Annotated in this window: 53 protein-coding genes, 1 other RNA gene and 1 riboswitch (2 of these 55 only partly in view); of the genes, 33 read left to right on the forward strand and 21 right to left on the reverse strand. The window is 60.7% G+C overall.

Translation table 11 applies throughout. The features are described from left to right. The 3 genes in view from AB4Y87_RS07595 to AB4Y87_RS07605 are tightly spaced (at most 3 nt apart) and all read left to right on the forward strand, a layout consistent with a single transcriptional unit that may run on beyond the window. On the forward strand, positions 1–782 hold the final stretch of the coding sequence (locus AB4Y87_RS07595; protein WP_442003792.1) for a DUF6541 family protein. Its footprint begins 1,333 nt before the window's first position; 782 of the gene's 2,115 nt are visible here — the last part of the coding sequence; its start codon lies beyond the left edge, outside the window; its stop codon occupies positions 780–782. Positions 783–785: 3 nt separating this feature from the next. Next, on the forward strand, positions 786–1,271 hold the full coding sequence (locus tag AB4Y87_RS07600) for a GtrA family protein (RefSeq protein WP_442003793.1): 486 nt from the start codon (positions 786–788) through the stop codon (positions 1,269–1,271). Between the two features lie 3 nt (positions 1,272–1,274). After that, entirely contained in the window at positions 1,275–2,231 is a 957-nt protein-coding gene (locus tag AB4Y87_RS07605; protein WP_216924011.1) for a glycosyltransferase family 2 protein, read from the forward strand. Positions 2,232–2,318: 87 nt separating this feature from the next. Here AB4Y87_RS07605 and AB4Y87_RS07610 read toward each other — a convergent pair whose 3' ends face one another. Continuing rightward, entirely contained in the window at positions 2,319–5,657 is a 3,339-nt protein-coding gene (locus AB4Y87_RS07610) for a chitobiase/beta-hexosaminidase C-terminal domain-containing protein (RefSeq protein WP_442003794.1), read from the reverse strand. Positions 5,658–5,981: 324 nt separating this feature from the next. Between AB4Y87_RS07610 and AB4Y87_RS07615 the strand changes: the two genes are divergently transcribed. After that, positions 5,982–6,800, forward strand: coding sequence for a hypothetical protein (locus AB4Y87_RS07615; RefSeq protein WP_442003795.1), 819 nt, complete (start codon positions 5,982–5,984; stop codon positions 6,798–6,800). 86 nt (positions 6,801–6,886) lie between these two features. Further along, entirely contained in the window at positions 6,887–7,423 is a 537-nt protein-coding gene (locus AB4Y87_RS07620) for a hypothetical protein (RefSeq protein ID WP_442003796.1), read from the forward strand. 85 nt (positions 7,424–7,508) lie between these two features. Here AB4Y87_RS07620 and AB4Y87_RS07625 read toward each other — a convergent pair whose 3' ends face one another. Both AB4Y87_RS07625 and AB4Y87_RS07630 read right to left on the reverse strand, forming a co-directional pair. Further along, complete coding sequence (locus AB4Y87_RS07625; protein ID WP_442003797.1) at positions 7,509–8,855, reverse strand: neutral/alkaline non-lysosomal ceramidase N-terminal domain-containing protein; 1,347 nt, start codon at positions 8,853–8,855, stop codon at positions 7,509–7,511. A gap of 247 nt (positions 8,856–9,102) precedes the next feature. Continuing rightward, positions 9,103–11,817 carry a GH25 family lysozyme gene (locus AB4Y87_RS07630; protein ID WP_442003798.1) on the reverse strand — a complete coding sequence of 905 codons (2,715 nt, stop codon included), beginning with the start codon at positions 11,815–11,817 and terminating at the stop codon, positions 9,103–9,105. A gap of 288 nt (positions 11,818–12,105) precedes the next feature. On the opposite strand from AB4Y87_RS07630, the gene AB4Y87_RS07635 reads away from it, so the two are divergent. The 14 genes from AB4Y87_RS07635 (at position 12,106) to AB4Y87_RS07700 (ending at position 23,747) form a co-directional block, all read left to right on the forward strand. Further along, positions 12,106–13,329, forward strand: a complete 1,224-nt coding sequence (locus AB4Y87_RS07635; RefSeq protein ID WP_442003799.1) for a CpaF family protein — start codon at positions 12,106–12,108, stop codon at positions 13,327–13,329. Further along, entirely contained in the window at positions 13,329–14,186 is an 858-nt protein-coding gene (locus tag AB4Y87_RS07640; RefSeq protein WP_442003800.1) for a type II secretion system F family protein, read from the forward strand. The genes AB4Y87_RS07635 and AB4Y87_RS07640 overlap by 1 nt, the downstream gene beginning before the upstream one ends. Further along, positions 14,183–15,124, forward strand: coding sequence for a type II secretion system F family protein (locus AB4Y87_RS07645; protein WP_442003801.1), 942 nt, complete (start codon positions 14,183–14,185; stop codon positions 15,122–15,124). The genes AB4Y87_RS07640 and AB4Y87_RS07645 overlap by 4 nt, the downstream gene beginning before the upstream one ends. A 122-nt stretch (positions 15,125–15,246) precedes the next feature. Beyond that, on the forward strand, positions 15,247–15,450 hold the full coding sequence (locus tag AB4Y87_RS07650) for a hypothetical protein (protein ID WP_442003802.1): 204 nt from the start codon (positions 15,247–15,249) through the stop codon (positions 15,448–15,450). An 81-nt stretch (positions 15,451–15,531) separates the two neighbouring features. Further along, positions 15,532–15,936 carry a TadE family protein gene (locus tag AB4Y87_RS07655; protein ID WP_442003979.1) on the forward strand — a complete coding sequence of 135 codons (405 nt, stop codon included), beginning with the start codon at positions 15,532–15,534 and terminating at the stop codon, positions 15,934–15,936. 106 nt (positions 15,937–16,042) lie between these two features. Continuing rightward, entirely contained in the window at positions 16,043–16,471 is a 429-nt protein-coding gene (locus AB4Y87_RS07660) for a hypothetical protein (RefSeq protein ID WP_442003803.1), read from the forward strand. Positions 16,472–16,541: 70 nt separating this feature from the next. Beyond that, entirely contained in the window at positions 16,542–16,952 is a 411-nt protein-coding gene (locus AB4Y87_RS07665; protein ID WP_442003804.1) for a pilus assembly protein TadG-related protein, read from the forward strand. Between the two features lie 86 nt (positions 16,953–17,038). Continuing rightward, entirely contained in the window at positions 17,039–18,154 is a 1,116-nt protein-coding gene (gene prfB / locus AB4Y87_RS07670) for a peptide chain release factor 2 (protein ID WP_442003805.1), read from the forward strand. A 180-nt stretch (positions 18,155–18,334) separates the two neighbouring features. Further along, positions 18,335–19,099 carry a cell division ATP-binding protein FtsE gene (gene ftsE, locus AB4Y87_RS07675; protein WP_216924001.1) on the forward strand — a complete coding sequence of 255 codons (765 nt, stop codon included), beginning with the start codon at positions 18,335–18,337 and terminating at the stop codon, positions 19,097–19,099. Beyond that, entirely contained in the window at positions 19,096–20,010 is a 915-nt protein-coding gene (ftsX, locus tag AB4Y87_RS07680) for a permease-like cell division protein FtsX (RefSeq protein WP_442003806.1), read from the forward strand. The genes ftsE and ftsX overlap by 4 nt, the downstream gene beginning before the upstream one ends. A gap of 55 nt (positions 20,011–20,065) precedes the next feature. Further along, on the forward strand, positions 20,066–21,478 hold the full coding sequence (locus tag AB4Y87_RS07685) for a peptidoglycan DD-metalloendopeptidase family protein (RefSeq protein ID WP_442003980.1): 1,413 nt from the start codon (positions 20,066–20,068) through the stop codon (positions 21,476–21,478). Positions 21,479–21,561: 83 nt separating this feature from the next. After that, positions 21,562–22,032, forward strand: coding sequence for an SsrA-binding protein SmpB (gene smpB / locus AB4Y87_RS07690; RefSeq protein WP_017198498.1), 471 nt, complete (start codon positions 21,562–21,564; stop codon positions 22,030–22,032). A gap of 131 nt (positions 22,033–22,163) precedes the next feature. Continuing rightward, positions 22,164–22,532, forward strand: a transfer-messenger RNA (tmRNA) gene (gene ssrA, locus AB4Y87_RS07695). Positions 22,533–22,733: 201 nt separating this feature from the next. Next, positions 22,734–23,747, forward strand: coding sequence for a S1C family serine protease (locus AB4Y87_RS07700; RefSeq protein WP_442003807.1), 1,014 nt, complete (start codon positions 22,734–22,736; stop codon positions 23,745–23,747). A gap of 24 nt (positions 23,748–23,771) precedes the next feature. Here the strand turns inward: AB4Y87_RS07700 and AB4Y87_RS07705 are convergent, their stop codons facing one another. Next, positions 23,772–24,101 (reverse strand): hypothetical protein, encoded by a 330-nt coding sequence (locus tag AB4Y87_RS07705; protein WP_442003981.1) that lies wholly within the window; start codon positions 24,099–24,101, stop codon positions 23,772–23,774. A gap of 88 nt (positions 24,102–24,189) precedes the next feature. Here AB4Y87_RS07705 and AB4Y87_RS07710 point away from each other — a divergent pair, with 88 nt between their 5' ends. Beyond that, positions 24,190–25,644: an MFS transporter gene (locus AB4Y87_RS07710; RefSeq protein WP_442003808.1), complete on the forward strand. Its 1,455-nt coding sequence runs from the start codon at positions 24,190–24,192 to the stop codon at positions 25,642–25,644. A gap of 30 nt (positions 25,645–25,674) precedes the next feature. Here the strand turns inward: AB4Y87_RS07710 and AB4Y87_RS07715 are convergent, their stop codons facing one another. The 7 genes from AB4Y87_RS07715 to AB4Y87_RS07745 form a co-directional block, all read right to left on the reverse strand. Continuing rightward, entirely contained in the window at positions 25,675–26,388 is a 714-nt protein-coding gene (locus tag AB4Y87_RS07715) for a metal-dependent transcriptional regulator (RefSeq protein ID WP_442003809.1), read from the reverse strand. A gap of 9 nt (positions 26,389–26,397) precedes the next feature. Further along, entirely contained in the window at positions 26,398–27,177 is a 780-nt protein-coding gene (locus tag AB4Y87_RS07720; RefSeq protein ID WP_442003982.1) for a class I SAM-dependent methyltransferase, read from the reverse strand. A 125-nt stretch (positions 27,178–27,302) separates the two neighbouring features. Then, entirely contained in the window at positions 27,303–28,712 is a 1,410-nt protein-coding gene (locus AB4Y87_RS07725) for an aminotransferase class V-fold PLP-dependent enzyme (RefSeq protein WP_442003810.1), read from the reverse strand. A gap of 32 nt (positions 28,713–28,744) precedes the next feature. Beyond that, positions 28,745–28,858: riboswitch (SAM riboswitch) on the reverse strand. A gap of 182 nt (positions 28,859–29,040) precedes the next feature. Further along, a complete protein-coding gene (gene hisN / locus AB4Y87_RS07730; RefSeq protein ID WP_442003811.1) occupies positions 29,041–29,853 on the reverse strand; it encodes a histidinol-phosphatase in 813 nt (270 codons plus the stop codon). 55 nt (positions 29,854–29,908) lie between these two features. Further along, on the reverse strand, positions 29,909–31,024 hold the full coding sequence (gene rsgA, locus AB4Y87_RS07735; protein ID WP_442003812.1) for a ribosome small subunit-dependent GTPase A: 1,116 nt from the start codon (positions 31,022–31,024) through the stop codon (positions 29,909–29,911). Between the two features lie 2 nt (positions 31,025–31,026). After that, on the reverse strand, positions 31,027–32,415 hold the full coding sequence (gene aroA, locus AB4Y87_RS07740; protein WP_442003813.1) for a 3-phosphoshikimate 1-carboxyvinyltransferase: 1,389 nt from the start codon (positions 32,413–32,415) through the stop codon (positions 31,027–31,029). Positions 32,416–32,421: 6 nt separating this feature from the next. Further along, entirely contained in the window at positions 32,422–32,937 is a 516-nt protein-coding gene (locus AB4Y87_RS07745; RefSeq protein WP_442003814.1) for a DoxX family membrane protein, read from the reverse strand. A gap of 193 nt (positions 32,938–33,130) precedes the next feature. Between AB4Y87_RS07745 and AB4Y87_RS07750 the strand changes: the two genes are divergently transcribed. Together AB4Y87_RS07750 and rsrA are read left to right on the forward strand one after the other, a co-directional pair. Continuing rightward, positions 33,131–33,943 (forward strand): sigma-70 family RNA polymerase sigma factor, encoded by an 813-nt coding sequence (locus AB4Y87_RS07750; protein ID WP_442003815.1) that lies wholly within the window; start codon positions 33,131–33,133, stop codon positions 33,941–33,943. Continuing rightward, entirely contained in the window at positions 33,940–34,200 is a 261-nt protein-coding gene (gene rsrA / locus AB4Y87_RS07755; RefSeq protein WP_216923992.1) for a mycothiol system anti-sigma-R factor, read from the forward strand. Before AB4Y87_RS07750 ends, rsrA begins: the two co-directional genes overlap by 4 nt. A gap of 115 nt (positions 34,201–34,315) precedes the next feature. On the opposite strand, the gene AB4Y87_RS07760 is transcribed toward rsrA, so the two are convergent. The 5 genes from AB4Y87_RS07760 to AB4Y87_RS07780 all read right to left on the reverse strand — a co-directional run bounded on the left by AB4Y87_RS07760 (position 34,316) and on the right by AB4Y87_RS07780 (position 40,588). Beyond that, on the reverse strand, positions 34,316–34,390 hold the full coding sequence (locus AB4Y87_RS07760; protein WP_369299106.1) for a 50S ribosomal protein bL37: 75 nt from the start codon (positions 34,388–34,390) through the stop codon (positions 34,316–34,318). Between the two features lie 91 nt (positions 34,391–34,481). Beyond that, positions 34,482–35,096 (reverse strand): PadR family transcriptional regulator, encoded by a 615-nt coding sequence (locus AB4Y87_RS07765; protein WP_442003816.1) that lies wholly within the window; start codon positions 35,094–35,096, stop codon positions 34,482–34,484. Next, positions 35,096–35,944, reverse strand: coding sequence for a DUF4097 family beta strand repeat-containing protein (locus AB4Y87_RS07770; protein ID WP_442003817.1), 849 nt, complete (start codon positions 35,942–35,944; stop codon positions 35,096–35,098). The genes AB4Y87_RS07765 and AB4Y87_RS07770 overlap by 1 nt, the downstream gene beginning before the upstream one ends. An 83-nt stretch (positions 35,945–36,027) precedes the next feature. Beyond that, complete coding sequence (locus AB4Y87_RS07775) at positions 36,028–36,627, reverse strand: GDSL-type esterase/lipase family protein (protein ID WP_216923989.1); 600 nt, start codon at positions 36,625–36,627, stop codon at positions 36,028–36,030. Positions 36,628–36,769: 142 nt separating this feature from the next. Beyond that, positions 36,770–40,588, reverse strand: a complete 3,819-nt coding sequence (locus tag AB4Y87_RS07780) for a multifunctional oxoglutarate decarboxylase/oxoglutarate dehydrogenase thiamine pyrophosphate-binding subunit/dihydrolipoyllysine-residue succinyltransferase subunit (RefSeq protein WP_442003818.1) — start codon at positions 40,586–40,588, stop codon at positions 36,770–36,772. Positions 40,589–41,073: 485 nt separating this feature from the next. Between AB4Y87_RS07780 and AB4Y87_RS07785 the strand changes: the two genes are divergently transcribed. The 5 genes from AB4Y87_RS07785 (at position 41,074) to AB4Y87_RS07805 (ending at position 46,500) form a co-directional block, all read left to right on the forward strand. Then, the gene (locus AB4Y87_RS07785; RefSeq protein ID WP_442003819.1) at positions 41,074–42,426 is read left to right on the forward strand and encodes a hemolysin family protein; all 1,353 of its coding nucleotides are present in this window, start codon (positions 41,074–41,076) and stop codon (positions 42,424–42,426) included. Beyond that, a complete protein-coding gene (locus AB4Y87_RS07790) occupies positions 42,423–43,496 on the forward strand; it encodes a hemolysin family protein (protein ID WP_442003820.1) in 1,074 nt (357 codons plus the stop codon). The genes AB4Y87_RS07785 and AB4Y87_RS07790 overlap by 4 nt, the downstream gene beginning before the upstream one ends. A 157-nt stretch (positions 43,497–43,653) precedes the next feature. Beyond that, positions 43,654–44,604 (forward strand): metal ABC transporter solute-binding protein, Zn/Mn family, encoded by a 951-nt coding sequence (locus AB4Y87_RS07795; RefSeq protein WP_442003983.1) that lies wholly within the window; start codon positions 43,654–43,656, stop codon positions 44,602–44,604. Positions 44,605–44,775: 171 nt separating this feature from the next. Then, positions 44,776–45,609, forward strand: a complete 834-nt coding sequence (locus AB4Y87_RS07800) for a metal ABC transporter ATP-binding protein (protein WP_442003821.1) — start codon at positions 44,776–44,778, stop codon at positions 45,607–45,609. After that, positions 45,610–46,500, forward strand: coding sequence for a metal ABC transporter permease (locus AB4Y87_RS07805; protein ID WP_442003822.1), 891 nt, complete (start codon positions 45,610–45,612; stop codon positions 46,498–46,500). Here the strand turns inward: AB4Y87_RS07805 and AB4Y87_RS07810 are convergent. Continuing rightward, positions 46,497–46,964: a Fur family transcriptional regulator gene (locus tag AB4Y87_RS07810; RefSeq protein WP_442003823.1), complete on the reverse strand. Its 468-nt coding sequence runs from the start codon at positions 46,962–46,964 to the stop codon at positions 46,497–46,499. The genes AB4Y87_RS07805 and AB4Y87_RS07810 overlap by 4 nt on opposite strands. Positions 46,965–47,058: 94 nt before the next feature. On the opposite strand from AB4Y87_RS07810, the gene AB4Y87_RS07815 reads away from it, so the two are divergent. Further along, on the forward strand, positions 47,059–47,736 hold the full coding sequence (locus AB4Y87_RS07815) for an MBL fold metallo-hydrolase (protein ID WP_442003824.1): 678 nt from the start codon (positions 47,059–47,061) through the stop codon (positions 47,734–47,736). Here AB4Y87_RS07815 and AB4Y87_RS07820 read toward each other — a convergent pair. Then, the gene (locus tag AB4Y87_RS07820; protein ID WP_442003825.1) at positions 47,733–48,815 is read right to left on the reverse strand and encodes a PLP-dependent cysteine synthase family protein; all 1,083 of its coding nucleotides are present in this window, start codon (positions 48,813–48,815) and stop codon (positions 47,733–47,735) included. The two genes, AB4Y87_RS07815 and AB4Y87_RS07820, sit on opposite strands and share 4 nt — an antisense overlap. A 97-nt stretch (positions 48,816–48,912) precedes the next feature. Here AB4Y87_RS07820 and AB4Y87_RS07825 point away from each other — a divergent pair, with 97 nt between their 5' ends. From AB4Y87_RS07825 to AB4Y87_RS07835, 3 genes are read left to right on the forward strand one after another with little or no spacing between them, the layout of a single operon-like run. Continuing rightward, positions 48,913–49,842: a sulfurtransferase gene (locus AB4Y87_RS07825; protein WP_442003826.1), complete on the forward strand. Its 930-nt coding sequence runs from the start codon at positions 48,913–48,915 to the stop codon at positions 49,840–49,842. Beyond that, positions 49,839–51,011 (forward strand): NAD(P)-dependent alcohol dehydrogenase, encoded by a 1,173-nt coding sequence (locus AB4Y87_RS07830; protein ID WP_442003827.1) that lies wholly within the window; start codon positions 49,839–49,841, stop codon positions 51,009–51,011. Before AB4Y87_RS07825 ends, AB4Y87_RS07830 begins: the two co-directional genes overlap by 4 nt. Beyond that, positions 51,008–51,436, forward strand: coding sequence for an HIT family protein (locus tag AB4Y87_RS07835; RefSeq protein ID WP_442003828.1), 429 nt, complete (start codon positions 51,008–51,010; stop codon positions 51,434–51,436). The genes AB4Y87_RS07830 and AB4Y87_RS07835 overlap by 4 nt, the downstream gene beginning before the upstream one ends. A 3-nt stretch (positions 51,437–51,439) precedes the next feature. On the opposite strand, the gene hrpA is transcribed toward AB4Y87_RS07835, so the two are convergent. Then, positions 51,440–55,435: an ATP-dependent RNA helicase HrpA gene (hrpA, locus tag AB4Y87_RS07840; protein WP_442003829.1), complete on the reverse strand. Its 3,996-nt coding sequence runs from the start codon at positions 55,433–55,435 to the stop codon at positions 51,440–51,442. Between hrpA and AB4Y87_RS07845 the strand changes: the two genes are divergently transcribed. After that, positions 55,434–55,589 (forward strand): hypothetical protein, encoded by a 156-nt coding sequence (locus AB4Y87_RS07845; protein WP_442003830.1) that lies wholly within the window; start codon positions 55,434–55,436, stop codon positions 55,587–55,589. The genes hrpA and AB4Y87_RS07845 overlap by 2 nt on opposite strands. A 97-nt stretch (positions 55,590–55,686) precedes the next feature. Here AB4Y87_RS07845 and AB4Y87_RS07850 read toward each other — a convergent pair whose 3' ends face one another. Continuing rightward, on the reverse strand, positions 55,687–55,857 hold the full coding sequence (locus tag AB4Y87_RS07850) for a hypothetical protein (RefSeq protein WP_223946385.1): 171 nt from the start codon (positions 55,855–55,857) through the stop codon (positions 55,687–55,689). A gap of 81 nt (positions 55,858–55,938) precedes the next feature. Between AB4Y87_RS07850 and AB4Y87_RS07855 the strand changes: the two genes are divergently transcribed. Next, positions 55,939–56,907 (forward strand): GlxA family transcriptional regulator, encoded by a 969-nt coding sequence (locus AB4Y87_RS07855; protein WP_442003831.1) that lies wholly within the window; start codon positions 55,939–55,941, stop codon positions 56,905–56,907. 12 nt (positions 56,908–56,919) lie between these two features. On the opposite strand, the gene AB4Y87_RS07860 is transcribed toward AB4Y87_RS07855, so the two are convergent. Next, positions 56,920–57,166: the 3' portion of a protealysin inhibitor emfourin gene (locus tag AB4Y87_RS07860; RefSeq protein WP_442003832.1), read on the reverse strand. Its footprint extends 56 nt past the window's final position; 247 of the gene's 303 nt are visible here — the last part of the coding sequence; the start codon falls outside the window, past its right edge; the stop codon is at positions 56,920–56,922.

Below are 57,166 nucleotides of genomic sequence, written 5' to 3' on the forward strand. Positions count from 1 at the left end.
ATCAATGGCGTATTTTCGGCATCCTTGTCATGCTTCTCGTGCCGCTTGCCGGCTTGGGTGTTGCCCAGGCCGGCGAGGCAATCGAATGGGCCGTCCGGTGGCTCCGCAATCGTCGGGCAGCATCCCATGAATCCCAAGGCACAAAGGGACGCAGGCCCAACCACGTCATCACAGCGGCGGCTGCTGTCGCAGTTTTGCTGGTGTGTGGCGTTGGGGCGATCCCGTATTTCAAGCAAAACGCCGAGCGCATCAACATCAATACGAAGGTGGATGGCCTCACCCTGAGCTCATCCGAAGTGGATCTGCTGAGCAAAATCGACCAGTACGTCCCTCAGGACGCCACAGTGCTGAATGATTCCTGCGATGGTTCCGTATGGATGTATGCACTCGGGAACCGAATGCCGATGATTCGGCACTTCGAAATACTTCCTACGAACCGCCAGCTGCTTGTCCTGCAAAAGCTCCCTGAGTTGGCGACGGATCCCGACGCGCGGGCTGCCGCTTCGGAGCTTGGTATCGAATGGGTGTACATAGCCGACGGTCGGATCCGGGCCTGGGATGAGCCCAAGGCGGGCTTGACCCATCCTGATTCCATCCCTTACTTGAAGCTTGTTGTGCGTGACGGAAACGCTGCCCTCTACCGGATCGATTGGTCTCAGTTACCAGGTGGAAAGCAAGCCTTCGACGCCGCTGCCAACGACCGTGTGCAGCTTGACGGAGTCCCGGGCATCCTCGAGAACCGGAACCCCGATGGCATCGCCCCGCTTGGAAGGATTTGTTAACCAATGAAGGCATTCATTACAAAGTTCCTCTCGTCCAGTTTGTTCAGATTCCTCGTGGTGGGCGGTCTGAGCTTCATTGTGGACCTCGGTCTGCTGGCGCTCTGCTTCCAAGTGTTTGGTTGGCCCCTTTGGTTGGCCACGGGCGCAGGATTCTGGGGAAGTTTCTTCTTCAACTATTTCCTGCAGCGCCACTTTGCCTTCGGGGGTGGCGGAACGGCATTGGGTGGAGTGCTGCGGTATTCCGGACTCCTGGCCTTCAACACCGTGGCGGTCATGGGAATCGTCGAGCTTTTCCAGTTCCTGGGGGCCGGATATGTTGCCGGTAAAGTGGTTGCGACGATTGTGACCATGGGCTGGAACTACTTCATTTACAAGCACTGGATCTTCCCGCAAAAGAAGCAGCCGCAGAGCGCCGGCGGACAGACAGATGGCGCCTCGGGCACTGAAGCGCCAGCACAGAAATTCACACCTAACAGCAGCGAAGGATAATCGATGTATCGAGGCGTTCGAATTGCCGCGGTAGTACCGGCCTATAAAGAAGAGAACCACATCGCACAGGTGATCGAAACGATGCCTGATTTCGTCGATGACATTGTCATTGTTGATGACTGCAGCCCTGACGACACCTCCGGGGCTGCCCTTCGGGCGGATGACGGCAGGGTCACGTTGATCCGGCATGAGGTCAATCAAGGTGTGGGTGGCGCAGTTCTGACGGCCCATAAAGCAGCAATGGAGTTGGGCTCCGACATCAATGTTGTGATGGCCGGCGACGCCCAGATGGATCCGGAGTACCTGCCCCAGCTGCTCGACCCCGTGGTGGATGGTTACGGCTTTGCAAAGGCCAACCGCTTCTTTTCAGGTGAGTCTTTTGCCGGCATGCCTGGATACCGTATCTTCGGAAACATCGTTCTGTCATTCATGACAAAGCTGGCGTCGGGTTACTGGCACATCTTCGACCCCCAGAATGGCTACACGGCGATCCGGACGGAAGTTCTTCGCCGCCTGCCAATGAATAAGGTGGCTGCGCGCTACAGCTTTGAGAACGACCTCCTGATTCACCTGAATATCCTCGATGTACCGATTGTGGATGTCCCAATTCCTGCTGTTTACGGCAACGAGGTTTCCAGCATCAAGCTCCGGAAGGTGATCCCCGAGCTGCTGGCCATGCTCTTTGGCGGCTTCTGGCGCCGTGTGTGGTGGAAGTACATGGTGTGGTCCTTCTCAGCGGTGGCTCTTCTGCTGATCGCAGGGATCGCCCTTATTGTCATGGGTCTCGTGGCTGGGATCTGGGTTCTCGCCGCAAGCGTAGGATCTCCTACCGCGGGATCGGTGATGTTGGCTGTTGTGCCCTTTGTGCTGGGAGTTCAGATGCTGTTGGTATCCCTCCAACTGGACATACAGGCAAGCCCAAACAGGCCCACGATGCATCCCATGAAGGAACGTACGTAGGGAATTCCTGGAACAAGAAGGGGAGGGTCAGTACGCTTGGCGTCCTGACCCTCCCTTCTCTTTCCTGCCGGGGTCACGTCTTTGCTGCTAGGGGAGCGACGTGAACCCTCCCCAGCCCCACCCGACCTGGCTCCGGGAGAGCCATCCTGATGTTCCGTTGCCGGGGTACAGGAAGAGGTTGCCACCGGAGTCGCGGGCAAGCACATCGTTCTTGCTGTCTCCGTTGAAGTCGCCAGGGCCCAGGATTGCAGTCATCCCGCTCCAGCCGCTTCCAACTTGGACCCTGCTCAGCCAACCGCCGGTCCCGTTGCCTGGATATAGCCACAGGATGCCCGACGTGTCCCTGGCCAGGACATCAGTCTTGCTGTCGCCGTTGAAATCGCCGGTACTCAGTATCGCCGTCATGGAGTTCCACCCGGTGCCAATCTGGGCGCTTGATACAAAGCCGCCAGTGCCGTTTCCGCGATAGAGCCACAGGACACCGGCCGAATCCCGGGCCAACACGTCCGCCTTGCCATCGCCGCTGAAGTCCCCTGGCGCGAGGATGAGCGTCATGCCCGACCACGCTGTGCCTGCCTGCACCCGGGGCTGAAGCCCGCCGGCTCCATTCCCGGGATAGAGCCAGAGGACACCATTGGTATCTCGCGCCAGGACGTCACTTCGTCCATCACCATTGAAGTCCTTGGTGGGGACGATGGCGTTCAGCGAGTTCCAACCTGTGCCCAACGAACGTTGCGTCAGCCAACCGCCGGTGCCGTTGCCCGGATAGAGCCATAGCGTGCCGCCATTGTCGCGTGCCACGACGTCGTTCTTTGCATCACCGGTGTAGTCCTTCCACGTATTGGCCGGTGGCGCTGTCACAGTGTAGGCCTGGCTGATGATCGCCGAACTGTTGTTGGACGGATCCACCGCGAAGTACTTCAAGGTCATCGCGGCCGTCAGCGTGATTGCTGTGGAGTACTTATTGGCGGCTGTGGCAGTCGGAGTGGTTCCGTTGGTGGTGAAGTAAATGCTCGATCCCGCTTCATTCACCGTGAGCGTGATCTGCTGGTTCACAGGGTAGCTTCCCGCAGGTGGAGTCACGGTAACCACCGGTGGGGTTGTGTCCAAGACCGTGTAAGCACGGGCAGTGACTGCGGAAGCATTTCCATATGCGTCCACAGCAAGAGCCATTACGGTGGTGTTTGCCGTCAGCGCGAATGGGCTCGAGTATGCTTTCGTGCTTCCTCCGACTGCAGTAGCGGGCGTGGTGCCATCCGTTGTGTAGAAGATGCTTCCAGGTTCGCTGGAAGTCATGGTGACAAGTTGCCCTGAAGCATAGGCTCCGGCAGCGGGTGCAACGGTCAGAACCGGGGCAGTGGTGTCAAGGACGTACGTCTGGGTGGCTACCGTTGAAGAGTTGCCCGCGGTGTCGCGTGCAAAGTACTTCAATGTCATCGACGAAGTCAGCGCTATCGGTCCAGAGTAGACAGGACTGGATGTGGTGGGCGTGGAACCATCGGTGGTCACGTAGATAGTGGCTGCTTCATTCACCGTGAGGCTGATGGTTTTGTTTGCCCCGTACGTTCCTCCAGCCGGATCGACAGAGACCACAGGGGGCGTGGTGTCGGCAGCGAAGACAGTGACATTCCTGGTTGCAGTGGAGGTGTTCCCCGCGTTGTCCATGGCTTCCACCGTGAAGGCGACAGGACCATTGGGTACGTTGCTGTACGACTTTGGCGACGTACATGCGGTGAAGGCGTTTGTGCCCAGCTTGCACCTGAAACCGGCAACGTCCGTGGACGTTGAGGCAAAGACGAACGACGGCGAGATCCCGACTGTTGCGCCTTCTGCAGGTGAACTGATGGACACCTGAGGTGCGGTCAAGTCCGCGGTCACAGTCACGGATGCAAGGGTACTGACGTTGCCTGCCATGTCTGTCGCCCGGACCCCCAGGACGTGCTGTCCTGCGGTAGCGAGGTTGAAGACATAGCCGTTGCTGCAGGCCGTGAAAACTGTGGTGGAATCGACCGAGCAGGACAGGACGGAGTCCGCCTCCGAGGTCACGCCCAGGACAGGCGAGCGGTTGACGGTCGCTCCAGCGGCCGGTGAGGTTATCACCGGAGCGGTGGGTGCCGTCAGATCAACGGTGAACGCCCTGGATACAGGAAGCCCCGATGGTGCCGCGCGTACAGAGAATGTGTAGGCGCCCTTGGTCAAGGCAGTTGCCGGTGTATACGTGCCACTCGTGCATACCTGCCATACAGGTGTTGCGGTGCTCAATTGGAGGCTGCATTCAAGAGTGCCCCCGGGAGGCGTTGAGGCTACGGTGAAAGTAGGAGTGGAATCGTCGGTGAAAGCCGGATTGGCCGCTTGGGTTCCGTTAGCCGCCGTCGGACCGCTGACGATGGAAGGTACTACGCCGCCCAAAGTGAGCAGCCTGCCCTGCTGGGCCGGTTTGGCGGGATCCAGCTGACCTGGATCTTCCATGACCATCAGCTTGCCATCGCGCATGTTCAGTCCACCGATCTTGCTGAAACCGAGCGCCCATTGGTTGTTTACGGTGTCGGTGCTCAAGTCGATGCGCGAGACGGTGTCCTTGCCGGCGTCGGCAGTAGTTGTTCCGCCACCTGTTCCTGTGTACAGGACCAAGGGCGACTGCCAGTCGTAGTAGATGGCCGTCGGCTTGCCGACGTTATAGAGGGGCGAGGGGACGAAATTGGTCAAGACTCCGTCCTCTGGCGCCGTGAACACGGTCAGTCCCGAAGTTTCCGCGACATAGACCACTACATTGCCGGCACTGTTGCGGTGCGTGGCAGCAAGGCTCAAAGCGCTTGAATTAACCGAAGCGATTGATTCGATGCTCGGATAGAGGGCAGTCGGATCTACGATCTTCACAATCGAGCGGGCATTTGCGAACGACAAATAGATGTTGCCATCGGGGCCGTCACTGACCGCGTTCGGACGAAGGTCGCCGTCGAAGATGGTCAACTGACCGTCGTAGTCGAAGACTCCGGCGGTGGGCTTCCAGATTGCACGGACTACCTCGGAACTTCCGACGGCGGCATCCGGAATGAACGCGATTTCGTCGCCCGAGCCTTGATTGGCAGGCGACGGATCAATCATGGCAGGAGTTCCGGCTAACGCAGGGCCCTTTTTGTGGCCAGCCAGGGTGCCCCCAAGGCAGGTGCCTGTTTCGAGCCCTCCCGGGGTGGCGCCCGCAGCTTCGGTAACGCGGCAGAATCCGGCACGCGCGTCCGAGACCCAGATCCTTCCGGCTGGGTCCACCACCGAACCGGCGGCCTTCGTGAGACCCACGGCGACGGTTTGTCGGGCTTGGTCGGCGTTGGCAGCCCCCGCTGTGAACACACCTGTGAGCGCTGCTGTTGCCAGGCTGGCCGAGGCGATCAGTGCGGTGATTTTATGGCGATGCGGTCCTCCGATCATCCCGCTGATGGCGGAGGGATGGGAGTTTCCATGAGATGTTCTTGAGCGACCGGCGAAGGCAAGACACGCCAAACCAAGCTGAAGAACACTGCGATTGCGCGTGTCCACCGAGGGATCCCCACTTCATTCGGATGCTCCCCAGCTCCGCATGCATTGGTTATTCGCCCCACGCCGTTTCCGGCTGCGTCTACGTACATCTTCCCCCAATTTTCACTTTTGTCACTAGGTAATTTTCGTTGCGGGACATTTTCTTGCTTCACTTTCGCCCTTCCCGACGTCTTGACCGGGCAAACGCAGCCCCGCACGATTGAGGTGGAGGTCACAATGCGCAGACTGTTTCCGATGGTGGTGCCGCTGATTATGCTGCTGGCTGCCTGCACTCCATCGCCCCAACCGACTCCGGGATCGAGTGCCTCGTCAACAGCCGCGTCGACACCAACCGGCACCGCGACTACCGGCGCCACAGGGGAACCCAGCCACTCGCCGTCGACGGTTCCGAGTAATGGCACCACAGGTGATGGGGAGCCATTGGGCGACGGTGACGAACCTGGCCGCTACGCCTATCGATGCACAAGCCTTGACGCCTCCCCGGAAGTCCAGTTGTCGAGCCTTGCCGAGGTCTGGGCCGCCACCAACTACACGCGGATGGACTCCTGCGAAGTTACCTACACCGGGCCGCAACCGTTCGAGCCCACACCACGGGAAGCAGAAGCAATCTCGACGGCGGCGCAACAAGGATCAAGCGACGATGGAGGCCTGGCAGTGTTGTTGGACGTCCTCCGTCTCTGCACGCGGGTAAGCGATGAAAGCGGACCAGGCGGATTCGAGGAAGCCGGACACGGGCCGTTGCTTGCTGCAGCCTCACTTTGCCCGGACGCTCCACAGGGCAAAATCATCGCAGCGTGGGCCGAGGGCACGAGGATGGCTGATGGCAGCCATCTGGTGGGCGATACGGTGCAACCCGGCAAATACCAACTGGTCAAGCAAGGCGCGTCTGCGGCAGATTGCAGGTGGACCGTAGCCGGCACAGGGGGTGCCATTACCGCGGAAGGAGGACTGCCGGAGGCCGGCGCAGGCGTCGATCTTGCTGGCGGCCAAAACTTTACTAGTGACAAATGCGGAATTTGGGGGAAGATGTACTAAGACGCAGCCGGAAACGGCTTGGGGCGAATAACCAATGCATGCGGAGCTGGGGAGCATCCGAATGAAGTGGGGATCCCTCGGTGGACATGCGCAGGCGCAGTGTTCTTCAGCTCGGTGTGGCAGCTTTTGCCTTGGCCGGTTGTTCAGGAACCAATGTAGATACTTCCCAACCAGCCGCACTTGATATGGCGCCTGTGGTCGCGAACGATGACAAAATCCCACGGGAACGTCCGGAACCTTTGATCCGGTATCAATTCACGTGCACAGGTGCTGATGGCAGCCTGATAGGCAAGTTCTCGAGCCTGGAAGAGGTCTGGGCATCCACGCGCTACATGCACGTCACGGACTGCCAAGTGCAGTATGTCGGAAGTGGACCCCACATGCTCACTCCCGAGGAGACGGCTGCCGTGAATGCCGCCCTCGCGGCAGGTGCCGCTCCCGGCGACGCCTCCGCTCTGTGCTTACGCATCATCAAGGCCTGCACCCGGACGGACCCAAGGACGCTCGCAGCCTCGCTCGCCGCTTATGGGGTTCCGGTTGTGAAGGGCGCCCTGACACTTGCCCCGCTCGCGCCGCAGGCGGCCGTGCTGACCAGGTGGCTGAAGACGGCAGTTTCCGGATAGCTGCATGGGCGCGTAGTGCACAACCAAGGAGAAATTGAAAGGCGCGGACCACTTTGGGTCCGCGCCTGTACGTGGGCATTTCTGTTCAGGCAAGCAATGAATTCATCGCATTGATGAGTGTTGTTTCCACGCCATTCGTACCCGCCTTGAAATGGGCCAGATGTCCGTAGACGGTCATTGAGCCACCAGCAATTCCCGGGAAATCCGGCTCCCAACCACCCTCGTAGCTGCCAAGTGGCATGTTCGGCGGAAAAAATTCATTGCTCGGTATGTAGCAGCAGGACTCATTGGCGTATCCGCCGACGATTATGCCGTTGGTTCCGCCATTGCGACTTCTGAAATACGCCCCGTATCCACTGACGAGTTCGCCGCCGATCATGGCGATCTTAAGCTGGGGGCTTCCGTTGAATTTCCACACTTGGAAGGGGGACGGCACCGCGGTTTTGTAGCTATTGCTGTCAATACGGCCGATCATGACCTGGGCGTGACGCTGGTACCACTGCGGCTGGCCGTTGGGGTTTGGCAAACGGGCAACATACGCGGCACGTACAGCGGCGAGATTACCCGCGGTGGGGGTGATGTCCAATGGAAGCTGGACCTCCTGATAGCGCGTCACCATCGGGCCGCTGAGCGCCCTGCCGGCAGACTGCATGTTTGAATTGACGGTTGCCCCAAGGGCGTCCCCATGCTGGTCCCTGAGTTCCCAGCTGCGGACCCCTCCAGGGTCCTGGTCCCCGGCGGGTCCCTGCACAAACATGGCGAAACAATTCGGATTGCGGTTCTCGATGTAATTGCAGGCACCTGCTGCGAAATCTCCATCAAACAGCGTGCGCAAACCAGCGCTGATGGGGTGGCAGCCGTAGCTGAAGATCACAGCTGCCGGTGTGCCGTTGCCCCGTCTGGCTACGAGTATGGGGACGGCGGTTTCTGTGTACGGCAGGCCAACCCTGTTCGMGGAAAAGTTCTGTGTTGAAACTTTGTAGTCGAAAGTCACGGCCTCCTCGTTCGCGTCCAGGGCTTCCTGGGCAAGGTCAACGATTGTGTCTTCCAGGTCGTCACTGTACGAGCGGAGCAACCCGAGGTCTGCCAGTCCGTACGCCATGTAGGGATGCAATGTGTCGATCAGTGCTGGACCGTTGTGCGTATGTGTCGCCTGGATCAGGATGTCGCTGCTGGACCAATCCGCGAGTTGAATGATCCTGTCGCGGATCCGTTGGTGCATAGCCCGAGGCACTGCCAGAACGTCCAGCGAGATGATGATGTGGGGATGTGCGTCTTCCCAGATGAGGATTGCCCGAGCATAGAGGGGCTCGAACGGCGAACTGCTGGTGGCCTCGCGTCCGCCATCGGTGGTGCCATATCCGGCCATATACGGATTGGTGCTTAGCGACGGCGTAATGTCAGCGCTTGCAGTTCCAACTCTAAACGCCATAAAAGATCACTCCTTGATTGTGCGCAATGGGTGATCTTCGCTTGCCCCCAAACAAAGTCCGTATCCCGAATGCGCTGAACAGCCAATACGTGAGACCACCTTCATTAGACCATGTGATCCAGCAATTTAGGGCGCTCCTGGGCGATATTTATCGCCCGCACGGGCGTGTCAGTCAGCTGGAATGAACCGAGGGCCCCTTCATGGAAGTTTTCCACGAAAGGGCCCTCGAAACCGGACTGCGTGCGTGCTATTTTGCCGCAGGTGCCAGAATGGTCAGGGAATTCCAGCCTGTGCCGATGCGGGTTGTTGTTCCCCACGACCTGTTCGAACCCACAGGGTAGTACCGCAGCTCGCCAGCAGTGGTCCGGGCGATGACACCGCTGGAGCCGGCTCCGGCAAATCCGCGGACCGCACCGAAACTCGTAACGACGTTCCACCCTGTTCCGACCACCGCTGCAGGTTCCTGCATGAAGTTGCCGGTGCCGTTGGAACGGTACAGTTTCAAATCGCCAGCAGCGTTTTTGGCCAGGAGATCGGCATTTGAGTCTTTGTCAAAGTCCATTTGCGCTATGTCCAAACCGCTCCAACCGACTCCAATGGAGATACCGGTGGACACGGTCTTCCCGGTGGGGTTGCTGAAGTAGTACAGGCGACCCGTGGAGTCGTATCCTACGAGACCGGGGTGTGCATCGGCCTTTTTCCATGTCCCAACGCTTAGCGTCCAGTCCTTCCAATTGCTGCCGAGGGCGATGGGGGTCCCAAAACCGCTGCCGGTCCTGCCCGGGTAGACGTTTAGCCGGCCGTCGGACCATTGCGCCACGATGTCCAAGGCGCCGTCCCCGTTCCAATCCGTGACGAACCCGGCCTTCAGGCCGGCCCACCCTGTTCCGATGAGATCCTCCGGCAGGAGCGCCGTGGTACCCGTACCGGGATAGCGGTAGAGGTTGGCATCGGCACGGACCGCGACCACATCCTCCTGGTCGATGCCGAGTGTTGTCTCAACATCCAGGGGAGCGTCGCTGATCCGGATCGCGTCATCCCAGCCAAGTCCGATGAGGCTGCGGTTGCCCCACGCACCCGAGACCGCCGGGTAATAGTAGAGGTCGCCGTTGGCGGTGCGGGCATGGAGTCCCTGGGACCCGGCTCCGCTGAAGCCGATCGCTGAACTTACCGACGTCATGCCATTCCATCCGGAACCAATTACTTGGGCGGCTTCGTTGAGGAAGCTGCCCAAGCCGTTCGAACGATAAAGGCGAAGGGTGCCATCGGAGGTGCGCGTGAGGATGTCCTGGCTACCGTCGCCATCGAAGTCGATCTGGTTCAACTGGTGGCCGCTGAAGCCGGTCCCGATCAGCACCCCATTTCCCAGCGTTCCACCTCCCGTGTTCGGGTACCGGTACAAATTGCCCAGGTAGTCCTGTCCTATTACGCCCGGATAGCCGTCTTTGGAGTTCCACCACCCGACCGTCAGGGACATTTCCTGCCAGCCGGAACCGACTTGGAGGGGAGCATAAAAGCCCCCGCCGGGAGCGCCGCGGAAGACTCTCAGTGTCCCGTCGGACCACTGCGAAAGAATGTCCTGGACGCCGTCCTGGTTCCAATCAACGACGTACAGCGATTTTGCACCGGTCCACCCCGAACCGATGGCCACAGGACCAGTAATCCGGCCACTGCCGTCGGCTGGAAATGCATCGAGCCGGCCCGTCGAGCTTGTGGCCAGGAGGTCGGCGCCGGACTTGATGGACGGGTTGGAAGGGGCTGAGGCACCACGGGCGAACGTCCGCAGCTGATCGTAGCTGCCGTTGAAGATGTTGGAATCACCTTCGAACGGCCCGGTGCTGCTGTACTGCCACATGGTGTAGTCGCCCCAACTGGCCGGTAAAGATCCAGGAGAATTCGTGGGGTTGTTCCAGTACGACGCGATCCACAGCGGGTAGCTCCCGAACGTGGAGTTGCCTACGCACGTATTCCACCAATCCGTGGTGCTGTAAATGACCGGAAAGCGCCCCGTCAGGGCTTTGACCGTGTTGCCGAAATCGGCAGCCCACTGCCCAAGTTGCGCCTTTGACATGTTGTAGCACGTGTTGCCGAAATAGAAGCCGTTGATGGTGCGTCCAGCGTAGGGGTTGTATTCGATGTCCAGGACAGGAGGAAGCGTGTAACCGTCTGCAGTCCATCCGCCGCCGTTCGCCACGAAGTATCTCGCCTGGTCCGCACCCGAAGACCAGTTTGGAATGGCGAAGTGATAGGCGCCACGAACCATTCCGACGTTCCGCGAGCCGTCATATTGCTGTGCATAGTTTTCGTTCAGGTAATAGTTGCCCTCGGAGGCCTTGACGTAAGCCCAGCGGGATCCTTCGTTCCATTGGTCCTGCCAGTCGACGTTGCCCTGGTGCGCGCTGACGTCCTGTCCATGGATACCGATGGTTGGCCTCCAGTGACCCGGGTCAGCGTCCATCGGCACCACCTGTCCCACTGTGCGTGAGCCAGCAGGCCCTGAATTTCCGTTGCCTTGCTTTGCCGCGATGACCCTGGGTGAGCGCTGACCCATTTCTGCCCCGCCCGCTGGAATCGCAGCTCGCATTGCTGCCTTCATGGCCTCGGCGTCCGGAGCATTACCGGGCACTGACTTGGCGGTTGGCAGCCCAGCTGGATCGTCCATAGAGGGGCCGTTGGCCGGCTGCGGAGCAACAGCAGGTGAAGGCTCGACGGCGGTTGGCACCTGCTGCTGGTTCGTCACCGGCGGTGCGCTTTCCGCGGGGAGGGCCCCGGAGTCTGTCGATGGCAGAAGTGGAGTCGTCGCTGGCGACTTCTGTTCGGCGATCGGCGCTGGCCGAGGGCCGGAGTCCTCCGCCCATGCAGGAATGCCGGGAAAAGTCCCTGCAAGGAGGACCAGACAAAGGGCGATTCCAGTCCTTGCAAGCGGCATGCGACGGACCGTCTTTACGGGGGTTCTTGTCATATCCAATTCCGGCCCTGTGCCGCGGCTCAGCGGCGCATGGTGTGGCTTGCTGACAAGCTCCGGGGCGGGCGCCTGCGCTTGGGACCAAAGGCCAGCTCCTAACGGGCTTTACCCTAACATTCGGAAACTGGAGTGACTAGTGGTACAGACGATGCCAAAGGGACTCTTGTTCCAATAGTTATCCACAATCCCTCATGCGGGACTTGGCCCTAAACTTCGGCTCCCCTAGCGTAGGTGACTCGAGATACGCCTCTCGGATACGGACAAAGAGCTTTTTTGGGGGGAAATATGGAGGCCGTTGGGATTGTGGAGGGTGAGGTCCGCGAACTTATCAGACGCCGCGGGTTGGACCCTCTTGAACAGACCGCGGAAGTCCGGCGCTTGGTTGAGGACGCGGTCAACGACTATGACGAAAGGGCTCTCCTTGGGCCCCTTCCGCCATTGGGACATTTGGAAACCGCCCGACGGCACGTATTTGACGCCGTAGCGGGATTCGGGCCGCTGCAGCCATTCCTGGATGATCCTGGAATTGAGGAAATTTGGATCAACGCGCCGCACGAAATTTATGTCGCGCGTAATGGGGAGTCCGAGCTAACCGGAATTACCCTGAGCGAGCAACAAATCCGCGATCTCGTCGAGCGGATGCTCAAGAGCTCGGGGCGGCGGCTGGACTTGTCGTCACCGTTCGTGGACGCGGCCCTTCCGGACGGGTCGCGCTTGCATGTTGCTATTCCAGACGTGACCAGGAAGCACTGGGCTGTCAACATCAGAAAGTTCATCGCCAGGGCTAACCGGCTTGAGCATCTCGTGGAGTTGGGAAGCCTCACACCCCAATCTGCCAGGTTCCTTGGTGCAGCCGTTGCAAGCGGACTCAACATCCTCGTTTCCGGTGCCACCCAGGCAGGGAAGACCACTATGTTGAACTGCCTTGCAGCAAGCATTGGCTCACGTGAGCGCGTAATAACCGTTGAAGAGATCTTTGAATTGCAACTCCCTCTGCGTGACGTCGTGGGTCTCCAATGCAGGCAACCGAACCTGGAAGGTCATGGAGAAATTCCGTTGCGAAGGCTCGTTAAGGAAGCCCTGCGCATGAGACCTGACCGCCTGGTGGTCGGTGAAGTCCGCGAAGCCGAAAGCCTGGACATGCTGATCGCGTTGAATTCCGGACTTCCTGGCATGTGCACGGTCCATGCAAATTCGGCCCATGACGCCGTCACCAAGATTTGCACCCTGCCTTTGCTGGCGGGGGCGAATATTTCCAGTGCATTCGTCTTGCCCACAGTTGCCTCGTGCATTGACTTAGTGGTGCATTGTGCCCGGCAGGCCAATGGGCGGAGGCAGGTAACCGAAATCCTGTCCTTGGGACGCCGCGTGGAAAACGGGGTCATCGAATCCTCGGTGGTGTTCCGCATGCTTGAGGGGCAGTTGCAGCCCAAAGCCAACTCCATACCGGCGGTCGAAAAGTTTGCCGTGGCTGGTTTTGATGTCGCCGCGCTGCTGGAGCTGAACTGATGGCCCCGCTATTGGGGATCCTTTGTGGCAGTGGAGCATTACTTATTTGGTGGTCCACCTGGGACCATCCACCGGACCTCCGGGTCAGGGAACCCCGGCCACGGCCCCTGGAACTTCTCTTGCTCACGGCAGGCATAGAAAGGGTCACCAGTGCGGGCCTCCTTCTCAGTTGCGCTGGATGTGGAGTCGTTGCGATGCTCCTGTTCTTCGTTGTGACCGCGTCATTGCCCGTCTGCCTTTGCTTCGGAGTCTTCGGCGCTTGGATCCCTTTCGGCCTCGTGCGTCGGCGGGCGCGGAAACGGCGTGCCACTCTGCGCCAACTGTGGCCGGATGTTGTTGACCATCTGAGATCCGCCATTCGCGCCGGCCTGGCTTTGCCAGAGGCATTGATCCAACTTGGGCATAACGGGCCGGACGAACTGCGGAGCCTCTTCCTTGATTTTGGTGCCGATTACAGATCGGGCGGTCAGTTCGATGCGGCGGTCAACAAACTGAAGGACCGCTTGGCAGATCCCGTGGCCGACAGGATCATCGAGGCACTCCGCATGACCCGGGAAGTGGGTGGCTCCGACCTCGGGCGCATGTTGGGCACGTTGGCCGGGTTTCTTCGGGAAAGCGCCCGGACGCGCAGCGAACTCGAGGCCAGGCAATCCTGGACCGTAAACGGTGCACGGCTGGCTGTCGCGGCACCCTGGATAGTCCTGGTGGTCATGGCTGGTAGGCCTGAAGCCATGCTTGCCTACAACTCCGGAATTGGTGCCGCGGTGCTCCTCGGCGGACTTGTTGTCTCCGTTTTGTGTTACGCAGTCATGCTGCGGATCGGGGCATTACCCGAGGATGAGCGGGTCCTCCGATGAGCACCTCGACGGCGACCGCCACGCTCCTTGGTTTATTCCTGGGCGGAGGGACATGGTTGATCCTGGTGCGGCTTCCATTCATGCGTGGCCGGACCTTCGCGGAGCGGATTGCCCCACAGCTTAAGTCGCAGAATCTCGAGTCGCGCCTCCTCCGGGCGCCTACGCATAATCTCACACCCTTTGGACCACTGGAACGCATTCTCCGCCCCGTTATGCAGGACGGAATTCTCTACTTGTCCCGTTTTAACAGTGGCGGCCCAGCCTTGCGCAAGAGACTCGCTCGAGCCGGCTCCGCGAAAAGCGTGGTGGATTTCCGCGCCGAGCAACTCGTGTGGGCCGCAGGCGGCTTCCTGCTTGCTGTGATCGGCGTGGGGCTGGGTGCTGCCTCCGGACGATTCAGCCCGCTTCCATCACTGGTGGCGGTCATCGGGAGTGCCTTTAGTGGTTACGTGCTCCGCGATTTCCTGCTTGGCCAAAAGACTAAGCGCCGGGAATCGGTGATTCTTGCGGAGTTTCCCAGCCTTGCCGAACTTATGGCGCTTGCCGTCGCCGCCGGAGAGAGCGCCGTGGGTGCGATGGACCGAATCTCACGTACCTCCAATGGCGAGCTCGCCAAGGAATTCAGCGCCGTCCTGGCGGACACGAGATCAGGAAAGTCGCTGATCCAGGCACTCCAAGCTTTCTCTACCCGAACGCAACTGCCGCCCCTGGTCCGATTCGTCGACGGATTAGTGGTGGCTGTGGAGCGGGGCACTCCATTGGCCGATGTACTTCGCGCACAAGCTGCCGACGTCCGCGACGCTGCGAAGCGGGAACTGATGGAATCAGCCGGTCGAAAAGAAATCGGAATGATGGTGCCCCTTGTATTCGGCGTCCTTCCGCTAACGGTCATTTTCGCAGCGTTTCCGGCGCTCGCCGCTTTGCAGTTGAGCCTTTGACAGGACCGAGCCGGGATCTTGACCAATTACCTTTATCCGCCGGTCGCACATTACCAGCACAAACACAGACATTGGGGAAAATAATGAAGAAGAAGTATGGACACTCGTTTTCTGCAAATACAATGACTTTGCCGTTTTTCTCATGGGCCTTCGCTGTGATCGCGCGAAATGTGGCATCACCCTTGGAACACCGTGAGCGCGGTGACGTCCCGGGATGGGTGATGATCACCCTAATGTCCGCCATATTGGTCGCAGGGCTCCTCGCGATTGCATCGCCAGCACTGGCGGACCTCTTCACGCAGGCTATGGCCAAGGTGGGTAGTTAGGAAATGGGGCAGGTGGGGTCCCGCAGCCAAAAGCGCCCATTCTGCCTGCCCTGTGGATTTGAAAGTCCAAGTGCACTTAAAATTCGCTGCGCAGATAAAAATCCGTGTGCACTTAATAGTGGGGAACGAGGTTCCGCGGTTATCGATTTCGTGATGATTGGTGCCCTCCTGACGTTGCTGTTCATGTCAATCGTCCAGCTCACGCTTGTCCTTCATGTCCGAAACACACTTGTTGATGCCGCCGCGTCCGGAGCGCGATATGGAACCCTTGCCGATCGAACGGTTATGGATGCGGAGGCCAGGACGTCCGAGCTGATCGAAACGGCGCTCAATGGAGATTTCGCGGCAGATGTGACCACCGCTGAAAGGACTCTGGACGGAATTCGGGCGTTGGAAGTGACCGTGAGGGCGCCTATGCCAGTTGTGGGGCTTATCGGCCCCGGTGGACTCATGGAGGTTACCGGACATGCTGCCCTTCCAAAGTAATGTCCTGACCCCGGTGCCGTGCCCAGGTTCGATAATGAATCGCCTTGGGCGTTGGCTGAACAGGGCTTGGCAATTGGCGTTCGGCCCATATCAAGACACATCCAGTATGGGTACCGACGTCAAAAGGCAGCGCGGCAGTGCCATCGTGGAGTTTACGTTCCTGGCATTGTTGCTCATGGTCCCTGTGGTCTATTTCCTGGTAACCGTAGGCCAAATCCAAGGCGGATCCTTTGCGGTGGTGGGTGCGGCGGATCAGGCGGCCAAGGTCTTTGTCTCCCAGAGTGAACCTGTCCTCGCGAGGACCAGCGCAGAACAGAGCGTCCTCTTGGCGCTGAGGGATTACGGCTACCCGGCGCAAGCAGCCACGATGGAGATCACGTGCGACCGGGCAGACTGCCTTTCAGCAGGCGCAGCAGTGACAGTTTGGGTTCGATTGACTGTCCCTTTGCCGATGGTTCCGTTTGGCGACTCGCTACATTTGAATGCTGCTGTGCTCAATGCCTCTGCCACGCAAGTCGTGGGGCGCTTTAAGTGAATCGTCAACGTGAGGAGGAGGCGCAAAAGTGGCGAGGGGACGGATAGGGAGCAAAGCCGAAGAGGGACAAATGAGCGTGCTGATCGTAGGCTTCGTACTTCTGGCACTCCTGTTGGCTGCGGTGGTAATGGCTACTTCCGCGATTTACTTGGAACACAAGAAACTTCTGTCCTTGGCTGATGGCGCCGCACTTGCCGCTGCAGATTCGTACGTGGTGGGTGACATCGAGGGAAGCAGTGTGCCCTCAGCGTCGCTGGTGGACGAGCGGGTGCTGGGCGCGGTTGATCTGTATCTGGGAAACAGCGAAGCCTTCTCCATGCACGATCACTTGGAAGTTTCTTCCGGGACGGGTAGTTCTCCCGGCGGTACAGCGGTGGTGGTCTTAAGTGCCATCGCCCATCCGCCCTTGGTCACCTTCCTGCTGCCTGAAGGAATCGCCGTTGAAGCAAGATCCACTGCCAGGTCCCGGCTCACCCAATAGGGGCACAACGTAATAACCCACTGATAGGGACGCAATGACGGCGCACAGTCGGGGGAGTCCGGCTGATAGCGTACGCTGGAAAGACCATGGCTGAGATTGATTTTCCCGCAGAAATCCGCGCGCTTCGCGCCACTTACAGTTCCATCGAGAACGTCACCGATATTGATGCCTTGAAGGCAGAAATCGCCGAATTGAGTGAGCAGGCTGGCGCGCCGGACCTTTGGGATGACCCCGCATCGGCGCAAGTTGTCACTTCGCGTTTGTCTCACCGGCAAGCTGAAGTGGAGCGGTTGTCCAAGCTTGCCTCCCGGATAGACGACCTCGAAGTACTGGTGGAGCTCGGCCAGGATGAGGGCGACGAAGCCTCAATGGCCGAGGCCGCGAAAGAACTTGCTTCTATTCGCAAAGCCCTCGCCGAGCTCGAAATCGTCACCCTGTTGTCCGGCGAGTACGACGAACGGGAAGCCGTAGTGACCATCAGGGCAGGAGCAGGTGGTGTTGACGCTGCCGACTTCGCCGAGATGCTGATGCGTATGTACCTGCGGTGGGCGGAGCGTCATGGTTACCCCACTACCGTCATGGACACGTCCTATGCTGAAGAAGCAGGCCTGAAGTCCGCCACGTTCGAGGTCAAGGCGCCGTACGCTTTCGGCACCCTGAGTGTCGAGGCGGGCACACACCGCCTGGTCCGTATCAGTCCCTTTGACAACCAGGGCCGACGGCAGACGTCGTTCGCCGCCGTTGAGGTCATCCCGCTGATTGAACAGACCGACTCCATCGAGATTCCGGACAACGAAATCCGCGTTGATGTCTTCCGGTCCTCTGGACCAGGTGGCCAATCCGTCAACACCACGGACTCCGCCGTGCGCTTGACACACATTCCCACGGGGATCGTCGTTTCAATGCAGAACGAAAAGTCGCAGCTTCAAAACAGGGCAGCGGCCCTGCGTGTGCTCCAGTCGCGGTTGCTGCTTGTTAAGAAGGAACAGCAGGACGCTGAAAAGAAAGCCTTGGCAGGTGATGTCAAGGCGTCCTGGGGTGACCAGATGCGCTCCTATGTACTCAATCCTTACCAGATGGTCAAGGACCTCCGCACGGAACACGAAGTAGGCAACACTTCGGCTGTTCTGGACGGCGACATCGATGACTTCATCGACGCCGGTATCCGTTGGCGCACCGGCAACCGCAACGCTGACAACTAGGGTCTTAGCCCGCGTACCGGAGGCGTCCGATTCCACGACACGCCCCCCCAAACCCCCGGAATCCCGGCTGCTGCGTGCGTATAGTCGAGTGGCCGGTGCTCTCACTTCCCCCATCGAAAGCCCGCGCTCCGGCTGTTGGACTGGGCGAGTACGTCATGTCCGGCGGGGTTCTAAAGGGCCATGATCAGATTTGAGAATGTCACCAAGGTCTACGAGCAGAATGCCCGACCGGCGCTCGATTCTGTCAGCCTTGAGATCAACCGCGGTGAATTCACCTTCCTGGTGGGTGCCTCAGGCTCAGGAAAATCCACCTTCCTGAGATTGATCCTGAAGGAAGACAAAGCATCCTCAGGTTCGGTTTACGTTGCCGGCCAGAACGTGGCCAACATCTCGAGCTGGCGAGTGCCCAAGCTTCGCAGGGGTATCGGTGTGGTCTTCCAGGATTTCCGTCTCCTCCCGCAGAAGAACGTCTTCGCGAACGTAGCCTTTGCCATGCAGGTCATCGGCAAGAGCCGCTCCATCATCCGGGAGACGGTACCTGAGGTATTGAAGACCGTTGGCCTTGAGGGCAAAGAAAAGCGGATGCCTCACGAACTTTCAGGCGGCGAGCAGCAGCGTGTGGCGATTGCCCGCGCCGTCGTCAATCGCCCAGGCATTCTCCTTGCGGACGAACCCACAGGGAACCTTGACCCCATTACGTCCATGGGAATCATGGGAGTTTTGGACAAGATTAACCAGAACGGCACCACTGTGGTCATGGCTACCCACGACGACGACATCGTTAACGAAATGCGCCGCCGCGTGGTGGAGCTCAAGAATGGCAAGGTCATCCGTGACGAAGCGAAGGCACTGTACACGTCCATGATTCCGGTTGTGGGCGAATCGCGGCGGCTGAAGGACGCCAGTGGCGAGGAACTCAACCGCGCGCAGGGGGCACAGCTGTGAGGCTCCTTTTCATCCTCGGGGAAATCGGCAGCGGCCTGCGCCGCAACCTGTCCATGGTGATCTCGGTCGTCTTGGTGACGTTTGTATCCCTGACGTTCGTTGGCGCAGCCGGAATGCTGCAGATGCAGATCAACCAGATGAAGGGCTACTGGTACGACAAAGTCCAGGTTGCGGTCTTCCTCTGTAACGACGGCTCGACGGCGGTTGGTTGCGCCTCGGGGCCGGCCACAAAGGAACAACAGGCCAATCTGCAGGCAATGTTGGAGTCTTCTGCAGTCAAGCAGTACATCAACGACTTCCAATTCGAATCCCAAGCCGAGGCCTACAAGCACTTCAAAGAGCAGTTCTCGAATTCGCCGATTGTTGATTCCGTGTCCGAGGACCAGTTGCCGGCGTCGTTCCGTATCAACATGAAGAACCCCGAGAAGTACCAGATCATCAGCGAAACATTTTCCTCGCAACCGGGCGTTGAGACGGTGAGTGACCAGCGTCAGGTATTGGAGCGGATCTTCTCCTGGATGAACGGCGCTTCTGTGGCCGCGATGGGTGTGGCCGCGGTGATGATCTTCTGTGCGGTGCTGCTGATAACCACCACGATCCGGCTATCGGCGTTCAGCCGGCGTCGGGAAACGGGGATCATGCGCTTGGTGGGCGCCTCCAAGACAGTCATCCAGTTGCCGTTCATCCTCGAGGGCGTGATCGCCGCTGTTGTCGGAGCGTTGTTGGCCTCCGTGACGCTGTGGCTGATGGCACACTTTTGGCTCAACGGTGATCTGTCCAGGCAATTCCTTAACACTCCCTTCATCTCATCGACGCAGGTCCTGGTGATCGCACCGGTGCTGATTGCGCTCGGCGGTGGCTTGGCCGGGATATCCTCCTTGTTGACCCTCCGGCGTTACTTGAAGGTTTAGTGATGGATGACGGGCGGCTGCGAACGACTCTGCTGACAAGCGAAAAGGACTCATGATGACCACGTTGGACCAGAACTCCCTGCGTCGGCGGCTTGCGTCCGGCCAAGCCAGGATTCTTGGTGGCGTGCTCGCCTTGGGCCTCGCCGTCAGCCTCCTGTCCGCTGTACCTACGGCCCATGCGGACAGCCTGGACGACCAACAAGCTGCGCTCGAGGCCGAATCGGCGCGCGTTCAGGCGTCCTTGGAGTTTGTGGACTCGAAGATCGCCAAGGCCGCCGGCGACCTCGTCATCTACCAAGGACGCCTCCCGGGCGCCCAGCAGGCACTTCTCGAAGCGCAGGGCCGCGTGGCTAGTGCTGTCAAGGAGGTCGAGGCGTTGGCAGCCCGGGTGGAGCTCGCCCAGCAGAACAAAGCCAAAATTACTGAGCAGCTTGAGAGTGACAAGCAGAAGATCACCGATACAAAGAAATTGATCGGCCAGATCGCCTCCCAGGCCTATAAATCCGGGGGTGTGCCCACCAACATCGCCCTGCTCTTCGGATCCAACGAGTCCGGCAGCCTGACAGAATCCATGGACCTCGCCGATCAGGCCATGCGAAGCCAGAACGCTGCGATGACCAAGTTGACCCAGCAGAACGCCACCAACGTAAACTCGCAGGCCCGGCTGGCCGCCGTCGAGGCTGAGATCCAGGACCTGAAGGCCAAAGCCGACGCCGCGCTGGAGCGGGAAAAGGCTGCGCGCGACGAGGCTGCGAGCAAGAAGGCCGAAGTCGACAAGCTCATCGAGGACACCACCCGCCTGAATGGACAACTACAGGCGGCCAAGCCCGGTATTGAAGCCGATCTTGCCCGTGTGAAGGCCGAACAGGACTCTGTTGCGGCCGAAATCGTCGAGAGGGACCGCAAGCTTCGCGAGGCGTGGGAGGCCGAGCAGCGTCGCCTTGCCGCGGAAGCCGCTGCTGCTGCGGCTGCCGCAGCAGCAGCGCAAGGAAAGCCGGCACCGCCCGAGCAGCCGTATGTCCCGCCGGTGGGTTCGCCGTCCGCGTTTGGTTTGCGACACCCCTTCGCCAGCTACGTACCCATCACGTCAGGATTCGGTTGGCGGGCAACCCCGCCCGGAACCATCGATTTCTACGGCACGGGTGGTTACATGCACACCGGCATCGACTTCGGTGCAGCCTGCGGTACTCCTGTTTACGCCGCAGCGGCTGGTACCGTCTTCAACTCCGGCTGGAACTCGGCCGACGGCGGTGGATGGCGCGTGAAGCTGTCCCACGGTGTGGTGCAGGGCAACTCCCTGACAACCATTTACTACCACAACAGCAGCATCGTGGTTTCCAACGGCCAGCAGGTATCGCAGGGACAACTCATTGCGTACTCGGGTAGCACAGGTAACTCGACGGGGTGCCACGCACACTTCGAAACCTGGCTGAACGGGGCGGCAGTGGATCCGATGACCCTCCTCTAGTGGGCCGACCCTTTGTCAGCGACCAAGGCCTGCGGGCTCTGGCGTACACTAGTTGAAATCCGCATCTAACAAGGAGTTCTACCGTGCCCAAGGAAAGTGGCCGTAAGGTAGTGGCCACCAATCGGAAGGCCCGGCATAACTACCATGTCCTGGATACCTATGAAGCTGGCATTGCGCTGATGGGTACGGAAGTGAAATCGCTCCGTGAAGGCCACGCCTCCATGGTGGACGGCTTCTGCACCTTCTACAATGACGAACTGTGGATGGAGGGCATCCACATCCCTGAATATCACCAGGGGAGCTGGACCAACCACGCCGCGCGCCGCCGTCGTAAGCTTTTGCTTCACCGCGACGAACTGGACAAGATCTCCCAAAAGATCCGCGAATCCGGTTTCACCGTGGTGCCGTTGCAGCTTTACTTCCTGGACGGCCGGGCAAAGGTTGAAATAGCCATAGCTCGAGGTAAAAAGGACTACGACAAGCGCCAAACGCTGCGTGAGCAGCAGGATAAGCGCGAATCGTTGCGCGAACTGCGGGAGCGCAACCGGCGCTAGGTCTGAATGCGGATGCTTCCGCCCAGGGCTTGTGTCGCGGGAATGATCTTCCGGGCGAATGCGTTATGATGGATAGTCCGGTAGGGATTTGATCACTTGATGAATGCCTTGCCGGTTTGGTAACAGAATACGGGGATGATCGGTTTCGACGATGTTAGTCGCGACAGGTGAAGCGGGCCGAGGATGCAGAATTATCTCGTAAACGCTGTCTGCAAACCAATAAGTGCCGAATCTAAGCGCACTGACTTCGCTCTCGCTGCCTAAGCAGTAAGACAGTCCGTCAGCCCGGGGTTGCTATCGCCCCGGTTCCTGGCGTCATTTAGATAGCCACTGCTGTTTGCCTTCGTCATTGAGGTAAACGGGACTTTTAGATGACTGGGCCCGGATCAGCCACCTGTTTGCAGGATGGCTGGGGCCGAGAAAATCCGACGCAAACTGCGCCCGGAGAAGCCCTGACAAAACGACATCGGACGGGGGTTCAATTCCCCCCATCTCCACCGGAAAGCCCTCGGATCCTCGTGATCCGGGGGCTTTTACTATGCCTGAACCTGCTCCTGCCTGAACCTGCCGCAAATACCGTTCACCCACGGCGTAGGGGAACGCGGACTAGCCGCCCCGCCCCGACCGTTGTACAGGGTAGGCACTGAACTGGACTGAACCGGACAGGACGTGCACGGCACCGCGGTAGCAGGAGGCATGTGATGAGTACCGAGCCAGAGTTTGAAATTCCGGATGACGGCCGGGATTCAGAACCGCCTGAAGAGCAGGGTGACGACGCGGCCTTGGACGCGTACTCACAGATCGTCATCCGGGTCGCGGAGTCCGTCACGCCGCACGTCGCCGCTATCGAGATGACCAGTGCGCGCCGGAACGGTCAACTTCGTGTGGGCAGCGGATCGGCCGTGGTCTTCACCGGTGATGGATACATGCTCACCAATGCCCATGTGGTGGCAGGTATCCAGTCCGGAAGAGCGGTGTTTGCGAACGGCAAGCAGACGGACGTCGAACTCGTGGGGGCGGACCCATTGTCTGACCTCGCAGTGGTGCGTGGTCTCAAACCCACTCCGCCACCCGCCATTTTGGGTAACGCCGACTCGTTACGGGTTGGCCAGCTGGTGATCGCAGTGGGCAATCCGCTGGGCTTGGCGGGATCAGTGACTGCCGGGGTGGTCAGCGGCTTGGGACGATCCATTCCAGTCCGTGCAGGGGAGCACCGGCGTGTGATTGAGGATGTCATCCAGACTGACGCGGCCCTCAACCCGGGCAATTCCGGGGGCGCCCTTGCCGACACCCGGGGCCGCATCGTGGGCATCAACACGGCCATAGCCGGACTGGGCCTCGGACTCGCCGTACCTATTAATAGGACAACCCAGCGGATCATCGCCTCCTTGCTCAAGGATGGGAGGGTGCGACGCGCCTACTTGGGCTTGGTGAGTACGCCTATTCCACTCGATGCCAGTGCTGTGGTGCGCACGGGCCAGAAAGAGGGGCTCCGTGTGGTGGAGGTCATCGCCGGCTCACCTGCTGAATTGTCGGGGCTCCAGCCGGGGGACCTGGTGCTTCGGGCGCAGGGCAGGGCTGTATCGAGTGCAGAGAGTCTTCAGAAGCTGCTGTTCGCCGAGGCCATAGGCGAACCATTCCCTTTGACCGTGCTGCGTGACGGGAAAACGGTACAGCTGATGGCCGTTCCCTCGGAGATGAGCCAGCAGCAATAACGAGCCAGCAACGATGAGGCGAGCCTAGGCTTGTTCCTCGCGGACGTCGACCACGCCCACAAAGCGGCTACCGACGCCTTCATATTCGCTGCGCACGTCACCCAGGAACAATTCCGGCAGTTCACTGTTCTTGTGGTGGCCACAAAAGACGAATGAGAAGTCTGGCCACCACTTTTTGGGCCGCACCGCCTCTGAATACCCGCAAACCGCGCAGCTCAGGTGGACCCAAACAGGCCGTTTGCCCGTGCGGTTGGCACGTGACTGGACCAGCCAGGCTGGTGGGTTGTCCTGGAGGCTGCGAAGTTCGGCTTCTGACAGCCGGGACGGGATGCCGTGGCGCTGGGCCATTTCCATGGAGATATCAAGGGCCAATGCTGCGTCACGTCTGCTAATCACTGTTTAACGATACGGGACGTCGCCGTGGACGAATGCCGCGTAGGCTGTGCACATGACGGATGCTGTAGCTTTGCTGCCGAGAACGCCGCTTCAAAAGCGGGTGCTCGTCGTTGCAATTGTGGCTTCTTTTATCGCCATCCTGGATGGTTTCGTGGTGAACCTTGCGCTCCCGGCCATCGGACGTGAACTTGGCGGTGGCTTGGTCATCCAGCAATGGGTGGTGGATGCCTATCTGTTGACCCTCGGGGCCCTCATTCTGGTGGCCGGTTCATTATCGGACCACTTTGGCCGGGCTCGGATCCTCGAATGGGGGCTGGCGGGCTTTGCCCTGACATCGGTGATGTGCGGCCTGGCCTGGAACGGGGAAGTCCTGGTGGTGTCCCGCGCACTTCAAGGTATTGCAGGCGCCCTCCTGGTGCCCAGCTCGTTGGCAATGATCGTTACATCGTTCTCCGGGCCTTCCCAGTCCAAAGCGATCGGCCAATGGTCCGGATGGACCAGTGCCGCCGCCATCGTCGCACCGCTGATTGGTGGAGTCTCTGTAGACCTGCTGTCGTGGCGGGTGATTTTCTTCATCAACGTTGTTCCTGCCGTCGCCATCTGGCCGGTGCTCGCAGGCCTTCGGGCGTCGGATGCGGCCAGGGACAAGAGCAAGGGAATCGACTACCTCGGCGCTGTTCTGGCAATGATCGGACTCGGTGGTCCCGTCTATGCCTTCATTGAACAGGGCCGGATGGGTTGGGCGAGCGTCCAGGTGTGGCTGCCGCTCCTGGCCGGCGTGGTGGCAATGGTGTTGTTCCTGGTCCACGAGGCAAGGACCAAGGAGCCGATGCTGCCCTTGAGGCTGTTTGCCATAAGGAACTTTGGTTGGGGCAACCTTGCCACGCTCGCGATTTACGGCGGGATATCCCTCGGATTCTTCGTCCTGGGAATCTACCTCCAACAGGTTGGAGGGATGGGCGCTACGATCGCGGGAATTGCCTTGCTTCCAGCGACCGTCATCCTGATGCTGACTGCGTCCTACTTCGGTGGGCTGGCTGGAAAATATGGTCCGCGATGGTTCATGACCGTGGGGCCGTTGTTATGCGGTGTGGGCTTTCTGATGTCCCTCTCCATCCAGGAGCCGCTGAACTACTGGGCCCAGGTGCTGCCAGGCCAGATCGTCTTTGGCTTGGGACTCACCACCCTCGTGGCGCCACTCACCGCAGCGATTCTGGGTGCGGTACCGCAGGAAGAGGCCGGGATTGGTTCGGCGGTCAACAACGCCGTGGCCCGTATTGCCGGCCTCATCTGCATTGCCTTTGCCGGCCTGATCGTTGGTCCGGTGTTTACACGGCAGGGCTTGTACAACGCCTTGGTTGTCACAGCGGCACTGTTCGTTGTCGGGGCGGTGGCGTCCGCCGTCGGGATCCGCAACCCCGTGCTCGAAGCGGCAGTTGCCGCTGACAGTGCACCGGATCCAGCGTCCGACGACGGCGGGCCGGCTGGGCAGCGCAGCTAGCCTGTGCCACGTGCCTCTGCAGTGCACAAGTCAGCGCGCGGGAAGCACGCAGCCTTCGTGGATTTCGGCGCTTTGGACCCAAAGTGCCGCCGTAACTTCGTCCGCGAGATCGAATTCGCGGCGTTGGGGTCCGCTGCCAATCCGAACGACCAGTGCTCCGCCGAATGGCTTGCGCCCCACCACTTCCACAGGCGCGTCCAAGGTGATCTTTTCTGAGGCGAGATAGCGAAGAAGATCAGGATTTTCATCGCTGATCCGGGTGATGCGGCCTGAGTGGCCTTCGTCCAACTCGATCATGCGGTAGGCGTGGGGAAGTTCCACCGATCCGTCAGCCGAGGGAATAGGGTCGCCGTGAGGATCCCGGAGGGGATGGCCAAGCTTGGCGGCCATACGCTCAATGAAGGTATCGGACACCGCATGTTCCAACATCTCAGCTTCATCATGGACTTCGTCCCAGCTATAGCCGAGTTCGTCAACGAGGTACGTCTCAATGAGGCGGTGACGCCGAACCATTGACAGTGCCAGGTGCATGCCCTCCGGAGTCAGCCGGATGGCACTGTACGGTTGGTGGTCCACCAAGCCCTGGTCCTTGAGTTTACGGACCATTTCAGACACCGAGGAATTGGCAACGCCAAGCCGCAGGGCAAGCTGCGAGGACGTAATTGGTTTGTCCTGCCACTCCGTATAGGAGTAGATGACCTTGACGTAGTCCTCGATCGAGGAGGAGGGCGTACTGGTCTTCACACACCAAGCCTACCGTGGCGGGGCGCCGTCGATCTTGCGGGCCCGCCAGGTAGTGGTCAGATATGGTAATCCCAGGAGCTGGCCGGGGACATGGCCCAGATGATCGAAGAGGTACCACTCCAGGTTGCCCATGACCTTTGAGCGGGTGGCTTCATTTGCGCGGAGGTAGTAGCTGCGCGATTTCGTGAGCTCCAGGATGTCCTCCGGTGACACGGCGTCCTCCCAGCTGGTGAGATGGCTCGTCAAGTTCATAAACTCCGGTCCGATAACTGGCCGGAAGCCGGGCTTGTGCACATCCCCGGCGTGCATGATGCGTGACAACCGGTGAACCCAGGGCACGGAGATGTCCAGTTGGTTCCATATCAGGCCGAGTACTCCGTGGGGCCGCAGGATCCGGTCGATTTCCGTGCTGGCTTTCATCGGGTCACACCAATGCCATGCCTGGGCAACGCTGACGACGTCGAATGCTGAGTCCGCCAGCCCTGTTGCCTCGGCCGTTCCCTCCAACGCCTCAACGCCGGGACAGGACTTTCGAAGTTGCTCCAGCATGTCTGTGGAAGGATCGACGGCGGCCACCTGCAGGCCGCGGTCCACGAGCAGTGCCGTAAATTTTCCCGTGCCTGCACCAATATCCGCGGCGGACTTCGCTCCAGGAGGGAGAAGCCAATCCACTGAGTCTGTGGGATAGCCGGGCCGAACGCGATCGTAGTGTTCGCCGCCGTCCTGGAAGCTCTGGCCCAGCTCGCGGCGGCGCGTGGCATGCAGCTTGGGACCACCCGGCCTGCCAATGCGGCCGGAAACACTTCCGCCGGAAACAACGCCGCCGGAAACACTACGGGAAGGCACGGCCACGCACAGACTCCTTTACCGCGAAGGCCAGTTACCCTACGAATTTACCGCACAGTACTTGCGTTTCAGTCGATCGTGCAGGGTGCAGCCCCTGCGGTGCCCGGGGTGTTTGGTGCCCATTCCGGGTAGCTGCGGTGGTCGTTGGCCGGTACCCAGCGTCCCTCATCCACTACATAGTCCCAACCGAGACCCGTGCGCTTGAGTTCTTCAATACCAGCCAGCAGTCGTGTGGCATCCTCCAGTCGGGAGCCCACGCCGAAGCTGGCTCGCAGGGAACCGGAAGGGAGTCCTAGCCGCTTGAGCAGGGGATGGGCGCAGAAGCGGCCGTCACGAAGTCCTACACCGTGTTCTGCAGCGAGATAGGCGGCGACCAGTCCGGCGTCGAATCCTTCCACCGAGAAATTGACCACGCCGATGGTGTCCTCGGAGTCGCTGAAGATCCGGTGGACGGTCACGCCGTCGATTGCCTCAAGTCCCTGAACGAGATACGAACGGATGGCAGCTTCATGGGCATGCCATGCTTCTGGGTCCAGGCCTGCCAGCACCTGTGTCGCGCGGGCCAATGTTGCCGCGCCGAGGACGTTGGGGGAGCCGCCCTCGTGGCGGGCGGGACCTGAAGCCCAGCTGACCGAGTCGAGGCGGGCTTCACGAACGGCGCCACCGCCGGCAAGGTGGGGAGTACCGGCGTCGAGCCAGTCAGGACGGCCCACAACAACACCGGCGCCGAACGGAGCGTAGAGCTTGTGCCCGGAGAACACGATGTAGTCGACGTCTGCTTCAGTGATGTTGATGCGGCGGTGGGGGGCAAGCTGCGCGGCGTCCACCACAATCCGGGCACCGTATTCGTGCGCAAGGGCTGCGAGTTCGGCGATCGGGAGGATCTCACCGGTCACGTTCGAGGCCCCGGTGACTGCGAGCAACGAGACGCCCCCTTGGCTAAGTTCCTCGCGGAGCTTGGCCAGGGTAGCTGTCAGTGTCGAAGCAGCTACGACACTGCGGTGAGGGACGCCCTGCCAGGGGAGGAGATTGGCATGGTGTTCGATGTCCAGGTAAAGGACCTCGCCCGTTGGCTTTCCGTCCAGTTGCGGTAGGCAGCCTGCCAACAGGTTCAGCGAGTCCGTGGTGTTCCGGGTGAAGATGACGGAATCGTCGGGACGGCCGCCGACGAATTCACGGACGATGTCGCGGGAGTTCTCGTAGACCGAGGTGCTGATCTGGGAAGCGTAGCCCGCGCCGCGGTGGACACTGGCGTAGTAGGGGAGGATCTCATTGAGATACGCAGAAACAATTGTCAGCGCTGGAGCGGATGCTCCGTAGTCAAGGTTGGCGTAGCGGACGTGGCCACCCTGGATCAGGGGAGCTTGCAGCTCCGCGCCTGTGACGGCGGCCAGGGGCCTGCCTGCAGCGGCTTCGTGCGCTGCTTCTTCGACCACAAGGGACGGCAGAACGGTGGAGTTGAACGTAGCAGTGCTCATGGGACCTCACTCAAGAGGGACCCCCTCAGGGGGATCCGCGCTTGCCGTATCCGTTCCGGACCGGCCAGGTCGTCACCCGGGGCACCCCACCGCGAATGGAGGGTTGCCGGCCAGCAAACCGGGGTTTAGCGCTGGCACTCGTGACCTGTAAAGAGGTTAGGGCACGCCTCTGGCCTGCTCCAAAGTCGCTTCGCTTTGTTAAGCACATTGTTACGAAGGGTCCGGAAACTGGGCTTTGGGCGAAGAAAAGACGGCGGAGGCCCCGAAAAGGAGGCATCCGCCGTCGAAAATTCTATGCAAAGCCGGTTGGCTAGTTGGTGCCGCTGGGTCAGAGGAGGTCATCCAAAGCAGGGTTTAGCCGCTTGAGGACCTCTGAGTGCAAGATGGAGTTGGTGGCCAGGGCGTTGCCGCCAAAGGGGCCGTCCTCGCCTTCCAGTGACGTGAAGCGGCCGCCGGCTTCCGTCACGATGGGAACCAATGCTGCCATGTCGTAGACATTCAACTCTGGCTCGCAGGCGATATCCACGGCACCCTCAGCTACCAGGCAATAGGACCAGAAGTCGCCATAGGCCCGCGTGCGCCAGATGTCTTCGGTCAACCCCAGGAACTCGTCCAGATTTCCGCGTTCCTTCCAACCGGAAAGGCTGGAATATGACATTGAAGCATCTGCCAACTGCGAAACGTTTGACACCTTGAGCCGGGTGGCTGACGCGAGGGAGCGGCCCATATAGGCGCCCATGTCCTTTGCTGCCCACCAACGCTTGCCCAGCGCCGGAGCACTGACAAGTCCGACGACCGGCTCGCCTTCGTCAACAAGTGCGATCAGGGTAGCCCATACAGGAACTCCCCGAACGAAGTTCTTGGTGCCGTCGATGGGGTCGATGATCCAACGCCGGGAGCCGTGGCCGCTGCTGCCGAACTCCTCGCCGAGGACGGCGTCACGGGGGCGCGAGCGCGACAATTGGCCACGAATGGCTTCTTCCGCAGCCTTGTCGGCATCCGTCACTGGCGTGAGGTCAGGCTTGGTCTCGACCTGCAGATCCAAGGCCTTGAAGCGGTCCATGGTTTGGGCATCCACGGAATCCGCCAGCACGTGGGCCAGTCGGAGGTCATCGTTGTAGCTGGAAACGGGTTGGGTCATGCCACCAAACTATCGTGAAACGTTCCCTGCAGTTGGGATCGCCTTGCACCAATGCTTAGTTGACGGTACCCAGTTCTTTGGTCTCTTTCGCTTCCAAACGCGGGTCCGCGCCCAGCAGCCGCCGGAGCGAAGACAAGCGGGCCACCCCGGAAGGACCGGCGTGTCCCTCGTTCACCCACGCGTCAAGTCCGCAATTGATGGCACTGGCATCGTGCTTGCAACCGCGGTCGCAAGCTTCGGTGCCCGGTTCCAAATCGGGGAAGGAATGCAGGATGCGGTCGGGGTCCACATGCGCGAGTCCGAAGGAGCGGATACCGGGGGTATCGATGATCCAGCTACCCGGCGGTGCATCCGCCAGCTTCAAGGCCAGCGCCGACGACGACGTGTGCCGGCCCCGCCCTGTGACGGCGTTGACACCACCGGTGGCCCGCTCGGCTCCGGTCAGGGCGTTAACCATGGTGGACTTGCCGACGCCTGAATGGCCCAGCATGACAGTCACTTTTCCATCAAGGTGGGCCCGCAATTCGGCAACGGCGCGGCTGTCCAGCCGCGCGGACAGTCCGTCGTCCGAGCGGGCATCGATACCGGATGCTTCATCGTCTGCGGTACGGCTGATGATGATGGGAAAGTCCAGGCTGAGATAGTTCGACAACAACTCTGCAGGATCCTTGACATCTGCTTTGGTGACGAGCAGCAGGGGCTCGATCCCGGCGTCGTAGGCTGCAACCAGGGCGCGGTCAATAAAGCCGGTTCGGGGCTCCGGATTGGCCGCCGCGACCACCACCACAAGTTGGTCTGCGTTGGCTACCACCACTCTTTCGATGGGGTCGGTATCATCGGCGCTGCGCCGCAGGAGCGTCTTCCGCTCCTCTATTCGGACGAGCCGCGCAAGGGTATCCGGTTCTCCGGATACGTCGCCCACCAAGGCGACGAAATCGCCGGGGACAACGGGGTTTCGTCGCAGTTCACGCGCTCGTGCAGCGATGATGATGCGTTCATCCGCCGAGTCTTCGCCAACGATGGCAGTGTAGCGCCCTCGGTCTACCGTGATAATCCGGCCAATGACCGCGTCATCATGACTGGGACGGTCCTTGGTGCGGGGCCTTGACCCTTTTTTATTCGGACGGATCCGGACATCGGATTCGTCCCAGGAGCTTGCGTCGCGACCCATGCTCAGTTGCTGGCCTCACTGGTGACGGTCAAGTCATCGCCTGTGCCGTGCTGCAGCATGGCCTCCCACATCTGCGGAAATTCGGGCATCGTCTTGGACGTGGTAGCGATATCCTCCACCTGCACGCCCTCAACGGCGAGCCCCAAAATAGCGCCCGCCGTAGCCATGCGGTGATCAGCGYAGCTGTGGACGACGCCTGCGTGCAGAGTGGCCGGACGGATAATGAGGCCATCGGCTGTTTCTTCTGCGTCGCCGCCAAGCCGATTGATTTCAGCGGCCAGCGCGGCGAGCCTATCCGTTTCATGGCCACGAAGGTGCGCGATCCCGGTTAGACGTGAAGGACCTGTAGCCAAGGCGCACAGCGCAGCGACGGTGGGCGCGAGTTCACTGGTCTCGTCGAAGTCGGCGCCCTTTATTTCAGGCCCGCCCTTCACGGTGAGCGTGCCGTTTTCGAGTGTCACGGTGGCTCCCATTTCAACCAGGATGCTACGCCAGAGGTCACCCACCTGGGTTGTTTGGGTGGGCCAGTTGGGGATCCTGACGGTGCCATGGGTCGCGAGGGCTGCGGCAAGGAACGGGCCGGCGTTGGAAAGGTCCTGTTCGATCCGCTGGTCGAAGGCGTGAATGGGGCCGGGCGCGACTCGCCAGTGGTTGGGGACTGAATCGTCCACCTTGACGCCGACTCCACGAAGGACGGCAACGGTCATATTGATGTGGTCCAGGCTGGGGACCGGCTTGCCTACGTGTTCCAGGTGAAGGCCTTCGGCGAAGCGGGCGCCTACCAGCAGCAAGGCCGAGACGAACTGGGAGGAGGCGCTGGCATCGATTACCAGGTGGCCGCCCCGAACCTCGCCGGTGCCATCCACCGAGAAGGGAAGGGCCGACGGCGTCCTGCCGCCTTCCGTGGCAACAGGAACTCCCAGGGCGAGGAGTGCCTCGATGATGGTCCCCATGGGCCGCTTCCGGGCGTGGGGGTCGCCGTCGAACGTGGTTGGACCATTGCGTAGCGCAGCTAAAGGTGGAACGAAGCGCATGACTGTCCCGGCAAGGCCGCAATCGATGGCAGTCTCCGCCCCCGAAGCTGAAGGATCCATGGGCGTGATCTCAAGGTCCGGTCCATAATCACCATCGCCGGGTACCTCGGTAACGGTGGCACCCAACTGCCTGAGCGCCTGAATCATCAGGACGGAATCACGGGAGTGAAGGGGTGCTCGCAGCCGGGACGGACCGTCGGCCAATGCGGCAAGGACCAGGAAACGGTTGGTGAGCGATTTTGAGCCCGGTACCGTCACTGTGGCATCCACTGGCCCGGTGGCGTAGGGAGCCGCCCAAAGGGGCAGGGTGTCGACGGAGTGTGTTGAGCCCGTGTTTGCTGCGGTGGTACCTGTCATGCTTCCTTATGCTCCAACTGCGTTGTCTACGGCCTTGCGTACTGCTTTGTCTGCCCGCTTGAGCTGCTTGCCGGTGGCCTTCCTGGCATCGGCTGCCAGGTGTTCAGCCCGCCATGCAAGGCTGGGGCGGCCTTCTGTGTCTACGGAGGCCAGCAAAACGCCACCCGTCAGGGAAATGTTCTTCAGGAGTTGGGCGCGGCGGGCGTTCCGGCCTTCTTTCGTGCTGATGTCAGCTGAGCGCCACTCCACATAGGAGTTCAGTGCGGACGTCAACGCCAGGACCGTTGCCGCGAAGCGGGAGAGTTTGCCAAGGCCAAGCAAAGCGCCGGCGCCCAGCTGCGCGCCACCGATTACCCGGGCCAGGACTTTCTCATCAGTCGGGAAGGGCAGTGACTCCGAGGCGCGGCGAAGGACCGGGGACAATTGCCTGGCAGTGTCGTCCGCGTTCTTGAGCTTGTCCAGACCTGCGATGACGAAGCTGGACGCGAGCATCGGCCGCGCGAGAAAACGGATAACAGACATGTCTTGCCTCCTGGATGGCTTGTCATGTTGATTCATGACGTTATTCACTAAGTGCTGTGTTCAAGGGGTGCAGTCTGCTCTAGTCTTGCACCTTTGCGGAATATTTACCCAGCGGCTGCCGTTGTGAACAACAGGCACGGTGAAGACCGGGCCGCGGCATGGTGTTGCCGCTTCGCTGAACGGAGTTGGTTTTTTGACCTTGGTTAAGGACCGTGTGGGTCTGCTGGAGGCTGGCTATCCTGCACAGGGGGATTCCCGGAAGCTGACAGTAGACTTGGCAACGATGAGCACCATTGAACCGGCCGCAGCGGCCATGTACGAAGCAGCCGACTCGTCCCCGGAGGACAGCACAGCCGACGCATCGGTACCGGCCGACGTCGATATCGCCACGGAAACTCCCGAACAGCGGCGGGAGCGGTTTGAGCGCGACGCCATGCAGTACGTGGACCAGCTGTATTCAGCGGCGATGCGGATGGCACGGAATCCCTCAGATGCCGAGGACCTCGTGCAAGAGGCTTACACCAAGGCGTTTTCGGCTTTTCACCAGTACAAGCCGGGGACCAACCTCAAGGCCTGGCTCTACCGGATCCTGACCAATACCTACATCAACCTCTATCGGAAGAGGCAGCGTGAACCGCTGCAGTCAAACTCGGACACGATTGAGGATTGGCAGTTGGCAAAGGCTGAGTCGCACACCTCGTCCGGGTTGCGCTCCGCAGAGGCTGAGGCCTTGGACCACCTGCCGGATTCCGATGTCAAGAGCGCGTTGCAGGCCATCCCGGAGGAATTCCGGTTGGCTGTCTACTTCGCCGACGTCGAGGGATATGCCTACAAGCAGATTTCCGAAATCATGAACACCCCGATCGGCACAGTCATGTCGCGGTTGCACCGCGGCCGGAAGATGCTGCGGGACATGCTGGCGGATTACGCCGCAGAACGGGGCTTCAAGGCCCACACCGAAGACCAGGCCGCGGCCGGGAGCAACAATCAGGAGAAAGAGCAATGAGCGACTGCCAGGGATTGGGCGATTGCGACGATACACGGATGCAGCGGATCTATGAGTACCTCGACGGCGCATTGACCCGCGAGGACCTCACAGAGATCAAGCAGCACTTGGACACCTGCGAGGAATGTGCTGAGCAGTATGACCTTGAGTGCCTCATCCGCACCATGGTCAAGCGTTCCTGCACGGAGTCTGCGCCGGAGAACCTCAAGAACTCAATACTTGACCGGATCCACTCCATCAAGCCGGTGGAGGCTTGATTTAATGCCGCTGATCCAGCAATGGGCCAGGTAAAAGGCCACACACGCCAAGGGCCCCGGAAACCGTATGGTTTCCGGGGCCCTCGCTGTTAAGCCTTGACGCTAAGCCGGTGGCTTAGGTGTTGGGACGCTTGCCGTGGTTCGCGCCGCCGCGCTTACGGTCACGACGCTTACGTGCACGCTTGCTCATAGCTGGCCTCCTTCAATGATTGATACTCAATAGAGCTGCCCTCCAGTTTCGCACATCCGGGCGTTCGCTCGCGAACCGGACTGTACTGTTGTCAGCTCCGCAGGGAATTCCTGATGGAGATGCGGGCTTGGTCCAGGACTGCACGTACTGTCTCCAGCGTTACGGGATTCAGCGGGTGCGAGGCGCTGTGTTGACGCAGCTCCACGCGGATGTCATCGCGGAATGATTGAACCAGGAGCTCGGCCTCTTTGAGCATTCGGTGTCCTTCAGGGGAAAAGCCCGACGTTCTGCTTTGGAAGGTGGCGGCCGTCGCCGTGCTGCGCGCGGCTTCCGCTGTAGCGGCGAGATCTGCCTTCAGCCCACGCATGTTGGTTCTGATGTCTTCCCGCAGGTTGTCGGCCAGCCGCCGCACGGAGGCTGAGATATTATCCTCGACGTCGGCAAGCTCCTGCCGCCGACGGTTCAGTTCCGCCAGCCCCGCTTCCGTGATGAAGTACTTTGTTCGCCGGCCCTCCGTCTCGGTAGCCACAAGGCCTTCCTCCTCCAGTTTCCCGAGCCGCGGATAAATCGTCCCGGCGCTGGGGGAGTAGGTACCGCCGAACCGGTCACCCAATGCCTTGATGAGCTCATATCCGTGCTTGGGTCCTGACTCAAGCAGTGCCAGAAGGTACAAGCGCAGGGCGCCATGCGCAAAAACAGGAGGCATCAGAGACCCGCCTCCCCAGGCATCGGGCGGTCATTTCCGGATGCCGGCGCTGTACCGTGCATGATGTAAGTCTTGCCTGAGACCGTATTCGTCCGTACGAGCATGAGCCTCTCATCCGGACCCACAATGGTCTGCACCTTACTTCCGGGCTGGGCATACATCTGGTCATCAATGATGACGGTGCCGCTGGCGGACTTGGCAACGATGTCCAGGCCGATGTCGTGCGGCAGCCGGATGGTCAGGTCCCCTGACACCGAATTGGCTCCGAGGTCGTTGGTGTAGTCGTGGAGGTCGAAGCTGAGGTCCCCGCTCACCGTGCTTGCCCGGACGTTCTTGAACTTGCCTGAGGCTGTGACTTCACCCGAAACGCTCTTGGCGGTCAGTACGCCGTCGTGGTTTCTGGCGATGACCTCGCCACTGACGGTGTTGACGTGCAATTCACCGCTGGTCCCGTCAGCCATGACGGAGCCCGAAACTGTGTTGAGCCGAATCCGTCCGTTGACGCCGGAGACCATGCCATCGCCGTTTACTGTCCCCGCTTCGACGTCCACTCCACGCGGAAGCGCGATCCCGACCACTACGGAGTTGGTGCTGGTGTTGTTGACCGTACCCATCAGGTTTCGGAACCAACCTTGTGGTCCTTGGAGTTGGTGGCGTACCTCCAAGCGGCCGTTCACCAGCGTGATGGTCAGGGGGTCACCGCTGATCTCGCTGACCTCGATCCGGACGAAGGGTTCGTCGTGGGTGACGACGTCGAACCTGCCCTTGACTATTCCAAGTTTGAGCGAGTGGACATCGTCCACATCAATTGTTTGTGGGCCCGTCACGGTCCAAAGTTCGTCAGACATGATCCCTCCAAATTGCGATATATCGCGTTGATGAAAACACGATATATCGCGAATGGGGGGAACGCAATGGTTTTCTGGGAGGGCTACTCTGGCTGGGCGATGTTAAGCCACTGGAACCAGCCGCGGTGCAGCACGAGCCACGCAATCAATCCGTAGCCGGCCTGTCCTGGTGTCCCCCCATTGGCTGCGAGGTCCGTCCTCCATTGCTCGTGGTTCAGCAACGGAGAGAAAGTGTCGACATAGTGGTGGTTGCGGCGGGTGGTGACATCCGCAAATGCCGTGTTGAGATCGGCCAGGCGTTTGTTGCGCGCCGGATCAAGGGTGGGCGGAGGGCCCACCACGAACACTTCGACGCCACTGTGCGAGGCTCCATCAAGAATGTTTGCAAGGTTCAAACGGCTTCGCGCCGTTGAAAGCCCGAATTCCAGGTCACGGCCGGAGAGTCCTATGACCAGCCGGTTCTCGTGCGAGTCGCTGAAACGGCGGCCGGCTTCGTCCTGCCATCGCGAGGCCAAACCCTCTGTGCCTTCCATGGGGCAGGGGAGTGAGAAGCTTTCCACCACCACGGTGTCCTGGGGCGTACGGGCCAGCACTCTTCCCAGCCAACCCAAGGCGCGGGGGTCACCCAAACCGGCGAGCAATTCATCTCCTACAGCCGCAATGCGCAGCTTCCTGTCTTCCACGGTTACCTCTTCACACTCGTTACGGTCCTTGCACGGCTTTTGGATCTGCGGCCGGCTTGATGAACCGGGTACCTGTCCCATTAAACAGAACTGCCCGGCCGGAGGTGCATTGACAGCACCTCCGGCCGGGCAGTTTTTTTGGCTACTTGCGTTCGAACGCCTGCTTGATCAAGGCATCCTGCTCAGCAGCGTGGCGCTTCATGGAGCCTGCGGCTGTGGACGCAGATGCCGGACGCGACACGAGGCGGAGCCTGCGATCCAGCACCGGCGCCAGGTTCAGGCCCATGAACGGCCACGGACCCTGGTTGGCGGGCTCATCCTGCGCCCAGACGATGTCAGCGTTCGGGTACTTGGCGAGCTCTGCATCAATTTCGGCCTTCGGCAGCGGGTACAACTGCTCCACGCGGATAATCGCAGTGGAGGTGTCCCCGGACTTCTGTCGGTTGGACAGGAGGTCGTAGTACAAGCGGCCGGAGACCAGGATAACCCGGTCCACGTTTGCGGCCTCTACCTCGGGATCGCTGATGACTGGCCTGAAGCCGCCCGTCGTAAAGTCCTCGACGGCGGACGCGGCGCCCTTGAGGCGGAGCAACTGCTTCGGCGTGAAGATGATCAACGGCTTGCGCGGACGGCTGTAGGCCTGGCGACGCAGGAGATGGAAGTGCGAGGCTGCCGTAGTGGGGTTGGCGACAATCATGTTGTCCTCGGCACAGAGCTGCAGGAACCGCTCGATGCGTGCGGATGAGTGGTCAGGCCCCTGACCTTCGTAGCCGTGCGGCAGCATCAGGACGAGCGAGGAACGCTGGCCCCACTTCTGCTCAGCGGAGGAAATGAATTCATCGATGATGGTCTGCGCACCGTTGACGAAGTCACCGAACTGGGCTTCCCACAGCACCAAGGCGTCGGGACGCTCCACCGAGTATCCATATTCAAAGCCCATGGCCGCATATTCGGACAGCAGCGAGTCATAGATCCACAGCTTGGCCTGGTTATCCGAGAGGTTGCCCAGGGGCAGCCACTCATTGCCATTGGCGCGGTCGTGGAACACTGCGTGACGCTGCACGAAGGTACCGCGGCGCGAGTCCTGGCCAGCCAACCGGACGGGGACGCCCTCCATGATCAGCGAACCGAAGGCCGCGATCTCGCCAAAGCCCCAGTCAATGCCACCTTCACGGGACATCTGCTCACGCTTCTCCAGGAGCTGCTTGAGCTTGGAGTGAACCGTGAAGCCCTCCGGGATCTCCAGGTGGGCCTTGCCGATGCGGGCAAGGGTCTCGGGGGAGATCGCGGTGGAAGCCGGTGAGTTGGTTCCGAAGTCTGCCTGCTGGGCAATCGGGCGCTCGATGTCCGAGACAGCAGCAGAGTCAGCCGTGATGATCGGGATGGGGGAGGTCTGCGCCGCGTGAGTCTCAGCAAAGACCCGCTCAAGGCGTTCCTGGTAGTCGCGGAGCAGCTGCTCGGCTTCTTCCTCGGTGATGTCGCCACGACCGATCAGCGATTCCGTGTACAACTTGCGGACCGAACGCTTGGCTTCGATCAGGTTGTACATCAGGGGCTGCGTCATCGAGGGGTCATCGCCCTCGTTGTGACCACGGCGGCGGTAGCACACCATGTCGATGACGACGTCCTTGTGGAAGCGCTGGCGGAACTCGTAGGCGAGCTGCGCAACACGCACCACGGCTTCGGGGTCGTCGCCATTCACGTGGAACACCGGAGCTTGGATCATCTTGGCCACATCCGTGGAGTACGTCGATGAACGCGAAGAGGACGGCGCCGTGGTGAAGCCAACCTGGTTGTTCACGATCACGTGGATGGTGCCACCGGTGCGGTAACCACGCAGCTGGGACAGGTTGAGGGTCTCGGCGACAACACCCTGGCCTGCGAATGCAGCGTCACCGTGAACCATGATGGGCAGGACCGGGAAGGACTCGCCTTGATCCAGTCGGTCCTGCTTGGCGCGGACGATGCCCTCGAGCACGGAGTCGACTGCTTCAAGGTGGGACGGGTTGGCGGCGAGGTAGACCTTGGTCTGCTTGCCGTTGTCCGAGGTGAAGGTGCCTTCAGTACCCAGGTGGTACTTCACATCGCCGGACCCCTGGACGGAGCGAGGGTCCTGGGTGCCTTCGAATTCACGGAACACCTGTGCGTAGGTCTTGCCTGCAATGTTGGTGAGCACGTTCAGGCGGCCACGGTGGGCCATGCCGATCGCGACTTCGTCAAGGCCGTCGTCGGCAGCGTCCGAGATGACGGCGTCAAGGAGCGGAATAAGCGACTCGCCGCCTTCGAGGGAGAAGCGCTTCTGCCCGACGAACTTGGTCTGGAGGAAGGTTTCGAAAGCCTCGGCTGCGTTGAGCTTGGAAACGATGCGCAGCTGCTCTTCGCGGCTCGGCTTGGAGTACGGGTGCTCCAGCTGGTCCTGGAACCACTTACGCTCCGCCGGCTCCTGGATGTGCATGTACTCGATGCCGGTGGTGCGGCAGTAAGCATCACGGAGTACGCCCAGGATGTCGCGGAACTTCAGCTGCGACTTGCCACCGAAGCCACCGGTAGGCCATTCGCGGTCCAGGTCCCAGAGCGTGAGACCGTAGGTCAGGACGTCCAGGTCCGGGTGCTTGCGCTGGACGTATTCCAGGGGGTCCGTGTCGGCCATGAGGTGGCCACGCACGCGGTATGAGTGGATGAGCTGCTGGATCCGCGCAACCTTGTTGATCTCATCTGCTGGGTCAACCTGGAGGTCAGGGCTCCAACGGACGGGCTCGTACGGAATGCGGAGGGCTTCAAAGATTTCGTCGTAGAAGTTCTGCGCACCAAGGAGGAGCTGGTGGACCAACTTGAGGAACTCGCCGCTGCCTGCGCCTTGGATAACCCGGTGGTCGTAGGTGGAGGTCAGCGTGAGGATCTTGCTGATGGCGTTCTGGGCGATGATCTTCTCGCTGGCACCCTGGAACTCGGCCGGGTAGTCAAGGGCGCCGACGCCGATGATGGCTGCCTGTCCCTTGGAGAGACGCGGTACAGAGTGAACGGTGCCGATGCCGCCCGGGTTGGTCAGGGAGACCGTGGTGCCGGCGTGGTCGTCCGCCGTGAGCTTGCCGTTGCGGGCTCGCTTGATGAGGTCCTCATAGGTGTGCCAGAACTCGGCAAAGTCCATGGTCTCGGCCTTCTTGATGTTGGGAACCATCAGGAGGCGGGTGCCATCGGGCTTGGGCATGTCAATGGCGATGCCAAAGTTGACGTGGGCAGGCTGGACAGCGCTCGGCTTGCCATCAATTTCGTCGTAGTAGACGTTCATCGACGGGAACTGGGAGAGGGCGCGGACAACCGCGTAGCCGATGAGGTGCGTGAAGGACACCTTGCCGCCGCGGGCACGTGCAAGGTTGGAGTTGATGACAACGCGGTTGTCGATCAGCAGCTTGGCCGGAACTGCCCGGACGCTGGTGGCAGTAGGCACTTCAAGGCTGGTCACCATGTTGGTAGCGATGGCCTTCGCCGGTCCGCGAAGGACGGAAACGACGTCCTCCTCGGGAGCGGTGGGCGCCTTGGTGCTCTTGGGCAGCTGGGCAGGAATCGGTTGTGCGGCATTGCCGCCGACGGGCTTCTTTGCTCCATCCTTGGCAACCGTGGCCGGGGCTTTCTTCGCCGGAGCCGCAACTGCCGGTTCACCGGAAGCAGCAGCGGCAGGGGTGGTCGCAGGGGCAGCTTCAGGAGCGGCCGGCGCCGGTGCCGGTGCCGCTGCAGCCGGAGCTACCACGGGAAGTACTTGGGTGGGGGGATTGGCAGCGGTGGGGGCTGCGGAGGTTCCGTTGGAAGAAGTGCCGTCACCGGTGTCGAAGGATTCGAAGAGCGGCCACCACTTGGCGTCGACCGAATTCTTGTCCTGCTGGTACCGCTCGTACAGTTCGTCAACGAGCCACTCGTTTCCGCCAAATTCCTCTGGTAGACGGTGGCTGGGCTGCTCTGGCACTTGAAATACGCCTCTTCCATGAGTTTTGATTTCCCGCTGGTCAAGGTTGCTTTTCCGCAACAATGCACCAGGGTCCGGGTCCCGCGAACTCAGACCTTTGTCAGTCTAGTTAGGATCGTTGGTTAACTGCCAATAGTGGTGACCTAAATCATGTTGAGGCCGACGTAATGCTCCTGCGCTCCATTTCCCTGGGGGAGGGACCTCTGCATGGGCCCGCGGAACCTGCCCTGTAGACTGAAACCCTTATGGACAGTAAATCTAGGTGCCGGCCTGGGAGCTGTCGGGGGAGCCGATCAGGCAACTCCGCACAGCGCACCCCTCGAGCCGGCAATACCCGTTCACATGCCCATCACGCGCCGGCGTTCCAAGCCGGTGGCGCCACGGACCATGCGTCTGCGGCACCCGATCAGCCTCCGCCTGGGCGAATCTCTCCCTTGAGGGCAAGTTCCGCACCGCAAGCGCCTGCCCTTGGAGGGAAGCGCTAAGTGGAATGGTTTCTCCTCCTTGCCGGTTTTGCCCTGATTCTTGGCACCGGCTTCTTTGTAGCAGTTGAGTTTTCCCTCGTTGCCCTGGACCAGGCGAGCGTTCAGCGCGCAGTAGACAACGGCGACCACGGCGCAGCTCCGCTGCTGAAATGCTTGAAGTCCCTGTCCACGCAGCTTTCCAGCTGCCAACTTGGCATTACGCTGACCACGCTCCTGACGGGTTTCGTGATGGAGCCCTCTGTGGGACAGCTCCTGGTGGGGCCCCTGGGCCTCCTTGGCCTCACCCCGGAAGTCGCACATTCCGTCGCACTTGTTCTCGCAATGGCTTTCGCCACTCTGTTGTCGATGCTCCTGGGCGAGCTGGTGCCCAAGAACATGGCGATCGCCCTTGCTTTCCCGCTGGGCAGGAAGCTTGCCCGTCCGCAACTGATTTTCACGGCCATCTTCAAGCCCGCCATCGTCGTGTTGAACGGCTTCTCCAACAAGGTATTGAACTTGTTTGGGCTTGAAGCGAAAGAGGAAATCTCGGGGGCACGGACTCCTGCCGAGCTGGCTTCACTTGTCCGGCGTTCCGCGGAGCTCGGCACACTGGATGCAGGCACAGCAAACTTTGTGGCGCGAACCCTGAATTTCTCTGGCCGCACTGCGGCGGATGTCATGACGCCGCGCATTCGGATGGAGACGATTGACGCTGATCAGCCTGTGAGCGACATCCTCGACGCCGCACGGCGGACTGGATACTCCCGTTTCCCGGTGATCGGTGACTCGGCCGACGACATCCGTGGGGTGGTCCATATTAAGAAAGCAGTTGCCGTGCCGGCAGATCGCCGGGCGAAGCTTCAGGCCGGGGCAATCATGACTGACGTGCTTCGCGTTCCGGAGACCATCCATTTGGATGCCCTCCTCTCCGAACTGCGCGAAGGAAACCTGCAACTGGCTGTGGTTCTGGATGAATATGGTGGCACTGCCGGGATCGCAACCCTCGAAGACCTGGTTGAGGAGATCGTTGGGGAGGTCTCCGACGAACACGACAAGGTCCGCCCCGGCCTCTTGCAGAGCGCATCCGGCGACTGGTACTTCCCTGGACTGCTGAGGCCGGATGAGGTATCCGAGCAAATCCCCAACCTGACTGTCCCCGACGAGCCTGCTTACGAAACTGTTGGTGGCTACGTGATGAGCAAGCTTGGTCGTATCGCGAAGGTAGGTGATGTGGTGGAGGCCGGGGGCGGCACGCTGACCGTGACCAGGATGGATGGTCGGAGAATTGACCGGATCTGCTTCCGCCACATTGAGGAAGATGAAGCGGCCGTTGAGGACACGCAGAATGATCGCCATGAAGCAGGTGCCGTATGAGTGACTGGGCAGGAATTGCCTGGCTCGTGGTTCTTTTGATCGGCAATGCTTTCTTCGTGGGTGCGGAATTTGCGATCATGTCCGCACGCCGCAGCCAGATTGAGCCTTTGGCGCAAGCTGGGTCAAAGCGGGCGCAAACTACGTTGCGGGCCATGGAAAGTGTGTCCCTGATGCTGGCCTGCGCCCAGCTTGGCATCACCGTGTGCTCGCTCTTGATTCTCCAGGTTGCCGAGCCGGCTATCCATCACTTGTTGGCGGGGCCGCTTGAGATGGTTGGCGTTCCGATGGAGTTGGCGGATGTCATCGCCTTTGCGATTGCGCTCCTCTTTGTCACGTTCCTGCATGTGACGTTCGGAGAGATGGTCCCCAAGAACATCTCGGTGTCCGTAGCGGACAAGGCGGCCCTGCTGTTGGCGCCGCCGCTGGTGTTTATCGGCCGCGTGGTCAAACCAGTGATCTGGACCCTTAACTGGCTTGCGAACCACATCCTCCGATTGATGCGGATCGAGCCGAAGGACGAAGTGTCATCTTCGTTCACCCTTGAGGAAGTCCAGTCGATTGTGCAGGAATCCACACGGCACGGCCTGGTGGACGATGACGCTGGTTTGCTCAGTGGTGCCTTGGAGTTCTCCGAACATACGGCGTCGCACATCATGGTTCCGTTGGACAAGCTGGTGGTGCTGAGGACAGCGTCGACTCCCGTCGAGTTGGAAAAGGCGGTCAGCCGTACCGGCTTCTCTCGCTTCCCCATGGTGGACGACGACGGCGAACTCGCCGGGTACCTGCACGTCAAGGACATCCTCTCCATACCTGAGGAGGGTCGCCGCCATCCGATTGCCGAGGGGCGGATCCGTTCCCTGGCGAACCTCTCCCCGGAGGATGAGATTGAGCAGGCGATGTCTGTGATGCAGCGGACCGGATCGCACCTGGCCCGCGTGGTTGGAGCAGGCGGCGCGACACAGGGCGTTTTGTTCCTTGAGGACGTGATCGAGCAATTGGTGGGCGAGATCCGGGATGCTACGCAGGCCACGGGGATACGGCGGCTTGGCGGTCCGCAGACCCAGCAATAGCGCGAAATTGAAGCTTGCGCCGGCCTCGGTGGTCGGCGCAAGCCCTTGCTAAATAGGAATCATTCCCATTTAGAGCTAAGCTGAAACCCAACCAATAAATGTTCTTGATTCTCATTTGAGTAGATCCGAGGTTTCCGTGCGTCGTTCCGTCGCCCGCATGTCGTTGGCCGCTTCTGCAGGCCTTGCCGCCCTATTGCTTTCATCCTGTTCCGGTAGCGCCGGGGCAGGAACCCCGTCGTCATCGACAGGGGCCATTGAAGTGGTGACCTCCACGAATGTTTACGGGGACGTCGTGAAGGCCATTGGCGGGGACAAGGTCAACGTGAACGCGATCATCACCAAGACGAGCCAGGACCCGCATTCCTACGAAGCCAGTGCGCAAGACAAACTGGTCATCTCCAAAGCCAAGCTCGTGGTGGAGAACGGCGGAGGATATGACGAATTCCTCCACAAAATTGCCGATGAGACAAACGTTGGCCACGAAAATATGATCAGCGCCGTTGAGGTCTCGGGGTTGGCTCCCGAAGAGGAAAGCCACAGCGAAGGTGCGTCCTCCGAAGAGGGCCACAACCATGACCACGGCGAATTCAACGAGCACGTCTGGTACAGCCTGGACGCGATGGGCAAATTCGCCGACGCGGTCGCCAGCAAGCTCGGCAGCCTGGATCCGGCATCGGCATCGACGTTTACAACCAACGCGAACACTTTCAAGGCGAAGCTGACCGAGCTCAACGGGAAGCTTGCTGCCCTCAAGGAAGCCAACGACCACGCTCCCGTGGCGATCACCGAGCCCGTTCCTTTGTATCTGCTGGCAGCGGCCGGACTGGAGAACAAGACTCCGGAGGCCTACAGTGCAGCGATTGAAGAGGGAATCGATGTGCCGGCGTCGGTCCTGAAGGAAACGACAGACCTGGTGGGCTCCGGAGGTGTCCGGCTGCTGGCCTACAACGAGCAGACGGAAGGGCCGCAGACCGAGTCCGTAATGCGGGCTGCCGGGACTGCGGGCGTGCCGGTAGTGAACTTCACTGAGACCCTGCCGGAGGGCAAGGACTACGTGCAGTGGATGACAGACAACGTGGAATCGATCTCGTCAGCACTCAAGAAGTAAATTTCCTCACCTCCCCTGCGGTGGGGGCCCTGTCGGCGTCCTAAGATATTCAGGATGGCTGCGGGGCCCTCTGTCTCTTACCAGCACAGAATCCCGCACCAGCAAGGACTCCTGTACCAGCTCAGGCATCAAACGTAAGGCGCCGCCACTAGTTGCGTTCGCCAGCAACGCATGAATCGAGGACAACTTTTGACACCCGTAGTGAGCCTCCGCGGAGCGAGCCTTCAGTTCGGCAAGAGGACACTCTGGCGCGATCTTGATCTCGACATAAATCCGGGGGAGTTCTTTGCCGTCCTCGGCCCCAATGGCAGCGGCAAGACCAGCTTCCTGAAGGTCCTCCTGGGGCTTCAGGAATTGAAGTCAGGAACGGTTGTCTTGGGTGGGCATCCGGTGGAGCGGGGAAGCAAGCGGATCGGTTACATTCCTCAACAAAAGTCCTTCGCGCCGGATACGCCTTTACGTGCACGAGACCTGGTAGGGCTCGGCATTGACGGCCACCGGTGGGGTATGCGGCTGGCCTCAAGGAAGGTAAACCAGCGGATCGATGAACTGCTGGAGCTGGTGGGAGCCTCGGACTACGCGAAAGTGCCTGTGGGGCAGTTGTCTGGTGGAGAGCAACAACGGCTTCGAGTGGCCCAAGCCCTGGCCACGGAACCTCAGGTATTCCTTTGTGATGAACCGTTGCTGTCCTTGGACCTGCATCATCAGCAGGGCGTCAGTTCACTCATCAACGAACAATGCCATGCCCGGAACAGTGCCGTCGTTTTCGTAACGCACGAAATCAATCCCGTGATCGACTACGTTGATCGCGTGCTCTACCTGGCCGGCGGCCATTTCCGTGTGGGGACGCCACAGGAAGTTATGACTACTGAAGTTTTGTCCGAGCTGTACAACAGCCATGTGGAGGTCATCCACACCAACGGAAGGATCGTCGTCGTCGGGCTTCCGGACGCGACCACGCACTTCCATGACGACGCGCACGCCGCAGCTGGGCAGGAGTTCTAAATGGACCTCAATGGAATCCTGCAGACCATCTTTAACTTTGAGAACTACGGCGAATTGCTGGTGCTGGTTCAAAACTCCATTTGGGCCGGGGCTGTCCTGGGACTTCTTGGCGGACTCGTTGGCACGTTCGTGATGAAGCGGGACCTGGCGTTCGCCGTCCATGGCATCTCTGAGCTGTCCTTTGCAGGTGCGGCTTTTGCCCTGCTGATCGGTGCCGATATCATTTTCGGCTCGCTGATCGGTTCAGTGGCTGCGGCAGTGCTGCTGGGATTCATGGGTGTGAGGGCCCGGGACAAGAACTCGATCATTGGCGTCATCATGCCGTTTGGGCTAGGCCTGGGCATCTTGTTCCTTGCCCTCTACGAGGGCCGTGCCGCCAACAAATTCGGCTTGCTCACCGGCCAGATCGTTTCCGTGGACACTGTCCAGCTTCAGGCACTCGCGGGTACGGCGATCCTGGTGATGATTGCCCTCGTGGCGATCTGGCGCCCGCTCAGTTTTGCCAGCGTGGACCCTGAAATGGCTGAAGCGCGTGGTGTTCCCGTTCGCGGCTTGGCGATAGGCTTCATGGTGCTGCTGGGGATCAGTGTGGCTTTGTCCATCCAGATCGTGGGCGCACTGCTGGTTTTGGCACTGCTCATCACACCGGCCGCTGCCGCACTCAGGGTTACCACTTCACCACGCCTGGTGGTGCTTTTGAGTGTTGTGTTCGCGATCGCTGCCACGGTGGGTGGAATTCTGCTTGCCCTTGGCAGCCGCATACCCATCAGCCCCTATGTCACCACGTTGTCATTCCTTATTTACGTAGTGTGCCGCGTAATCGGGCGGGTGCGGGCCAACCGTGGCCTCAACGGCCGCGTATCACGGGAGCAGCCAGCCGGCGCTCTCTAGAGCTTTCCCGCGGCCTTCTTGGCTGTGCATTCAGGACACAGTCCAAAGATCTCCACAGTGTGCGCCACCTCGGTGAAGCCATGCTCAGCGGCTGTTCGGGCCGCCCAGGTCTCAACCGCCGGGGCTTCAACTTCCACTGCTTTGCCGCAGTTCCGGCAAAGCAAATGGTGGTGGTGTCCGGTGACGGTGCAGCGTCGGTAGACGGCTTCGCCCTCCCCATTGCGCAGGACATCAATGAGTCCATCATCGGCAAGTGACTGCAGGATGCGGTAGGCAGTGGCAAGGGATACGGAGATGCCCTTGTTCTGCAGAAGGCGGTACAGTTCCTGGGTGCTGACGAAGTCGTCCAATTCATCCAGCGCTGCGCTGACGGCCAGGCGTTGCTTGGTGACGCGCTGCTCCTTGATACCTGTCACGGCCGGCGAGGCTGGGCCGGTCGTGGCGGAATTGGTGCCTTGTGGCATTGAAAGACTCACTTCCCTGGAAACGCTGGCAAACCCCAATTTTACCAGCAGGGGAGGCTTGGAAACTGTCAGTGGCCGCACCTAGGCTGTCACCATGAAGCTCACCAAGTTCACGCATGCCTGTGTCCGGCTGGAAAAAGACGGGCGGGTCCTGGTCATCGATCCGGGCACGTTCTCTGAGGCCGAAGAAGCGTTGGCAGGTGCGCATGCTGTCCTTGTAACCCATGAGCACAACGACCACGTTGATCGGCCGGCCGTGCTGACGGCCCTGCGCAGCAACTCTTCGCTTGAGGTCTATGCGCCATCAGGTGTTGCAAAGTCCCTCATCGATGGAGCAGGAGTGGACGCAGCTGGATCCGAAACGTTGGCCAATCGCATCCATACGGTCGAACCGGGGTCCGATTTCGAGGCAGCGGGGTTCCCGGTGCGAACCTTCGGCGGCCAGCATGCCATTATCCATGCCCAGATTCCCGTGGTGTCCAACATCGGCTACCTTGTGGATGGGAACGTCTTCCACCCCGGTGATTCATTCGTGGTTCCGGACGGTATCGACGTCCAGACGCTGCTGGTGCCCATCCATGCGCCATGGTCCAAAGTGGGGGAAGTGGTGGATTTTGTCATCTCTGTGCGCGCGCCCATAGCGTTCCCCGTCCATGATGGCCTGCTTAACGAGTTGGGCCGGGGGATCGTCGAAGGCCACGTCACCCGCATCGGTGCCCGGTACGGAACTACGTACACGCGGCTCGCGCCCCGTGAGTCAGTAGAGGTTTAAGCGGTCCACGCACCGGTTTCGTGGAAGCGGTCCAGGACCGCTTCGTACGGCGCTGGGTCCAGTCCTTTGCTGGCCAGCCAATCCGCGTCGTTATAGCTGCCGACGTAGCGGTCGCCGCCGTCGCACATGAGGGAGACGACGCTTCCCTTTCGCCCTTCCGAGACCATCTTTGCCACGAGTTGCCAGACGCCCCAAAGGTTGGTGCCCGTAGAGGGCCCTGYGTGCAATCCCGTGAGCTTACGCAGGTGTCGCATGGCCGCCACAGAGGCGGCGTCCGGGACTTGGATCATGTGGTCGATGACAGCCGGGACGAAGCTCGGCTCCGCGCGGGGACGGCCGATGCCTTCGATACGGGACGGCAAACCCGTGGCGGCGGCAGCGTTGCTATCCCGCCATGCCGGGTAGAACGCAGAGTTCTCCGGGTCCACCACTGCGAGGCCGGTGCTGTGCCTGTTGTATCGCAGGTAGCGACCTATGGTCGCGCTCGTGCCGCCGGTTCCTGCACCCACAACGATCCACTCGGGAACAGGATGCTCTTCCAGGGAGAGTTGCTGGAAGATTGATTCAGCGATGTTGTTGTTGCCCCTCCAGTCCGTGGCGCGCTCGGCGAAGGTGAACTGGTCCATGTAGTAGCCCCCGGAGGTTTTCGCTGTCTCCTCCGCCACGGCGTATACCTCTGAAGCGTGGTCCACCAAAAGGCAGGCGCCCCCGAATTCCTCGATGAGGGCGATCTTTTCCGGGCTGGTGGTCTTGGTCATGACAGCGATGAACGGCAAACCAATGAGCCGGGCGAAGTATGCTTCGGAGACCGCGGTGCTGCCACTGGAGGCTTCGACGATAGTGGTGCCCTCCGTGATCCAGCCGTTGACCAGGCCGTAGAGGAACAGGGAACGGGCCAGGCGATGTTTGAGGCTGCCTGATCGGTGCGTCGACTCATCCTTGAGATAGAGCTGGACGCCCCAATGCTCGGGCAGGGGGACGGCGTAGAGGTGCGTATCTGCCGAACGATTGTTCTCAGCTTCGATCTTGCGGATGGCCTCGCTGGCCCAAACCCTGTCCTGAATGCACGAATTGCTCACCGGACAAGCCTACCGGCGGGGTGTGGAACGCAAGACTAGGCTGGAAGACCGGCATGGGTAGCAGAGCGCCCGCACAGGCTTACCTGAAGGAGAGCAGATGACCATTCTGATGGACGCATCCGAAGTACACCGGCGGCTCGCGGCGGGGGAGCGCACGGTACTCCTTGACGTGCGCTGGGTCCTGGGCAGGACGGATGGGCACAGTCAATATATGGAAGGCCATCTGCCAGGGGCGGTTTTCGTTGACCTGCCCAGCGAACTCGCGGACCACGCACAGCCCGCCCGGGGCCGGCATCCCCTTCCCTCAGTTGAACGCTTCCAGCTTGCCGCGCGACGCTGGGGGATCAACGACGGCGACACGGTGGTCGCTTATGACAACAGCGGCAGTATGGCCGCGGCCCGCGCTTGGTGGATGCTGAGGAATGCGGGCGTGGAAACCGTCTACCTGCTCGACGGCGGACTGGCCGCCTGGCGTGCGGCAGGTCACCCTGTGCAGGCAGGCGAGGTGACGCCCGCCGTCGGGAATGTCACCTTGGCCGACGGCAAAATGCCAACGATCAATGAGGAGGAAGCTGCGCACTGGCATGAGCAGGGCGTACTGCTGGATGCGCGGGCCGGGGAACGTTACAGGGGCGAAATCGAACCGATTGACCCCCGCGCCGGACACATACCCGGCGCTGTCAGCGCACCGACCACCGAAAACCTCACCGCGGAAGGCAGGTTCCTTTCGGCGGAGGAACTGCGCAGGCGCTTTGCTGGATTGGGAGCGGATGGCCCGGGCAACGTTGCCGTCTACTGCGGATCCGGCGTAACGGCTGCGCACCAGGTTGCTGCCCTGGAAATTGCCGGATACACCGCGGCACTCTTCCCTGGGTCATTCTCGCAATGGTCAAACAATGACACGAATCCCGTGGCCGTTGGGAGTGAACCATTCGAGGACGAACATGTAGGGAACGTTGGGGATGCTCCTGGCGCCCACGGGCAAACTGGCACGAGCACCGCTGCCGGGAGTAGCGTCGGATCATGACCCCCGGACGTCCCGTGCCCCCGCCACTAGCGAAGCCAATCCCCATGGACACAGCGAAGCCTGTTCCTGGGCAATCATCTGAACCGGCAGGTTCCACACTCGCGGCGGCGTTTGGCGCCACGTCCCCGGACAGCGGGTTGGTACCGCTGACTGTGGCGCGCCGCGCGCCCAAGGAAGACGATGTAGAGATCGCGATCGAGTTTTGCGGTCTGTGCCACTCCGATGTTCATGCCACACGTGGCGAATGGCGTTTGCCACCCTATCCGCTGGTTCCGGGCCATGAGATCGTCGGCCGGGTAACGCGGGTGGGGGCTGCTGTGCAGAATTTCGCTCCGGGTGACCGCGTTGGTGTTGGCTGCCTGGTGGATTCCTGCCGGGAATGCGAGAGCTGCCTGGACGGACTGGAGCAGTACTGCGAGCGGGGCAATGTTGGCACCTACGGAGTCCCGGACCCGCGCAATGGCGACGCAATAACCCAAGGCGGATATTCGACGTCGGTGGTGGTTGACCGGCGCTTCGTGCTGCGTATCCCTGAAGCCCTGGACGCCGCAGCGGCCGCCCCACTGTTATGCGCCGGGATCACCACGTATTCGCCGTTGAGGTATTTCGACGTCGAAGAGGGAGATTCGGTGGGAGTAGTGGGGCTGGGCGGGTTAGGCCACATGGCTGTCAAGATCGCCAAGGCCATGGGCGCCGAGGTCACTGTGTTTACCACTTCTGAAGCGAAGTTCGACGCCGCACGGGAACTGGGGGCGGACCAGGTGGTGCTGTCCAGGGACGCCGAGGCAATGGCGGCTGCGAACCGCAGCATCGATGTCATCATTGACACCGTTGCAGCCCCGCATGACCTCAACCCCTACTTCCGCACGCTGCGGCTTGATGGGGCCCTTTTCCAGCTTGGGCTCCCCGCCGAAGACATGCCGCCTGTCAGCCCGGGGCTGCTTATCCGCCGTCGCCTGGCCTATGCAGGTTCGCTGATTGGTGGGATCGAGGAAACCCAGGAAATGCTTGATTTCTGCGCCGCGCATGGAGTTGCCAGCGACATCGAGATCGTAGGGGCAGACCAACTTAACGAAGCGTACGACCGCATGGTGGCCGGCGACGTAAAGTACCGATTCGTGCTGGACACCTCAACACTTCAGGAACCGTCAGAAAGGGCAGATGCATGAGCACGCTGTTCACCAAAATCATCAATGGGGAAATCCCGGGCCGTTTCGTATGGAAGGACGAGGACGTTGTGGCCTTCCTGACAATCGCTCCGATCACGCCGGGACACACACTGGTGGTGCCTCGTGAGGAAGTGGATTCCTGGACGCACGCCAGCCCGGAGCTTTTGGCCAAGGTCATGGACGTTGCCCAGAGGATCGGCAAGGTCCAGGAAGAGCTTTTCAACGCCAAGCGCGTGGGTGTCCTGATGGAAGGCTTCGAGGTGGACCACTTGCACGTGCACATCTGGCCCGCCTATTCGATGGCGGACTTTGAGGTCCACAACGTGGACCATAACCCGGATCCTGCCGTCATGGATGCTACGGCTGTGAAGCTCCGCGCGGCCTTACGGGCTGCCGGCCACGGGGACTTCGTACCTGAAGACTAACCGTCAGGCCGGCGCCAAGGCCTGGTTCAGCACCGTTCGGATGCGCTTCTCGGAAACAGAGTAGGCCGTGCCCAACTCGACGGCGAAGAGGCTTACACGCAGTTCCTCGATCATCCAGCGCACCCGGGTTAATTCCGCACCTGCCCGGCGTCCTGGGAGCAACGCTGATACGGCGTCGTCGTAGTCATCCTCCAGGGCCTGAACGATGGCCATATTCAGTCCGTCGCGCTGAACGTTGCCCGGGAGCTTCTCCAGCCGCTTCTCGATCGCCTGCAGGTACCGCGGAAGCTGGCTCAGCTGCGCGTAGCCCGTCTGTGCCACAAAGCCCGGAAAGACCAACTGTTCCAGCTGGCTTTTCATGTCATTGAGGGCGCTGATGAGCGGCAGGCTGGCACTGGACTTCAACTGCTTCTGGATCCGGCGTGTGCTGGCGAGGATGCGTTCGACGACGGCCGTCACTGTAAATACGGTATCGATCAGCTCAGCACGGACTACTTCATACAACGCATCGAAGGCTTCCTTATCCCAAGGCAGTGCCTCCGGGGTCAGTTTGTCGATGGCGGCGAGGGCACAGTCAGCGATCAGGGCACTCACCGAGCCGTGCGGGTTCTGGCTGAACGTCAGCTTTTCGGTGTTGCTGAGATGCTCCACCACGTACCGGTCCGGTGAGGGAATCCGAAGTGCCAGGAGTCGGATCACGCCACCACGCATAGCCGCTTCCTGCTCCTGCTGGCTTTGGAACACGCGCAGGGCCACAGAGGTACCCTCATCCACAATCGCGGGGTAGCCAGTCACTGCGTGGCCCCTGACCGTTCGGGTAACTTGGCGTTGCACGTTCCCGAAGTCCCATTCGGTGATACCAGTACGTTCGGCCACGGCTCCTTGGGCTGGGTCGGCACCGGCACGAACGTCAGGGCTGCTGGCGCTCCCTGCCGCGGAACCTGCGGTCTTGCCGTTTGAGGTCCCGGGGGCTCCGGTTCTTGTGCCGCTCTTGCCGCGGGCCGTCGTCGCGGGTGTTGCACCGAGCGATTCGGCGATTGCCCGTCGCGTGGCAGGGGCCAGTTTTTCTTGTAGTTGGGCAAGGTCCTTGCCTTCGTCCAGGACCTTGCCGTTGCTGTCCACTACCTTGAAGCTCACGCGAAGGTGGGGAGGCACAGCCTCCCAGTTCCATGATCCTGGTGGGATGACGTGTCCGCGGAGCCGGCGAAGAACCAGTTCCAAGGAGGGCTCGAGTTCGTCAACGGCCGGATCGAAGTCTCTTTCCAAGGCCTCTGTAGCCTGACGGGCCACGTCAGGGGCAGGCACAAAGTTCTTCCGAACCTGCTTAGGCAGGGATTTGATAAGCGCTGTGACCAGTTCTACGCGTTGTCCCGGAATCTGCCACCGGAACGGTGCGTCGTCCAGTTGGTTCAGGAACAACACCGGAACTTCAGCTGTGACACCGTCTGAAGGATTCGGAGCAGACCCCGGAGCCACAGGATGGAACTCGTAGCTCAGTGGAAGTTCGAAGCCCTTGTGCAGCCACGTCTTGGGGTAGGCAGAGTCATCAAGGGCCTCGGCGTCCTCGCTCATCAAAAGCGACTGATCAAAGTCCAGCAGCGTTGGATCGGTTTGGCGGGCATCCTTCCACCATTTATCGAAATGCCGTTCGGACACGACGCCCGTGCCCACCCGGGCGTCATAGAACTCGAAGAGGGTCTGATCGTCCACCAGGATGTCCCGCCGGCGCATTCTGGTCTCAAGCTCTTCGATCTCCTGAAGGAGCGCGCGGTTGCGGTGGAAGAATTTGTGATGGGTCTTCCACTCGCCTTCCACCAGTGCGTGGCGGATGAAGAGTTCACGGGACAATTCCGGATCGATGCGGCCGTAGTTGACCCGCCGGTTCGGGATGATAGGCACGCCGTACAGCGTGACTTTCTCGTGGGCCATGACGGCGCCCTGACGGGAGGACCAATGGGGCTCGCTGTAGGAGCGCTTCACGAGGTCCGGGGCTACCTGCTCCACCCACAAGGGATCGAACCTGGCAGCGACACGTGCCCACAGGCGGCTGGTTTCCACCAACTCGGCGGCCATGACGAACGCGGGCGATTTCTTGAACAAGGCAGAACCGGGGAAGATCGCGAAGCGGCTGCCCCGGGCGCCGGCGTATTCGCGCTTGCGCTCATCAAGAAGGCCGATGTGGCTCAGCAACCCTGACAGCAGGCTGATGTGGATTCCCTCGTGGTTGCCTACGGGATCAGCTTCACGCTTGTTGTCCAGCGTGATACCCAAGGGCTTGGCGAGTTGGCGGAGTTGGGTGAAAAGGTCCTGCCACTCCCGGACCCGTAGATAGTTGATGAATTCGTTTCGGCACAGCCGGCGGAACTGGGTTGAGGACAGCTCGCGTTGCTTTTCCTGGATGTAGTTCCAGAGGTTGAGGAAGCCAGTGAAGTCCGAGTTCTCATCGCGGAATCGGGCATGCTTCTCAGCAGCGAGTTGCTGCTTGTCGGTCGGCCTTTCGCGAGGATCCTGGATGGTAAGGGCTGCTGCCAGGATCATCACTTCGCGGACGCAACCGCGTTTGCCGGCTTCGACAATCATGCGGCCGAGCCTTGGGTCAACAGGCAGCTGGGCCAGCTTCTGCCCGACGGCGGTGAGGCCACCACCACTGCGGCGGTTATCGCGGGGATCCTTGGACGCAGGCGTGCTCGAAGTAGCCGGGCTGAGGGCGCCAAGTTCGCGAAGGAGGGTGACGCCGTCGTTGATGGCGCGTGAATCAGGCGGTTCGACGAACGGGAAGTTCTCAACATCCTTGGGACCGCGGGCAACGCCCATGGCCGTCATCTGCAGAATGACTGCGGCCAGGTTGGTCCGCAGGATTTCCGGATCCGTGAACTGTGGACGGGACTCAAAGTCTTCTTCTGAGTAGAGACGGATGGCGATGCCCTCGGAAACGCGGCCACACCGCCCGGAACGCTGGTTGGCTGACGCCTGGGATACACGTTCGATCGGCAGGCGCTGGACCTTGGTCCGGTGTGAGTACCGCGAGATGCGGGCCGTGCCGGTGTCGATCACGTATTTGATGCCGGGGACCGTCAGCGAAGTTTCCGCCACGTTGGTGGCGAGGATGATGCGACGCTTTCCACCCGGATTGAACACGCCGTGCTGCTCCTGCAGGCTCAACCTGGCAAAGAGGGGCAGGACTTCCGTACCTGCCAGGCGCCGGTTGGTCTGGATGCGGCCATTGATGGCCTCGGCGGCGTCGCGGATTTCCCGCTCACCAGAGAAGAACACGAGAATATCGCCCGGTGCTTCCTTGGCCAGTTCATCAACCGCGTCACAGACCGCATCCAACGGGTCCCGGTCCTCTTCCAGTTCGTCATCGGAACCGTCCTCGTCGGACCCGGCAGGCTGTGACAAGGGCCGGTACCGGATCTCTACCGGGTAGGTGCGGCCGGAAACCTCGATGATGGGGGCTGGGGATTCCTCCGTGCCAAAGTGCTTGGCGAAGCGTTCAGGATCGATCGTGGCCGAGGTGATGATAATTTTCAGGTCCGGCCGCTGGGGGAGGACCCGCTTGAGGTAGCCCAGGATGAAGTCGATGTTCAGGCTGCGTTCGTGGGCTTCGTCAATGATGATCGTGCTGTACTTGCGCAGGAGTTTGTCCCGTTGGATCTCTGCCAGGAGGATGCCATCGGTCATGAGCTTGATCTTGGTCGATGCGCTGACCTCGCCAGTGAACCGGACCTGGAAGCCAACTTCCTGGCCGATCTCGACGTCCAACTCGGACGCGATGCGCTCCGCAACAGTCCTGGCCGCCAGTCGTCGCGGCTGCGTGTGGCCGATCAGGCCTTTGTCGCCCAGGCCCAGTTCCAAGCACATCTTGGGGATCTGCGTGGTCTTGCCCGAGCCGGTTTCGCCGGCAATGATGGTCACCTGGTTTGCGGCGATCGCCGCCATCAGATCCTCGCGGCGCTCGGATACCGGCAGCTCAGCGGGGTAGGAAATATGAAGTGTCATGGCTGCTGCCAGTCTACTGTGGCTTCCCGCCAACGTCCGCTGTCTCCTGTCGCATGTCCGGAGCCTCACCGCTGCCCGGCGCTGCCCGCTGCTGCCCGCTGCTGCCCGCCAGGCGAGCTACTGCAAGGCCGCCCCCATAGAGAAGCAGGCATAGGGACGCCCGTCGTTCAGGAAATCCTGGTGGATTCCGTGAAGGACGGGCGTCGGATGGACAGGCCTTGACTGACTGCTTTCAGTGGGTTGGCGCGCGGCTAGTAGATGCGGGGGTTCCAGTAGGGAGTACTCGGAGCGTCGAAGGCGCTCCAGGGTTCCTTGGAGTTGATGGGTGGGTTGTGGCCGCGTCCGTCCTTCAGGAGGGCGGTCACGGTGGCTGCGACGGCGGTGATAAGGACGATGAAGAGGATGATTCCGAAGATTTCCATGCCTTCAGTCTTCTCTTGGCGGCAGCCAAGAAACAGTGGCAGAAATGCCCCATTTAGACGATTTTCTGCCACACTGGAGATATGTTGAAATCAGTAGCCGTCATAGTTGTCCCTGACTTCTCCATCTTCGAGTTCGGCACTGCCTTTGAAGTCTTCGGCATCGACAGATCCGACCGCGGCGCAGGCGTTCCCGCTTTCGACTTCAGGGTTTGCGCGCCGGAGCCAGGAGACATCCGCATGAAGTCCGGGCTCTCGCTGCATGTCAACCACGGCCTGGAAGCCGCGGCCGATGCCGACCTGGTGATCATGGCGCCCTTCGGCAGGGACCAGGAGATCCCCGAGCCTGTCCTGGATGCACTCCGGGCCGCTCACGCCAGGGGCGCCTGGGTGATGTCCATTTGCTCCGGCGCTTACGCCTTGGCGCGGGCCGGGCTGCTTGATGGGCGCCGGTGCACCACCCACTGGCACTATTCCCAGGATCTGGCGAGTCGCTACCCTGCAGCAGTGGTGGATGAGAACGTCCTCTATGTACAGGACGGAACCATCATTACCAGCGCGGGAACTGCCGCCGGAATCGATGCATGCCTCCATCTTGTACGTGTAGAGCTGGGAGCCAACGTAGCTGCCGCGATCGCGCGCGACATGGTAGTCCCGCCCCATCGCGACGGCGGCCAAGCCCAGTTCATTGACCGGCCAATGCCGCGCTGTGGTTCAGCGCCAATGGAGGAACTCCTGCGATGGATGGTTGAACACCTCGACGAAGAACACAGTGTCAACGAGTTGGCTGCGCGGCTGCATATGTCGCCCAGGACATTCGCACGCCGCTTCAGGGCGGAAACGGGGACCACACCTGCGGCTTGGTTGAACTCACAGCGTGTCCTGCGCGCCCAGGAACTCCTGGAGTCCACGGAGCTGAATATCGACGAGATTGCGCGGGAAGCAGGATTCGGGCATTCGGTCCTGCTGCGCCACCATTTCACGAAGGTGTTGGACACGAGCCCGCAAAGCTACAGAAGGGCTTTCCGCGGGCAGCTGGCCGAGGCGATCTAGCGGCTAATCTTTCTAACGGCGGGCCCCCAGGCGGCCACGGGACTCGGAACCTTCGGCCTTGGCACACTCCACCAGTTCCTGCCAAGGCCYGGTGACCGCGCGCTCGGGTAGCGTCGCCCGCCGTTGACCTGCCCTGATGGAGTACATGAACCGATCCGGTTCGTTGACAGTTCTGGCCTGGCTCTTCGCTTCGTCCCATGGACATGCCTCAACGATCGGCATCCAGCGCTCTTTGTCGTCATCCGAGACTGCCTCCACG

This window comes from Paenarthrobacter sp. RAF54_2, assembly GCF_052113945.1.
In the GTDB taxonomy this organism is placed as follows: domain Bacteria; phylum Actinomycetota; class Actinomycetes; order Actinomycetales; family Micrococcaceae; genus Arthrobacter.

Excerpts from the sequence above, each read along its gene's own strand:
- AB4Y87_RS07600 (WP_442003793.1), top strand. The coding sequence starts at position 786 with ATGAAGGCATTCATTACAAAGTTCCTCTCGTCCAGTTTGTTCAGATTC.
- AB4Y87_RS07605 (WP_216924011.1), top strand. The coding sequence starts at position 1,275 with ATGTATCGAGGCGTTCGAATTGCCGCGGTAGTACCGGCCTATAAAGAA.
- AB4Y87_RS07610 (WP_442003794.1), bottom strand. The coding sequence starts at position 5,657 with ATGATCGGAGGACCGCATCGCCATAAAATCACCGCACTGATCGCCTCG.
- AB4Y87_RS07615 (WP_442003795.1), top strand. The coding sequence starts at position 5,982 with ATGCGCAGACTGTTTCCGATGGTGGTGCCGCTGATTATGCTGCTGGCT.
- AB4Y87_RS07620 (WP_442003796.1), top strand. The coding sequence starts at position 6,887 with ATGCGCAGGCGCAGTGTTCTTCAGCTCGGTGTGGCAGCTTTTGCCTTG.
- AB4Y87_RS07630 (WP_442003798.1), bottom strand. The coding sequence starts at position 11,817 with ATGACAAGAACCCCCGTAAAGACGGTCCGTCGCATGCCGCTTGCAAGG.
- AB4Y87_RS07635 (WP_442003799.1), top strand. The coding sequence starts at position 12,106 with ATGGAGGCCGTTGGGATTGTGGAGGGTGAGGTCCGCGAACTTATCAGA.
- AB4Y87_RS07640 (WP_442003800.1), top strand. The coding sequence starts at position 13,329 with ATGGCCCCGCTATTGGGGATCCTTTGTGGCAGTGGAGCATTACTTATT.
- AB4Y87_RS07645 (WP_442003801.1), top strand. The coding sequence starts at position 14,183 with ATGAGCACCTCGACGGCGACCGCCACGCTCCTTGGTTTATTCCTGGGC.
- AB4Y87_RS07650 (WP_442003802.1), top strand. The coding sequence starts at position 15,247 with ATGACTTTGCCGTTTTTCTCATGGGCCTTCGCTGTGATCGCGCGAAAT.
- AB4Y87_RS07660 (WP_442003803.1), top strand. The coding sequence starts at position 16,043 with ATGGGTACCGACGTCAAAAGGCAGCGCGGCAGTGCCATCGTGGAGTTT.
- AB4Y87_RS07665 (WP_442003804.1), top strand. The coding sequence starts at position 16,542 with ATGAGCGTGCTGATCGTAGGCTTCGTACTTCTGGCACTCCTGTTGGCT.
- prfB (WP_442003805.1), top strand. The coding sequence starts at position 17,039 with ATGGCTGAGATTGATTTTCCCGCAGAAATCCGCGCGCTTCGCGCCACT.
- ftsE (WP_216924001.1), top strand. The coding sequence starts at position 18,335 with ATGATCAGATTTGAGAATGTCACCAAGGTCTACGAGCAGAATGCCCGA.
- AB4Y87_RS07685 (WP_442003980.1), top strand. The coding sequence starts at position 20,066 with ATGACCACGTTGGACCAGAACTCCCTGCGTCGGCGGCTTGCGTCCGGC.
- AB4Y87_RS07700 (WP_442003807.1), top strand. The coding sequence starts at position 22,734 with ATGAGTACCGAGCCAGAGTTTGAAATTCCGGATGACGGCCGGGATTCA.
- AB4Y87_RS07705 (WP_442003981.1), bottom strand. The coding sequence starts at position 24,101 with ATGGAAATGGCCCAGCGCCACGGCATCCCGTCCCGGCTGTCAGAAGCC.
- AB4Y87_RS07725 (WP_442003810.1), bottom strand. The coding sequence starts at position 28,712 with ATGAGCACTGCTACGTTCAACTCCACCGTTCTGCCGTCCCTTGTGGTC.
- hisN (WP_442003811.1), bottom strand. The coding sequence starts at position 29,853 with ATGACCCAACCCGTTTCCAGCTACAACGATGACCTCCGACTGGCCCAC.
- rsgA (WP_442003812.1), bottom strand. The coding sequence starts at position 31,024 with ATGGGTCGCGACGCAAGCTCCTGGGACGAATCCGATGTCCGGATCCGT.
- AB4Y87_RS07745 (WP_442003814.1), bottom strand. The coding sequence starts at position 32,937 with ATGTCTGTTATCCGTTTTCTCGCGCGGCCGATGCTCGCGTCCAGCTTC.
- rsrA (WP_216923992.1), top strand. The coding sequence starts at position 33,940 with ATGAGCGACTGCCAGGGATTGGGCGATTGCGACGATACACGGATGCAG.
- AB4Y87_RS07765 (WP_442003816.1), bottom strand. The coding sequence starts at position 35,096 with ATGCCTCCTGTTTTTGCGCATGGCGCCCTGCGCTTGTACCTTCTGGCA.
- AB4Y87_RS07770 (WP_442003817.1), bottom strand. The coding sequence starts at position 35,944 with ATGTCTGACGAACTTTGGACCGTGACGGGCCCACAAACAATTGATGTG.
- AB4Y87_RS07790 (WP_442003820.1), top strand. The coding sequence starts at position 42,423 with ATGAGTGACTGGGCAGGAATTGCCTGGCTCGTGGTTCTTTTGATCGGC.
- AB4Y87_RS07795 (WP_442003983.1), top strand. The coding sequence starts at position 43,654 with ATGTCGTTGGCCGCTTCTGCAGGCCTTGCCGCCCTATTGCTTTCATCC.
- AB4Y87_RS07800 (WP_442003821.1), top strand. The coding sequence starts at position 44,776 with ATGAATCGAGGACAACTTTTGACACCCGTAGTGAGCCTCCGCGGAGCG.
- AB4Y87_RS07805 (WP_442003822.1), top strand. The coding sequence starts at position 45,610 with ATGGACCTCAATGGAATCCTGCAGACCATCTTTAACTTTGAGAACTAC.
- AB4Y87_RS07810 (WP_442003823.1), bottom strand. The coding sequence starts at position 46,964 with ATGCCACAAGGCACCAATTCCGCCACGACCGGCCCAGCCTCGCCGGCC.
- AB4Y87_RS07815 (WP_442003824.1), top strand. The coding sequence starts at position 47,059 with ATGAAGCTCACCAAGTTCACGCATGCCTGTGTCCGGCTGGAAAAAGAC.
- AB4Y87_RS07825 (WP_442003826.1), top strand. The coding sequence starts at position 48,913 with ATGACCATTCTGATGGACGCATCCGAAGTACACCGGCGGCTCGCGGCG.
- AB4Y87_RS07830 (WP_442003827.1), top strand. The coding sequence starts at position 49,839 with ATGACCCCCGGACGTCCCGTGCCCCCGCCACTAGCGAAGCCAATCCCC.
- AB4Y87_RS07835 (WP_442003828.1), top strand. The coding sequence starts at position 51,008 with ATGAGCACGCTGTTCACCAAAATCATCAATGGGGAAATCCCGGGCCGT.
- AB4Y87_RS07845 (WP_442003830.1), top strand. The coding sequence starts at position 55,434 with ATGGCTGCTGCCAGTCTACTGTGGCTTCCCGCCAACGTCCGCTGTCTC.
- hrpA (WP_442003829.1), bottom strand. The coding sequence starts at position 55,435 with ATGACACTTCATATTTCCTACCCCGCTGAGCTGCCGGTATCCGAGCGC.
- AB4Y87_RS07850 (WP_223946385.1), bottom strand. The coding sequence starts at position 55,857 with ATGGAAATCTTCGGAATCATCCTCTTCATCGTCCTTATCACCGCCGTC.
- AB4Y87_RS07855 (WP_442003831.1), top strand. The coding sequence starts at position 55,939 with ATGTTGAAATCAGTAGCCGTCATAGTTGTCCCTGACTTCTCCATCTTC.